The sequence below is a fragment of the Actinomycetospora aurantiaca genome (genome assembly GCF_037401875.1).
In the GTDB taxonomy this organism is placed as follows: domain Bacteria; phylum Actinomycetota; class Actinomycetes; order Mycobacteriales; family Pseudonocardiaceae; genus Actinomycetospora; species Actinomycetospora aurantiaca.
Window position 1 is genome coordinate 280,333 of sequence record NZ_JBBEGN010000004.1, and the last position, 55,511, is coordinate 335,843.

60 protein-coding genes and 1 pseudogene (2 of these 61 only partly in view) are annotated in these 55,511 nt (G+C 75.4%); 15 read left to right on the top strand and 46 right to left on the bottom strand.

Going from position 1 to position 55,511, the window contains the following annotated elements:
• The 14 genes from WCD74_RS11830 to menD form a co-directional block, all read right to left on the bottom strand.
• Positions 1-41: the 5' end (the start) of an NADH-quinone oxidoreductase subunit D gene (locus WCD74_RS11830; RefSeq protein WP_337695040.1), read on the bottom strand. 1,309 nt of this gene lie to the left of the window's left edge; only the first 41 of its 1,350 coding nucleotides appear in the window; its start codon is at positions 39-41; the stop codon falls past the left edge of the window.
• Entirely contained in the window at positions 38-850 is an 813-nt protein-coding gene (locus tag WCD74_RS11835; RefSeq protein WP_337695041.1) for an NADH-quinone oxidoreductase subunit C, read from the bottom strand. Before WCD74_RS11835 ends, WCD74_RS11830 begins: the two co-directional genes overlap by 4 nt.
• Before the next feature lies 1 nt (position 851).
• On the bottom strand, positions 852-1,409 hold the full coding sequence (locus WCD74_RS11840) for a NuoB/complex I 20 kDa subunit family protein (RefSeq protein WP_337695042.1): 558 nt from the start codon (positions 1,407-1,409) through the stop codon (positions 852-854).
• An 11-nt stretch (positions 1,410-1,420) separates the two neighbouring features.
• Positions 1,421-1,801 carry an NADH-quinone oxidoreductase subunit A gene (locus WCD74_RS11845; protein ID WP_337695043.1) on the bottom strand — a complete coding sequence of 127 codons (381 nt, stop codon included), beginning with the start codon at positions 1,799-1,801 and terminating at the stop codon, positions 1,421-1,423.
• 160 nt (positions 1,802-1,961) lie between these two features.
• Complete coding sequence (locus WCD74_RS11850) at positions 1,962-3,332, bottom strand: geranylgeranyl reductase family protein (RefSeq protein ID WP_337695044.1); 1,371 nt, start codon at positions 3,330-3,332, stop codon at positions 1,962-1,964.
• A 140-nt stretch (positions 3,333-3,472) separates the two neighbouring features.
• Positions 3,473-4,168 carry a demethylmenaquinone methyltransferase gene (locus WCD74_RS11855; RefSeq protein WP_337695045.1) on the bottom strand — a complete coding sequence of 232 codons (696 nt, stop codon included), beginning with the start codon at positions 4,166-4,168 and terminating at the stop codon, positions 3,473-3,475.
• Positions 4,165-4,740, bottom strand: coding sequence for a DUF3592 domain-containing protein (locus tag WCD74_RS11860; protein ID WP_337695046.1), 576 nt, complete (start codon positions 4,738-4,740; stop codon positions 4,165-4,167). Before WCD74_RS11860 ends, WCD74_RS11855 begins: the two co-directional genes overlap by 4 nt.
• Before the next feature lie 222 nt (positions 4,741-4,962).
• Positions 4,963-5,310 (bottom strand): monovalent cation/H(+) antiporter subunit G, encoded by a 348-nt coding sequence (mnhG, locus tag WCD74_RS11865; protein WP_337695047.1) that lies wholly within the window; start codon positions 5,308-5,310, stop codon positions 4,963-4,965.
• A complete protein-coding gene (locus WCD74_RS11870; RefSeq protein WP_337695048.1) occupies positions 5,307-5,600 on the bottom strand; it encodes a monovalent cation/H+ antiporter complex subunit F in 294 nt (97 codons plus the stop codon). The genes mnhG and WCD74_RS11870 overlap by 4 nt, the downstream gene beginning before the upstream one ends.
• Positions 5,597-6,253, bottom strand: coding sequence for a Na+/H+ antiporter subunit E (locus WCD74_RS11875; protein WP_337695049.1), 657 nt, complete (start codon positions 6,251-6,253; stop codon positions 5,597-5,599). Before WCD74_RS11875 ends, WCD74_RS11870 begins: the two co-directional genes overlap by 4 nt.
• Positions 6,250-7,938, bottom strand: coding sequence for a Na+/H+ antiporter subunit D (locus WCD74_RS11880; RefSeq protein WP_337695050.1), 1,689 nt, complete (start codon positions 7,936-7,938; stop codon positions 6,250-6,252). The genes WCD74_RS11875 and WCD74_RS11880 overlap by 4 nt, the downstream gene beginning before the upstream one ends.
• Positions 7,935-8,411, bottom strand: coding sequence for a Na(+)/H(+) antiporter subunit C (locus WCD74_RS11885; protein ID WP_337695051.1), 477 nt, complete (start codon positions 8,409-8,411; stop codon positions 7,935-7,937). The genes WCD74_RS11880 and WCD74_RS11885 overlap by 4 nt, the downstream gene beginning before the upstream one ends.
• Positions 8,408-11,317, bottom strand: coding sequence for a Na+/H+ antiporter subunit A (locus tag WCD74_RS11890; protein WP_337695052.1), 2,910 nt, complete (start codon positions 11,315-11,317; stop codon positions 8,408-8,410). The genes WCD74_RS11885 and WCD74_RS11890 overlap by 4 nt, the downstream gene beginning before the upstream one ends.
• 29 nt (positions 11,318-11,346) lie before the next feature.
• Positions 11,347-13,110 (bottom strand): 2-succinyl-5-enolpyruvyl-6-hydroxy-3-cyclohexene-1-carboxylic-acid synthase, encoded by a 1,764-nt coding sequence (gene menD, locus WCD74_RS11895; RefSeq protein ID WP_337695053.1) that lies wholly within the window; start codon positions 13,108-13,110, stop codon positions 11,347-11,349.
• A gap of 230 nt (positions 13,111-13,340) precedes the next feature.
• Here menD and WCD74_RS11900 point away from each other — a divergent pair, with 230 nt between their 5' ends.
• Entirely contained in the window at positions 13,341-14,681 is a 1,341-nt protein-coding gene (locus WCD74_RS11900; RefSeq protein ID WP_337695054.1) for a DUF8814 domain-containing protein, read from the top strand.
• 15 nt (positions 14,682-14,696) lie between these two features.
• Positions 14,697-15,572, top strand: a complete 876-nt coding sequence (locus WCD74_RS11905) for a 1,4-dihydroxy-2-naphthoate polyprenyltransferase (RefSeq protein ID WP_337695055.1) — start codon at positions 14,697-14,699, stop codon at positions 15,570-15,572.
• Positions 15,573-15,578: 6 nt separating this feature from the next.
• On the opposite strand, the gene WCD74_RS11910 is transcribed toward WCD74_RS11905, so the two are convergent.
• Entirely contained in the window at positions 15,579-15,878 is a 300-nt protein-coding gene (locus tag WCD74_RS11910) for a DUF4229 domain-containing protein (RefSeq protein ID WP_337695056.1), read from the bottom strand.
• 203 nt (positions 15,879-16,081) lie between these two features.
• On the opposite strand from WCD74_RS11910, the gene WCD74_RS11915 reads away from it, so the two are divergent.
• Positions 16,082-16,285 (top strand): BldC family transcriptional regulator, encoded by a 204-nt coding sequence (locus tag WCD74_RS11915; protein ID WP_337695057.1) that lies wholly within the window; start codon positions 16,082-16,084, stop codon positions 16,283-16,285.
• Between the two features lie 239 nt (positions 16,286-16,524).
• The gene (locus WCD74_RS11920) at positions 16,525-16,779 is read left to right on the top strand and encodes a hypothetical protein (RefSeq protein WP_337695058.1); all 255 of its coding nucleotides are present in this window, start codon (positions 16,525-16,527) and stop codon (positions 16,777-16,779) included.
• 13 nt (positions 16,780-16,792) lie between these two features.
• Here WCD74_RS11920 and WCD74_RS11925 read toward each other — a convergent pair whose 3' ends face one another.
• From WCD74_RS11925 to WCD74_RS12015, 19 genes and pseudogenes are all read right to left on the bottom strand, one after another.
• Entirely contained in the window at positions 16,793-17,959 is a 1,167-nt protein-coding gene (locus WCD74_RS11925) for a MinD/ParA family ATP-binding protein (protein ID WP_337695059.1), read from the bottom strand.
• Positions 17,960-18,053: 94 nt separating this feature from the next.
• A complete protein-coding gene (ccsB, locus tag WCD74_RS11930; RefSeq protein ID WP_337695060.1) occupies positions 18,054-19,046 on the bottom strand; it encodes a c-type cytochrome biogenesis protein CcsB in 993 nt (330 codons plus the stop codon).
• A complete protein-coding gene (gene resB / locus WCD74_RS11935; protein WP_337695061.1) occupies positions 19,046-20,680 on the bottom strand; it encodes a cytochrome c biogenesis protein ResB in 1,635 nt (544 codons plus the stop codon). Before resB ends, ccsB begins: the two co-directional genes overlap by 1 nt.
• Entirely contained in the window at positions 20,677-21,522 is an 846-nt protein-coding gene (locus WCD74_RS11940) for a cytochrome c biogenesis CcdA family protein (protein ID WP_337695062.1), read from the bottom strand. The genes resB and WCD74_RS11940 overlap by 4 nt, the downstream gene beginning before the upstream one ends.
• 210 nt (positions 21,523-21,732) lie before the next feature.
• The gene (locus WCD74_RS11945; RefSeq protein WP_337695063.1) at positions 21,733-22,320 is read right to left on the bottom strand and encodes a TlpA family protein disulfide reductase; all 588 of its coding nucleotides are present in this window, start codon (positions 22,318-22,320) and stop codon (positions 21,733-21,735) included.
• The gene (locus WCD74_RS11950) at positions 22,317-22,937 is read right to left on the bottom strand and encodes a histidine phosphatase family protein (protein WP_337695064.1); all 621 of its coding nucleotides are present in this window, start codon (positions 22,935-22,937) and stop codon (positions 22,317-22,319) included. The genes WCD74_RS11945 and WCD74_RS11950 overlap by 4 nt, the downstream gene beginning before the upstream one ends.
• Positions 22,934-24,226, bottom strand: coding sequence for a glutamate-1-semialdehyde 2,1-aminomutase (gene hemL, locus WCD74_RS11955; protein WP_337695065.1), 1,293 nt, complete (start codon positions 24,224-24,226; stop codon positions 22,934-22,936). Before hemL ends, WCD74_RS11950 begins: the two co-directional genes overlap by 4 nt.
• 150 nt (positions 24,227-24,376) lie before the next feature.
• Positions 24,377-24,604 carry a hypothetical protein gene (locus tag WCD74_RS11960; protein ID WP_337695066.1) on the bottom strand — a complete coding sequence of 76 codons (228 nt, stop codon included), beginning with the start codon at positions 24,602-24,604 and terminating at the stop codon, positions 24,377-24,379.
• Positions 24,601-25,068, bottom strand: a complete 468-nt coding sequence (mce1N, locus tag WCD74_RS11965) for a transport-regulating membrane protein Mce1N (protein WP_337695067.1) — start codon at positions 25,066-25,068, stop codon at positions 24,601-24,603. The genes WCD74_RS11960 and mce1N overlap by 4 nt, the downstream gene beginning before the upstream one ends.
• Positions 25,068-25,481: a DUF7937 domain-containing protein gene (locus WCD74_RS11970; protein ID WP_337695068.1), complete on the bottom strand. Its 414-nt coding sequence runs from the start codon at positions 25,479-25,481 to the stop codon at positions 25,068-25,070. The genes mce1N and WCD74_RS11970 overlap by 1 nt, the downstream gene beginning before the upstream one ends.
• 7 nt (positions 25,482-25,488) lie before the next feature.
• On the bottom strand, positions 25,489-26,502 hold the full coding sequence (gene hemB / locus WCD74_RS11975; protein WP_337695069.1) for a porphobilinogen synthase: 1,014 nt from the start codon (positions 26,500-26,502) through the stop codon (positions 25,489-25,491).
• A 2-nt stretch (positions 26,503-26,504) separates the two neighbouring features.
• Positions 26,505-28,127, bottom strand: a complete 1,623-nt coding sequence (locus tag WCD74_RS11980) for a bifunctional uroporphyrinogen-III C-methyltransferase/uroporphyrinogen-III synthase (RefSeq protein ID WP_337695070.1) — start codon at positions 28,125-28,127, stop codon at positions 26,505-26,507.
• 43 nt (positions 28,128-28,170) lie between these two features.
• Positions 28,171-29,127 carry a hydroxymethylbilane synthase gene (hemC, locus tag WCD74_RS11985; RefSeq protein WP_337695071.1) on the bottom strand — a complete coding sequence of 319 codons (957 nt, stop codon included), beginning with the start codon at positions 29,125-29,127 and terminating at the stop codon, positions 28,171-28,173.
• 107 nt (positions 29,128-29,234) lie between these two features.
• Positions 29,235-30,641 (bottom strand): annotated as a pseudogene (locus WCD74_RS11990) (glutamyl-tRNA reductase); the annotation flags it as partial.
• On the bottom strand, positions 30,638-31,357 hold the full coding sequence (locus WCD74_RS11995) for a redox-sensing transcriptional repressor Rex (RefSeq protein ID WP_373696060.1): 720 nt from the start codon (positions 31,355-31,357) through the stop codon (positions 30,638-30,640). The pseudogene WCD74_RS11990 and the gene WCD74_RS11995, both read right to left, overlap by 4 nt.
• A 119-nt stretch (positions 31,358-31,476) precedes the next feature.
• Entirely contained in the window at positions 31,477-33,003 is a 1,527-nt protein-coding gene (locus WCD74_RS12000; RefSeq protein WP_337695072.1) for a molybdopterin-dependent oxidoreductase, read from the bottom strand.
• Between the two features lie 34 nt (positions 33,004-33,037).
• Positions 33,038-33,691, bottom strand: coding sequence for a hypothetical protein (locus WCD74_RS12005; RefSeq protein ID WP_337695073.1), 654 nt, complete (start codon positions 33,689-33,691; stop codon positions 33,038-33,040).
• The gene (locus WCD74_RS12010) at positions 33,691-34,293 is read right to left on the bottom strand and encodes a hypothetical protein (protein ID WP_337695074.1); all 603 of its coding nucleotides are present in this window, start codon (positions 34,291-34,293) and stop codon (positions 33,691-33,693) included. Before WCD74_RS12010 ends, WCD74_RS12005 begins: the two co-directional genes overlap by 1 nt.
• Complete coding sequence (locus tag WCD74_RS12015) at positions 34,290-34,559, bottom strand: glutaredoxin family protein (RefSeq protein ID WP_373696061.1); 270 nt, start codon at positions 34,557-34,559, stop codon at positions 34,290-34,292. The genes WCD74_RS12010 and WCD74_RS12015 overlap by 4 nt, the downstream gene beginning before the upstream one ends.
• An 831-nt stretch (positions 34,560-35,390) precedes the next feature.
• On the opposite strand from WCD74_RS12015, the gene WCD74_RS12020 reads away from it, so the two are divergent.
• The 3 genes from WCD74_RS12020 to WCD74_RS12030 all read left to right on the top strand — a co-directional run bounded on the left by WCD74_RS12020 (position 35,391) and on the right by WCD74_RS12030 (position 38,584).
• A complete protein-coding gene (locus WCD74_RS12020; RefSeq protein ID WP_373696066.1) occupies positions 35,391-36,071 on the top strand; it encodes a sigma-70 family RNA polymerase sigma factor in 681 nt (226 codons plus the stop codon).
• A gap of 292 nt (positions 36,072-36,363) precedes the next feature.
• Complete coding sequence (locus tag WCD74_RS12025; RefSeq protein ID WP_337695075.1) at positions 36,364-37,530, top strand: DUF5667 domain-containing protein; 1,167 nt, start codon at positions 36,364-36,366, stop codon at positions 37,528-37,530.
• Between the two features lie 73 nt (positions 37,531-37,603).
• A complete protein-coding gene (locus WCD74_RS12030) occupies positions 37,604-38,584 on the top strand; it encodes an HAD family hydrolase (protein WP_337695076.1) in 981 nt (326 codons plus the stop codon).
• A gap of 91 nt (positions 38,585-38,675) precedes the next feature.
• Here the strand turns inward: WCD74_RS12030 and WCD74_RS12035 are convergent, their stop codons facing one another.
• The 11 genes from WCD74_RS12035 to WCD74_RS12085 form a co-directional block, all read right to left on the bottom strand.
• Complete coding sequence (locus WCD74_RS12035; protein ID WP_337695077.1) at positions 38,676-39,713, bottom strand: lysophospholipid acyltransferase family protein; 1,038 nt, start codon at positions 39,711-39,713, stop codon at positions 38,676-38,678.
• A gap of 9 nt (positions 39,714-39,722) precedes the next feature.
• Positions 39,723-40,835 (bottom strand): NAD-dependent epimerase/dehydratase family protein, encoded by a 1,113-nt coding sequence (locus WCD74_RS12040; RefSeq protein WP_337695078.1) that lies wholly within the window; start codon positions 40,833-40,835, stop codon positions 39,723-39,725.
• 72 nt (positions 40,836-40,907) lie between these two features.
• Positions 40,908-41,009 (bottom strand): 30S ribosomal protein bS22, encoded by a 102-nt coding sequence (locus WCD74_RS12045; RefSeq protein ID WP_010241351.1) that lies wholly within the window; start codon positions 41,007-41,009, stop codon positions 40,908-40,910.
• A gap of 114 nt (positions 41,010-41,123) precedes the next feature.
• Positions 41,124-41,348 (bottom strand): helix-turn-helix domain-containing protein, encoded by a 225-nt coding sequence (locus WCD74_RS12050; protein WP_286051407.1) that lies wholly within the window; start codon positions 41,346-41,348, stop codon positions 41,124-41,126.
• Between the two features lie 225 nt (positions 41,349-41,573).
• The gene (proC, locus tag WCD74_RS12055) at positions 41,574-42,413 is read right to left on the bottom strand and encodes a pyrroline-5-carboxylate reductase (RefSeq protein ID WP_337695079.1); all 840 of its coding nucleotides are present in this window, start codon (positions 42,411-42,413) and stop codon (positions 41,574-41,576) included.
• Positions 42,414-42,590: 177 nt separating this feature from the next.
• Positions 42,591-43,343, bottom strand: coding sequence for a sugar phosphate isomerase/epimerase family protein (locus tag WCD74_RS12060; RefSeq protein ID WP_337695111.1), 753 nt, complete (start codon positions 43,341-43,343; stop codon positions 42,591-42,593).
• A 62-nt stretch (positions 43,344-43,405) separates the two neighbouring features.
• On the bottom strand, positions 43,406-44,707 hold the full coding sequence (locus WCD74_RS12065; protein WP_337695080.1) for an Rv0497 family membrane protein: 1,302 nt from the start codon (positions 44,705-44,707) through the stop codon (positions 43,406-43,408).
• Positions 44,704-45,723 (bottom strand): Ppx/GppA family phosphatase, encoded by a 1,020-nt coding sequence (locus tag WCD74_RS12070; protein ID WP_337695081.1) that lies wholly within the window; start codon positions 45,721-45,723, stop codon positions 44,704-44,706. The genes WCD74_RS12065 and WCD74_RS12070 overlap by 4 nt, the downstream gene beginning before the upstream one ends.
• A 46-nt stretch (positions 45,724-45,769) precedes the next feature.
• A complete protein-coding gene (locus tag WCD74_RS12075) occupies positions 45,770-46,489 on the bottom strand; it encodes a response regulator transcription factor (protein ID WP_337695082.1) in 720 nt (239 codons plus the stop codon).
• Positions 46,490-47,701, bottom strand: a complete 1,212-nt coding sequence (locus WCD74_RS12080) for a sensor histidine kinase (RefSeq protein WP_337695083.1) — start codon at positions 47,699-47,701, stop codon at positions 46,490-46,492.
• Between the two features lie 122 nt (positions 47,702-47,823).
• Positions 47,824-48,579, bottom strand: a complete 756-nt coding sequence (locus WCD74_RS12085) for a phosphoglyceromutase (protein WP_337695084.1) — start codon at positions 48,577-48,579, stop codon at positions 47,824-47,826.
• A gap of 158 nt (positions 48,580-48,737) precedes the next feature.
• Here WCD74_RS12085 and WCD74_RS12090 point away from each other — a divergent pair, with 158 nt between their 5' ends.
• The 3 genes from WCD74_RS12090 (at position 48,738) to WCD74_RS12100 (ending at position 51,506) form a co-directional block, all read left to right on the top strand.
• Positions 48,738-49,169, top strand: a complete 432-nt coding sequence (locus WCD74_RS12090) for a BatC protein (RefSeq protein WP_337695085.1) — start codon at positions 48,738-48,740, stop codon at positions 49,167-49,169.
• A 76-nt stretch (positions 49,170-49,245) separates the two neighbouring features.
• The gene (locus tag WCD74_RS12095; protein WP_337695086.1) at positions 49,246-50,565 is read left to right on the top strand and encodes a cupin domain-containing protein; all 1,320 of its coding nucleotides are present in this window, start codon (positions 49,246-49,248) and stop codon (positions 50,563-50,565) included.
• On the top strand, positions 50,562-51,506 hold the full coding sequence (locus WCD74_RS12100) for a ferredoxin family protein (protein ID WP_337695087.1): 945 nt from the start codon (positions 50,562-50,564) through the stop codon (positions 51,504-51,506). The genes WCD74_RS12095 and WCD74_RS12100 overlap by 4 nt, the downstream gene beginning before the upstream one ends.
• On the opposite strand, the gene WCD74_RS12105 is transcribed toward WCD74_RS12100, so the two are convergent.
• Positions 51,467-52,663 carry an acyltransferase family protein gene (locus tag WCD74_RS12105; protein WP_337695088.1) on the bottom strand — a complete coding sequence of 399 codons (1,197 nt, stop codon included), beginning with the start codon at positions 52,661-52,663 and terminating at the stop codon, positions 51,467-51,469. The two genes, WCD74_RS12100 and WCD74_RS12105, sit on opposite strands and share 40 nt — an antisense overlap.
• Positions 52,664-52,951: 288 nt before the next feature.
• Between WCD74_RS12105 and WCD74_RS12110 the strand changes: the two genes are divergently transcribed.
• The 5 genes from WCD74_RS12110 to WCD74_RS12130 all read left to right on the top strand — a co-directional run.
• A complete protein-coding gene (locus WCD74_RS12110) occupies positions 52,952-53,233 on the top strand; it encodes a GlsB/YeaQ/YmgE family stress response membrane protein (RefSeq protein WP_337695089.1) in 282 nt (93 codons plus the stop codon).
• A 101-nt stretch (positions 53,234-53,334) separates the two neighbouring features.
• Positions 53,335-53,772, top strand: coding sequence for an OsmC family peroxiredoxin (locus WCD74_RS12115; RefSeq protein WP_337695090.1), 438 nt, complete (start codon positions 53,335-53,337; stop codon positions 53,770-53,772).
• 162 nt (positions 53,773-53,934) lie between these two features.
• Positions 53,935-54,759 (top strand): hypothetical protein, encoded by an 825-nt coding sequence (locus WCD74_RS12120; RefSeq protein ID WP_337695091.1) that lies wholly within the window; start codon positions 53,935-53,937, stop codon positions 54,757-54,759.
• A 10-nt stretch (positions 54,760-54,769) separates the two neighbouring features.
• Entirely contained in the window at positions 54,770-54,946 is a 177-nt protein-coding gene (locus tag WCD74_RS12125) for a hypothetical protein (protein WP_337695092.1), read from the top strand.
• Positions 54,947-54,979: 33 nt separating this feature from the next.
• On the top strand, positions 54,980-55,511 hold the 5' end (the start) of the coding sequence (locus WCD74_RS12130) for a hypothetical protein (RefSeq protein WP_337695093.1). Its footprint extends 905 nt past the window's final position; 532 of the gene's 1,437 nt are visible here — the first part of the coding sequence; it begins with the start codon at positions 54,980-54,982; the stop codon falls past the right edge of the window.

Genomic DNA, 55,511 nt, shown 5'->3' on the forward strand with positions numbered 1-55,511 from the left:
GCGGCCTCGGTGGCGTCGGTGGTGGGCACGTCGGTGCTCATGTGTAGGCCCTCCGCTGGTCGGGCGGCGGAATCTCGGCGCCCTTGTACTCGACCGGGATGCCGCCCAGCGGATAGCTCTTGAGCTGCGGGTGGCCGTTCCAGTCGTCCGGCATGAGGATCCGGGTCAGGCTCGGGTGGCCGTCGTAGACGATCCCGAACATGTCCCAGGTCTCCCGCTCGTGCCAGTCCGCCGTCGGGTAGACGGACACGAGCGACGGGCAGCGGGCGTCGTCGAGGTCGAGGCAGACCTCGAGGCGCAGCCGCCGCCGGTAGGTCATCGAGAGCAGCTGCGTCACCGAGTGCAGCTGCTGCGGGACGCCCTCGCCGTAGTCCACCCCGGACACCCCGGAGCAGAACTCGAACCGCAGGGCGGGGTCGTCGCGCAGGGTCCGCGCCAGGGCCGGGAGGTGGTCGCGGGCGACGTACCACGTCATCTCGCCGCGGTCGACGGTCACCTGGAGCACGGCGTCGGCGAACGCGACGAGACCGCCCTCCTCGAGGGCCGCCGTCGTCTCGTCGACGACCTCGTCGAACCAGCCGCCGTAGGGCCGCTCCGCCGGGGCCGGGGCGTAGGCCGGCAGCCGCAGGCCGCCGAAGCCGGACGTGTCGCCCGAGCCCGAGATGCCGAACATGCCCTCGCGGGAGCGGCCGGTCACCGTCGGCGCGTGCGGGCGGTGCTGCTCGGTCGGGGAGAACGCGACCGCGCCGCGCTCGGAGTGCTCCGAGGTCCCCGCGGAGGCCCCGGTGACGCCGCTCGCCCCGCCCGTGCCCGTCGGGGGGACGCCCGGCTGCTTCTCGTCGTCGGGCATCTCAGTCCCTCCCGTACTTCACCGACGAGGGCAGCAGCTCCAGCGTCTCGCCCTGCGCGCGGCGCTCGGCGGCGAGCTCGGCGCGGACCGGGCCGAGCGGCTCGTGCTGGATCTTCTGGTGCAGCTTGAGGATCGCGTCGATGAGCATCTCCGGCCGAGGCGGGCAGCCCGGCAGGTACATGTCCACCGGCACGACGTGGTCGACGCCCTGGACGACCGCGTAGTTGTTGAACATCCCGCCCGACGAGGCGCAGACGCCCATGGCGAGCACCCAGCGCGGCTCGGCCATCTGGTCGTAGATCTGGCGCAGGACCGGGGCCATCTTGTTGGTCACGCGGCCCGCCACGATCATCAGGTCGGCCTGGCGCGGGCTGGGCCGGAACACCTCCATGCCGAACCGGCCGAGGTCGTAGCGCGGCGCTCCCGAGGTCATCATCTCGATCGCGCAGCAGGCCAGGCCGAACGTCGCCGGCCACAGCGAGGCCTTGCGCGTCCAGTTCACCAGCCCCTCGACCGTCGCGAGCAGGATGCCGTTCGGCAGCTTCTCCTCGAGTCCCATGCGGGCCTCCCCTAGGTCCAGTCCAGGCCGCCGCGGCGCCACACGTAGGCGTAGGCGAAGGCGACGGTCCCGATGAAGAGCACGATCTCGACCAGCCCGAACAGGCCGAGGGCGTCGATGTTGATCACGAACGGGTAGAGGAACACCATCTCGATGTCGAAGAGGATGAACAGCATCGCCGTGAGGTAGTACGCGACCGGCACGCGGCCGCCGCCGACCACGGGCTGCGGCGAGGGCTCGATGCCGCACTCGTAGGTGTCGAGCTTGGCGCGGTTGTAGCGACGCGGGCCGATGTACGGCGCCGCGGTGACGGAGAACAGGGCGAACCCGGCCGCGAGCACGAACATGGCGATGAGGGGGACGTATGCGGTGAGTCCCGCGCTGCCCTGCATCGGGGGGAACCTCCTGCTCTCGTGTCTCGGTGGTCTCGGACACCGCGTCGTCGGTGTCCGGCGTCACCCCCGGCGGACGGACGCCGACCCTACGGAGGTCGGCGGACCCGGCACGGGCTGAGGGTGGCCTTAGTGCTCGGCGGTCACGGGGCGTCGCCGCTCATGCGGCCTTCCCTCTCCCGACGGCCGTCCGGGCCGGTTCGCGGGTGGTCGGGGGCGGCGTCTCGGGCAGTGCGGGGGTGAGCCGCAGCAGCACCTCGAGCAGCCGGTCGGACGCGTCGCCGTCCCGGCGGTCGTGCAGGTTCGCGAGCAGCTTGAGCAGGAACGCCATGACCCGCCGTCGGGGCAGGCCGTGGCGGGCCGTCGTCCGGACCAGCCAGGGGTGACGCAACGCGTGCGCGAAGCGGTTGCCCAGCCGGTAGTAGCTCGCGAGCTCGGCCCGGATGGCCTCGGGGTAACCCGCGAGCGCGCGCTCCCGGGACGGTCCCTCGGGGCGCGCGAGCGCCTGCACCACCGCCTCGGCGGCCAGCGACGCGGACTGCATCGCGTAGGCGATGCCCTCGCCGTTGAACGAGTTGACCATGCCCCCGGCGTCGCCGACGAGCAGCAGGCCGTCGGCGTAGACCGGGGTCCGGTTGAACCCCATCGGCAGCGCGGCGCCGCCGATGTCGTTCACCGCGTTCTCCTCGCACAGCCCCCACTCGGGCGGGAGCGCCGCGCACCAGGCCCGCAACGTGGCCCGGTAGTCGGCGCCCGGCCCGGCGTTCGTGCGGTCGAGGATCCCGAGGCCGACGTTCGCCGTGCCGTCGCCCATCCCGAACACCCAGCCGTAGCCGGGGAGCAGGCCGCCACGCCCGTCGGTCAGCTCGAGGTGCGTCTCGAGGTAGTCGTCGGTGCTCTTCGGGCTGGTGTAGTAGCGGCGGACGGCGACGCCGAGCGGGCGGTCGTCCCGCTTGCCGATGCCCCGGGAGAGCGCCGTCCGGGTGCCGACGCCGTCGCAGGCGACCACCAGCGGAGCGCGGTAGGTGACCGGCTCGCGCTCGGGGGCGCGGCGCGCCTCGACCCCGACGACGCGGCCGGTGCGCTCGTCGGTCAGGACCCCGCCGACGGACGTCCGCTCCTGGACCCGGGCGCCCGCGGCCCGGGCGTGGTCGGCGAGCAGCTGGTCGAAGTCCCGGCGGGGCCGGACCATGCCGTAGGGCGGGAAGCTCGTGAGGTCCGGCCAGTCCAGGTCCACCGACATCCCGGCGCCGTAGACCCGCAGCCCCCTGTTGTGCAGCCAGCCCGCCTCCGGGCGGGTGTCGATCCCGAGGTCGATCAGCTGCTTGACCGCCCGCGGCGTGAGCCCGTCGCCGCAGACCTTCTCGCGCGGGAACGTCGCCTTCTCCAGCACGAGCACGTCCAGCCCGGCGCGCGCGAGGTACGTGGCGGCCGTGGCGCCGGACGGGCCGGCGCCGACCACGATCACGTCGGCCGCGCAGTCGTCACCCCCGACGCGACGCCGGGTGCGCTCGTGGTGGTGAGCGGACACCGTTCAGACCCCTTGTGAATTCGTTCACTAGCTCCGGGCGGGCACGAGTCTAGGCATGTTGCGTGCGACACGCCCGCTGGATCCGGTTTCGATCTCCGGTCCGTCGGGGAAACAGCGTCGTTCCGCTGCGCTCGCGCAGGTCAGCGGACGGCGGTGTGCAGCGCGACGATCCCGCTGGTGAGGTCGCGCCAGGCGACCGCGTGCCATCCCGCGGCGGTGATGCGGCGGGCGAGGGCCGGCTGGTCGGGCCACGCCCGGATCGACTCGGCGAGGTAGACGTACGCGTCCGGGTTCGAGCTGACCGCCCGGGCCACCCGGGGCAGCGCCCGCATCAGGTAGTCGGTGTAGACGCGGCGGAACGGCCGCCACGTCGGGGTGGAGAACTCGCAGATCGCCAGGACCCCGCCGGGGCGGGTCACGCGGGCGAACTCGGCCAGCGCCGCGTCGGGCTCCACGACGTTGCGCAGGCCGAAGGACATCACCACGGCGTCCACCGACGCGTCCGGCAGCGGCAGCGCCATCGCGTCGGCGGCGAGGTAGGGCACCACGCCCGCGTGCTTGGCCCGCCCGGCCTGCAGCATGCCCAGGGAGAAGTCGGCGGCGAGACAGGTGGCACCGGTGCGGGCCAGCTCGACGGTGGACACCCCGGTGCCGGCCGCGATGTCGAGCACCACGTCGCCCGGTCCGACCGCCAGCGCCTCCCGGGTCGCCGTGCGCCACGCGCGGTCGCGCCCGAACGAGAGCACCGTGTTCGTCAGGTCGTAGCGGGCGGCGACGCCGTCGAACATCCGCGCGACCGCGCCCGGGTCGCGGTCGAGCCCGGCCCGGCTCGTCACCGGGCGGCCCCGACCGGCTCGCGGTCCGGGGTGGGGACGTCGTCCTCGGCGTGTCCGGGGCCGGGTCCGTCGTCCTGACGGCGTCGGCGGGCGAGCGCCCACGCGGTCGGCCCGAGCACGACCCAGAGGCCGAGCACGCCCAGGACGACCGGGCCCAGTCCCGCCGTCCACGACCGGCCCGCGACGCGCACCAGCTCCGGCCTCGACCGGTCGTACTCCACGAGCACGTAGTTCCCCGGCTCCAGCCCGCGCGGGTAGAGCACGCCGGTGTCGGGGGTGAGCACCGCCCCGTCCGAGGCGGTGAAGCGGACGAAGGTGTGGCCCGCGTCGGCCCCGTCGAGGACCTCGGCCACCGCGACGCCCTGGTCGGACGAGATCGAGGCGTCGTTGCGCGCGGCCCCGACGAGCACCAGGACGGCGAGCACGCTCAGCACGATCCCGATGCCGACGAGGATCTCCGGGCCCCGCCGTCCCACCGGCGCGAGCGCGGTGCGGGTCGCGTCCCAGGCCGTGCGCAGGGCGGCACGCACCGTGCGGGCACGCCCGCCCAGCACCGCACGCACGTCGATCACCCCGTCCACGGTAGTGAGGGACCGTTCCCGACGGCGGGTCGGGACGGCTGCTGTGCGCCGTCCGGGGGACGTCGCGGGGCGAGCGGATTCCCGGAACACCTCGACCACACGCGGCCCGTACGCCCGCCGCGCCCGTCCGGCCACCCGCCGTCGGGACGGAGCGCTCCACCGAGTGCGACACCACGCAGGACTCGCGGCGCCAGGATCTGCCTCACGGCGCACTCAGTGCGCCGGGTCGTCCTCCCGCTCGGCGAGGTCGTCGCGGTGCAGCAGGTCCGGGCGCACCCCGCCGGAGCGGTACGCCAGGCGACCGACGAGGTGGGCGGTCACGGGTGCGGTGATCAGCTGGAAGGCGCCGACCAGGACGAGCATCCAGGTGTCCACGCTCGTGCGCAGGAGCAGTGCCGAGCCGATCACGACGAGCACCAGCCCGGCGGTCTGCGGCTTGGTGGCGGCGTGCATGCGGGAGAGCACGTCGGGCAGGCGCAGCAGGCCGATCGCGGCGGCGAGGGCGAGCACGGCGCCGAGCAGCACGAGCACGGCGCCGACCAGGTCGAGGACGTCGGTCACGAGTCCTCCCCCGACCGGCGCCCCACGCGCCGCCGCCCCACGAACCGCGCGACCGTGGACGACCCGAGGAACCCGACCAGCGACACCGCGACGATCGTCGGGACGATGGCGGAGTCGCGGGAGAGCGCCACCTGCGCCATCAGCCCGCACATGATCACGGCCACGAGCGCGTCCAGGGCCACGAGCCGGTCCAGGGCGGCCGGCCCGCGCAGGAACCGCACCAGCACGAGCAGCAGGCTCACGCCGAGCAGCCCGAGGGCGACGACGAGCAGGACGGACGCGACACTCACCGGCCGACCTCCCGGGTGGGGACGTCCGAGGACGCGGGCCGGTCGAGTGCGTCCGGCTCGTCGCCCTCGTCCAGCTCCTCGGGGTCGTCGATCGGGTCCGTGCCCGCCTCCGTGCGCCCGGAGCTCGCCGGCTCGACGCGCACCCGGTGCAGGCCCACGGCCAGGAGGTCGCGCTCGAGCCGGGCGACGTCGGCCCGGAAGCGCTCCACCGCGGCCGGGTCGTCCGCGCCGAGCACGTGCGCCCACAGCGTCCGCTCCTCCGCGGAGGCCTCGACCACCACGCTGCCCGGGATCAGGGACAGGCACTCGACGAGCATCGCCATGAGCAGCTCGGAGTCGTCGGAGACCTCCACCGCGACGATCGAGCTGCGCGGCGGCGGCCCGGGGCGCACGGACTGCCACGCCACCTGGACGCTGGAGACCGCGAGCTCCCGGACCATGTCGAGGGCCACCCGGAGCAGGGCCAGGGGACGCAGTCGCCCGCCGGACGACACCGCGGGCAGCGGGAACAGGACAAGGACGGCGACCGCGACGACCAGCCCGCCGAGCACGTTCGCCCACGAGAACGTGCCCCACAGCAGCACCCACACCAGGGTCAGCCACAGCACCCGCAGCACGCGGGGACGGCGGGTGAACAGTCCGGACTCGCTCATCGCGTCACCCGCTCGTCCACGGCCTGGCCGAACACCGCGGTGACGTAGGGCGTGCGCGAGGTCAGGTCGGCGGCGGCGCGGTCGGTCAGGGTGTAGAGCGGCCCGGCGACCAGGGTCAGGGCCAGCCCCACGGCCACGAGGGCCCCGGTCGCGGCCGTCATCGTCCGCGGCAGCGCGACCGGCTGCCGCTGTTCCTCGGACACCGCGCCGGCCGCACCCAGGAAGGCGCCGGAGTAGGACTCGCCGCCGTTCGCGGCGCGCCCGGCGCCGATCATCACCGGGTAGCGGCCGTCCTCGTGGTCCAGGTCGTTGAACTCGACGTCCTCCGGGTGCTCGACGGGCAGCTGGTCGCGGGGCCGCCAGAACGCGAGCACCCAGACCTTGGCCATCGCGTAGAGCGTGAGCAGGCTCGTCAGGACCGCGCCGCCGACCAGGAACCACGCGAGCACCGAGCCGTCCTGCACGCCGGCCTCGACCAGGCCCAGCTTGCCGACGAACCCGGACAGCGGCGGGATGCCGCCCAGGTTGATCGCGGGGACGAAGTAGAGCACCGCCAGCAGCGGCGAGGCGGCGGCCAGCCCGGCCAGCCGGGTGGTGGAGGTCGACCCGCCGACCCGCTCGACGAGCCCGGCGACGCAGAACAGCGTCGCCTGCACGGTGATGTGGTGGACGACGTAGAAGATCGCCGCGCCCACGCCGGCCGGGGTCGCCAGCGCCACCCCGAAGATCATGTAGCCGATGTGGCTGACCAGCGTGAACGACAGGACGCGCTTGACGTCGTCCTGGGCGATCGCGCCTAGCGCCCCGATCACCATCGTCGCGAGGGCGGCGACCATGAGGATGCCCTCGGCCACCGGGTCGTCCGGGAAGAGCAGGGTCTGGGTCCGGATGATCGAGTAGACGCCGACCTTGGTGAGCAGGCCGGCGAACACCGCGGTGACCGGGGCGGCGGCGGTCGGGTAGGAGTCCGGCAGCCAGGCCGAGAGCGGGAACACCGCGGCCTTGATGCCGAACGCGGTCAGCAGCACCAGGTGGATCGCCAGCTGCGTGCCGGGGTCGACCGCGGCCATCCGCTCGGAGATCTGGGCCAGGTTCAGCGTGCCGACCGCCGCGTACACCAGCGCGATCCCGGCGAGGAAGACCAGCGAGGACACGACGTTCACGACGACGTAGGTCAGCCCCGCCCGCACCCGCGACCGCGTCCCGCCCAGGGTCAGCAGCACGTAGCTGGCCATGAGCAGGACCTCGAAGCCGACGTAGAGGTTGAACAGGTCGCCGGACAGGAAGGCGTTCGCGACGCCGGCCGCGAGGACCAGGTAGGTCGGGTGGAAGATCGAGACCGGGGTGCGGGAGTCGTCGTCGGAGGTGCCCTGCCCGATGGCGTAGAGCAGCACCAGCAGCGTCACCGTCATCGACGTCAGCAGCATGATCGTCGAGAGCTGGTCCGCGACGAGCGTGATGCCGATCGGTGCGGGCCACGACCCGACCGTGAGCACCTGCGGCTGCTCCGCCGAGCCGGCCACCAGGATCGCCGCGATCGCGACCACGGCCGTGAGCACCCCGACCGAGAGCCAGCGCTGCACCCGCGGGCGCCCCGCGAGCACGAGCGCGGCGCCCGCCCCCAGCAGCGGCAGCAGGACCGGCAGCGGGAGGAGGCTCTCGACGAGCGTCCGGGCCGGGTTCACGCCTGCGCCCCCGCGGCACCGGTGCGGGCGGCGCCGCCCGCGTGCTCGTCGTCGGTGTCCGAGGTCTGCTCGCAGCCGGTGGTGTCGAACTCGTCCTCGTCGATCTGCTCGTCGCGGGCGAGGCGGCGGCGCACCGACCGGTCCTCGGTGTCGACGGTGAGGTCGTCCTCCTGGTCGAGGGTCCAGGTGCGGTGGATGATCGAGAGCAGGAACGCCGCGACGCCGAGGGTGATGACGATCGCGGTGAGCACCAGCGCCTGGACCAGCGCGTCGCTCATCGCGGACTCGGGCGCCCGGCCCACCAGCGCGGCCGCCCCGAAGGGGCCGCCCGCGGAGATCACCAGCAGGTTCGTGGCGTTGCCCAGCACGAGCACGCCGAGCAGGACCCGGGTCAGGCTCCGGTCGAGCAGCAGGTAGACCCCGGCGGTGTAGAGGACCGCGATCAGGGCCAGGAGCAGGAACGACGAGCTCACGTGCGGGCCTCCAGCCGGGTGGGGGCGTTCGAGGGGCCGGGGGTGTCGCCGAGCCGGTCCAGCTCCGCACCGAGGCTGCGCAGGACGTCGAGCACGAGGCCGACCACGATCAGGTACACGCCGATGTCGAAGACCAGCGAGGAGACGAACTTGACGTTCCCGAGCACGGGGACGACGCCCTCGAGGACGAAGGTCTGCAGCACCTCCCCGCCGACGAGCAGCCCGGCCACGCCGGAGAGCCCGGCGAGCAGCAGGCCCGCGCCCAGCAGGGTCCCGGCCTCCACCGGGGCGGCCTCGCCGAGCTCGTAGCGCCCGCCGGCGACGTAGCGCACCACCAGGGCGAGGCCGGCGAGCAGACCGCCCGCGAACCCGCCGCCCGGCGCGTTGTGTCCGGCGAACAGGAAGTAGACCGAGAGCACCATGATCGTCGGGAAGACCAGGCGCGTGATCACCTCGAGCAGCAGGGTGCGCTCGGTGATCCGCGGGCCGGGCCGCAGCTGGCGGGCGAGCCGCTCGAGGGTCGGGCCGCGCAGCCAGCCCGACCCGGCGACGGGGCCGGGTCCGACCGGCGCGCGTCGGCGGCGGCGGGTGCTCCCGGGCGGCGTCCCGGTGCGGCGGTCCAGGAACACCAGGCTCGCCACGCCGGTGGCGGCGGCGAGCAGGACCGAGAGCTCGCCGATCGTGTCCCAGGCCCGGATGTCGACCAGGGTCACGTTGACCACGTTCTGCCCGGCGCCGAAGCCGTAGGCCTGGGACGGGAACGCCTGCGACACCGGCTCGGCGGTGCGCGCGCCCAGGGCGGTGGCGCCGAGCAGGGCGATCAGCACGCCGACCGGCGCCGCGACCAGCAGCCGCGCCAGCCGGCGGCGGGGCGTCGAGCGCTCGGTGATGTCGGCGGGCAGCCGGCGCAGCACCAGCACGACGACGACCAGGGTCATCGTCTCGACCAGGGCCTGGGTGAGGGCGACGTCCGGGGCCCCCGCGAGCGCGAAGATCACCGCGACCGCGTAGCCGAGCCCGCCCACGAGCAGGACGGCCGCGAGGCGCCGCTTCGCGCGGGCGGCGGCCACCGTGGACGCCACGGCGAGCACCGCCGCGACCACCTGGGCCGGGGAGTCCGCGAACCGGTCCACCCGCAGCTCGCCCAGCGCACCCGACGCGAGCAGCACGACGCCGGGCCCGGCCAGCAGGACGCCGAGGATCGTGCACAGCACGACCGCGAGCGAGCCGCGCTGGGTCTGCACCGTGACCCGCAGGGCCCCCTTCTCCACGGCGTGCACCAGGGCGCGCCACGTCACCTCGGAGCGCACCGCGTTCAGCGGCCGCACGCCGGCCAGGCGGGCGGAGACGCGCGGCAGGGCGAGGACCAGGCCGAGCACGATCGCGAGCGCGGAGAGCCCGAGCGCGACGGTGAACCCGGGCCAGACCTTCAGCTCCAGCGGCGTGGGGTAGGTCGCGGCGAGGGTGTCGGCGTAGCGGGTCAGCAGCGGCGTGAGGACCCCGACGGCCGGGCCGGCCACCAGCGAGACCAGGCCGAGCAGGACCGGCGCCCCCAGGAAGAGCGCCCCCGGCCGGATCCACTCCGAGCGGGCGTCGGTGGTGAACACGTCGGTGAAGGCGCCGAGCACGAAGCGGGCGCTGTAGGCCACCGTCAGCACGGACCCGAGCACCACGACCGCGAGCAGCACCGTCGCGAACGGCCCGTAGGCGCGGTGCAGGAACGCCTCGAGGGCGCCCTCCTTGGTCACGAAGCCCAGCAACGGGGGGATCCCGGCCATCGAGGCGGCCGCCAGCGTCCCCGCGACCGCGAGGACCGGCGCCCGCCGGCCCAGGCCGGACAGCTCGCGCAGGTCGCGCGTGCCCGCGCACCGGTCGACGACCCCGACCGTGAGGAACAGCGCGGACTTGAACAGGGCGTGCGCGACGACCAGGCCGATCGCGGCCAGCGCCGCGTCCCGCGTCCCGGCGCCGGCCAGCAGGATCATGAACCCCAGCTGCGAGACCGTCCCGTGGGCGAGCAGCAGCTTGAGGTCCGTCTGCCGCGCCGCCACGATCCCGCCCAGCAGCATCGTCGCCCCGGCGGCGATCGCGACGACGGGCCGCCACCCCGGGTCGGACGCGAAGCCGGGCGCGAGCCGCAGCACCAGGTACACGCCGGCCTTGACCATGGCGGCCGCGTGCAGGAACGCGCTGACCGGGGTGGGCGCCGCCATCGCCGAGGGCAGCCAGAAGTGGAACGGGACGAGCGCGGACTTCGACAGGGCGCCGACGAGCACGCACACCACGCCCGCGGTCACGGCGGCGCCGCCGAGCGACGGCCCCGCGGCGACGATGGCCGAGAGCCGGTAGCTGCCCGCGGCCTCGGCCAGGATCACGAGGCCGACGAGCATCGTCAGCCCGCCCGCCGCGGTGACGGTCAGCGCCTGCATCGCCGCGGCGCGGCTCGCCCGCTTGTGCGCGTCGTGCCCCACGAGCAGGAACGAGAAGATCGTCGTCAGTTCCCAGCAGATGTAGAGCACCACGACGTCGTCGGCCCAGACGAGGGCGAGCATCGCGCCGGCGAAGGCGAGCAGGACCCCGCCGAAGCGGGGCAGGCCGCCCGACGACGGGGTGAAGTAGCGGGCGCAGTAGAGCACCACCAGCGCGCCGACCCCGGTGACCAGCAGCGAGAGGACCGCCGAGAGGGCGTCCAGGCGCACCGCGACGTCCACGCCGAGCGCGGGGATCCACGTGAAGCCCTCGTCGACGGTGCCGCCGCCGAGCACCGTCTCCAGGCGGCTCGCGACGAACACGAACGCGGCCACCGGGACGAGCGCGAGGAGGAGGAAGGCGCTCCGGCCGAGAGCCCGTACGAGCGGGGGCGCGAGCAGCGCGGCGGCCGCGTGCACCGCCAGCAGCTCCAGCACCTATCGGCCCCCTCGTCGTCCCGACCCGGTCACGCGCCGTCGCCGACGATGCTACCGATCGGGTTCGTCCCCTCCCGGTGATCCCGGACGGCGTCGGTGCCCGGGATGTCCCGTTCGGCCACGGCGGCGCGCGCCGCGTCCCGGGCGCGGTCGGCCAGCTCGCGGCGGCCGTGCCGGTCGACGGGCACCTCGACGACCCGGACGCCGGGCCGTCCGGTCGGGGCGAGCGCTGCCGCCAGGGAGCCGTCGCGCTCCACCCGGACGAGGGAGTGCTCCACCCCGTGCGCCCGGCACAGCGCCTCGAGATCCGCGCCGTGCGGGGTCGCGAACATGCGCTCGAAGGCCGCCGCGTGGGCGGGGGCGCCCTGCTCCAGGGTCGCGAACACGCTGCCGCCGTCGTCGTTCGCCACCACGACGACGAGCTCCGGTCGCGGCTCGTGGGCGCCGACGAGCAGGCCGCCCGCGTCGTGGAGGAAGGTCAGGTCGCCCAGCAGCGCGTACGCGGGTCCGCCGTGGGCGAGGGCCGCGCCGGTGGCGAAGGACACGGCGCCGTCGATCCCGGACACCCCGCGGGCGGACAGCACGGTGAGGTCGTCCCGGGGCTCCGCGGCCAGCGAGACGTCGCGCACCGGGCTCGACGAGCCCACGACGAACAGGGCGCCGGGCGGCAGCAGCCGCACCGTCGCGGCGGCCAGGGCGGGCCCGGATCCCGGGTCGGGGACCACGGCGTCCGCGACGAGGGCGTCGGCCTCGCGGACCCGCGCGGCCCACGCCCCGTCGACCCCCCAGGCGCCCGGTGCCGGGAGCGCGCCGACCCGGACCGCGGTGGCCGCCACGTCGGTCCAGCCCGGGCGCGAGCCCTCGGGGCCGGCGGACGGGACCACGAGCACCTCGACCCGCGGGTCGGCGAGCAGCCGGGAGACCGGGCGGTGCAGGGTCGGCCGCCCGACCACGACGACGCGCTCCGGCAGCAGGTCCGGTGCGGTCCCGTCCAGGGCGGCCTCCACCAGCCGCGTCCCGGCGCGCAGCGACCGTCCCCACAACGGGGAGGTCGGCTCCGCGACGACCGGCACGTCGTCGGGCAGGCCGTCGGGTGCCTCGGCGCCGTGGCCGGCCACGATCATCGTCGGGACCGGCTCGGACAGGTCCAGCGCCTCGACCCACGAGCTGCGGGTGCCGACCCCGGTCCACGCGCCCCCGCCCGGACGGCCCTCGGCCCAGGCCGGGAAGGGCTCGTCGCGGTCGTCGACCAGGGGCTCGCGCATCGGCAGGTCGAGCTGCACCGGACCGGGGTCGGCCGTGGTGGTCCCGCGGGCGCGGTCGAGGGCCCGGCAGACCGCCGCGCGCCAACCCGCGGCCGCACGGGGGCGCTCCTCGGCCAGGGGCAGCGTGATCGCGGCCCGCACCGCGCCGCCGAAGAGGCCGACCTGGTCGACGGTCTGGTTGGCGCCGGTCCCGACGAGCTCGAGCGGGCGGTCCGCGCTGGCGACGACGAGCGGCAGCCCGGCGTGCGAGGCCTCGAGCACCGCGGGGTGCAGGTTGGCCACGGCGGTCCCGGAGGTGACCACCACCGGCACCGGCCGGGCCGAGCACGCGGCCAGTCCGGCCGCGAGGAACCCGGCGGAGCGCTCGTCGATGCGGACGTGCAGCCGCAGCCGGCCGGCGGCCTCGGCCTCGTGCACGGCGAGCAGCAGCGGGGCGTTGCGCGAGCCCGGGCAGGCCACGACCTCCCGGACGCCGCCGCGGATCCACTCGTCGACGACCACACGGGCCTGCAGCGTCGACGGGGTCACGACGCACCACGGTATCCAGCAGCGGCGCCGACGGCCGCCCGAGGACGCGGGCGTCACCCTCCGCACCCCGCCCGGGGAGACGTGCGCCACCCACGGGAGCCCCATCCGTCCCGACGACGGGGGTGGCCCGGTCCGGCGCGTGGCGGGTGCCCGCGCGGGTGACCCCCGTCGGGGTGGAGCCGGGCGCGTCCTGCCCGACGGGCCACGGTGGGCGGGGTTCGCTGCCGGGCATGCGCACCCCCCGGCCCGCGAGACGGCGGCGCGTCCTGCTGCCCGCGCTGCTCACCAGCGGGGTCCTGCTGCTCGGCGGGGCGGTCGCCGCGATCGGCGCGCCGCCCGAGGAGCCGGGCGTGGTCTCCCCCGGCGTGGACGCGCAGGACTGGCGGCCTGTGCTGGCCGGTGACGCGGTGAACGTGCAGGTCGCGGGCGGGGCGGCCCGCCTGGCGTCGCCGCGGGCGGGCGAGCGGCCGGGCAGCCTGCGCGGGGCGCAGCGGCGCGGCTTCCTCGACCTCGGTACGCACACGTTCGGCCGCCCCGTGAACCGACTCGCGGTCCCGGTCGTCGCGGACGTGCCGGGCGGCTCCGCGGTGGCGGTGGACGTGCGGGGCCGCGACGACGCCGGCCGCTGGTCGGAGTGGACCGCGGCCGCCCCGGGCGTGCCCGCCGTGCTGGACGCGCCGGTGCGGACGGTGGCGCTGCGGCTCACGCTCGTCGCCCCGGCGAGCGCGGCGGGCCCGGCGGGCGGTGCCGACGGGCCGACCGTGCGCTCGGTCACGGTGCACGCCGACCGCGACGGGTCGGTGTCCCGGGAGGTCGCCCCGCCGGCGTCCTACCGGGTGTTCGCCACCCGCGAGGGCCTCGTCGGGGGCACCACCGCGAACGGGCACGTGATCACCGAGGACGACCTGTTCGTCGCCCTCCCCTCGCGCCGCGCGCTGGCCGCCGAGGACAGCGGCGACTACACGGTGCGGGTCTGCGGGCCCTCCGGGCGCTGCGCGATCGTGCCGGTGTGGGACGTCGGGCCGTGGAACGTCGGCGACGACTACTGGAACGCCGCGCCGCCGCGCGAGCAGTGGGGCGACCTGCCGCAGGGCCGCCCGCAGGCCCAGGCGGCGCACGACGACGGGTACCACGACGGCGAGGACGGGTTCGGCCGGGAGGTCGGCAACCCGGCCGGGATCGACCTCGCCGACGGCGTGTTCGCGGCGGTGGGCCTCGAGGACAACGGGTGGGTGACGGTCGACTACCTGTGGACCGGGCACGCCGGGGAGGACCCGGCCGCGGTGCACCTCGCGACCGCCGACAGCCCGGAGGGCCCGGTGACGATCCGGGCGTCGCCGAGCTCCGCGGCCGCGGACGCGGGCGTCGTCGGGGACGCCGCGCGGGTCGAGGTGCAGTGCCGCGCCCCGGGCGAGCCCGTGGACGGCTCGCGGGGCGACGACGCCGACTGGCTGCGGATCGCGACCATCCCCGCGACGGCGGAGGCCCCGGCCGGGGTCGGCTGGGTGCCGGCCGCCTCGATGGCCATGGAGGGCACGGACGCCGCGCAGCCCCCGGCCCCGGCCTGCTGACTAATCTCCTGCCCCATGGCAACCGTCGCCGAATGGGTCGAGGGGGCGCGCCCCCGCACGCTGCCGAACGCGATCGCCCCCGTGGTCGCGGGCAGCGGCGCGGCCGCGAGCGCCGGCGAGTTCAGCCCGGTCGCGGCCGTGCTGGCCCTCGTGGTCGCGATGGCCATGGTGATCGGGGTCAACTTCGCCAACGACTACTCCGACGGCATCCGCGGCACCGACGACGACCGGGTGGGCCCGATGCGCCTGGTCGGCTCGCGGACGGCCTCGCCGGACGCGGTGCGCCGCGCGGCGTTCGCGTGCCTCGGGCTCGGGGCGCTGGCGGGGCTCGCGCTGCTGGCCGTCAGCGGGGCGTGGTGGCTGCTCGTGGTCGGCGCGATCTGCCTGGCCGGCGCGTGGTTCTACACCGGCGGCTCGTCGCCCTACGGCTACCGCGGCCTCGGCGAGATCGCGGTGTTCCTGTTCTTCGGCCCGGTCGCGGTGCTCGGCACCGAGTACACGCAGTCCGGGCGGGTCAGCGGCCTCGGCATCGGCACGGCGGTGGGGGTGGGCCTGCTCTCGTGCGCGGTGCTGGTCGCCAACAACCTGCGCGACGTCCCGTCGGACACCGTCGCGGGTAAACGGACCTTGGCGGTGCTGCTCGGCGAGCGGGACACGCGTGTGATGTACGCCGCACTCGTGGTGGTTCCGCTGGGGATGAGCCTCGTGCTGAGCCTCCGCGCGCCGTGGGCGCTGCTGGGCCTGCTCGCGCTCGCCGTCCTCGTGCCCGCGCTGCGCCGGGTCCTCGGTGGGGCGCGCGGCCCGGCCCTGATCCCGGTCCTGCAGAACACCGGCCTCGCGCTGCTGGTGTGGGCCGTCGGCACCGCGATCGGCCTGGCCCTGGTGTCCTGACGGCGGCTACTCGGTGCCGGCGTCCCCGCGCAGCTCCGCGCGGAGGCGTTCCCGCTGCTCACGGCGGGTGGCGGTGGCCGCGGCGATCTCCGCGTTGAGGCGGGTGCGCAGCGGCCGGAACAGCACCAGGGACAGCGGCAGCGCGAGGATCAGGGCGACCAGCAGGGCGACCAGCAGCGGCAGGCCGACCAGCACCAGCACCGCGGTGATCACGGCGACCAGCACGAGCCGGGCCCCCACGTACGCGCCGACGGCCAGGGCGAGCGAGCCGGTCCGGCCCCGGGTCCCGGGTTCTGCACTACCCACGGACCCCAGCGTAGGCGCGGCGCCGGACTCCGGCCCGCGGCGTCCGATTCGTACCTTTGTGAACCCTTTACCCCCGCACAAGCGTTCGAGTACGTGGGGGGTGCGATGTCACGATCGCTCCAGTTCGTCTGCTCCGCCCCGCGGCCCGAGGTCGCACGGCGTCAGAACCCTGGGCGGGCCCCGTGGGCCCGAGGAGGTGCAGCATGACCATCGCACCCGAGGCGACCGAGCGTCTCATGACCCCCGGTGAGGTCGCCGCGATGTTCCGCGTCGACCCGAAGACCGTGACGCGCTGGGCCGCGGCCGGCCGCATCGGCTCCATCCGCACGCCGGGCGGCCACCGCCGCTTCCGCGAGTCGGAGGTCCGCACGCTGCTCGACGGCCTCACCAGCGAGGCGCACGGCTGATCCGACGCCCGTCGCGGCGAGGCCCGGGTCCCGGGGACGTCCACGAGACGTCCGGGGACCCGGGCCTCGTCGTGTCCGGCCCGTGACCGGGTCCCGCTCGTCGTCACGGGCCGTCCACCCGACCGACCCGTCCCGCTTCACCCGCGGACATCCCGGACGACGGGTAGCGTTGCGGTCGGCGGCGATGCCGTCGGACGCGATCGACCCTCCCGGGTCGGGGGGCGGAGGAGGTGCGTGACGTGGTGCTGTTCGTCGTCGCGGTGATGGTGCTGGTGGCGGTCGGGGTCCTGCTCTGGAAGGCCGTGTCCGCTCAGGCGCTCGCCACGGGGACCGGCAGCGCGGACGAGGACGCGCCCACGGGCCCGACCCGGCCGGCCGGCGGGGCGTCCGGCCGCCGCGGCCGCCCGGTCGCCCCGGACGACGACCCGGACTTCCTGCGCAGCCTCGACGAGCAGGTCCGCCGCGGCCGCGAGGACCCGCCGGCCACCTCCTGACGCCGCGCCCGCCTCAGCGCGGGCCGATGCGGATGCGCGACCCGGCGCGGGGGAAGTCGTCGGCCACGAGCGCCGCGAGCTCGAGCATCGCGGTGCGGGTACGCGGCGCGAGCTTCTCCAGGTGGATCTGCGCGCCCTCGTCGAGGTGCGGGTCGAACGGCAGGCGCGCCACCGCCCGGCACCGTCCGGCGAAGTGGTCGGCCACGCGGTCGAGGTCCACCCCGCCGGACGAGCGCCGCACGTAGTTGATCACCGCGACCGAGCGGGCCACGAGGTCGCCGTAGCCGTGCGCGTCCAGCCAGTCGAGCGTCGCCGACGCCGACAGCGCCCCGTCGATCGAGGACGACGAGACCACGACCAGCGAGTCGGCCACGTCGAGCACGCCCCGCATCGCGGAGTGCATCAGGCCGGTCCCGCAGTCGGTGAGCACGATGTTGTAGAAGTGCTCGAGGAGGTCGACGGTGCGCCGGTAGTCGAGCTCGCTGAACGCCTCCGAGACCGCCGGGTCCTGGTCGCTCGCGAGCACCTCCAGGCGGGACGGGCCCTGCGAGGTGTAGGCCCGGACGTCGGAGTAGCGCCGCACCAGGGCGGCGTCGCGCAGCAGGTGCCGCACGGTCGCCGTCGTCTCCACCGGGACCTTCTCCGCGAGGGTGCCGCGGTCCGGGTTCGCGTCGACGGCCACCACGCGGTCCCCGCGCAGCGAGGCGAACGTGGAGCCGAGCGACGCCGTCGTCGTGGTCTTCCCGACGCCGCCCTTGAGGCTCAGCATCGCGATCTTGTAGCAGCCCGCCAGGGGCTGGTTGACCCGGCCGACGAGCTCCCGGCGGGCCACGTCGGCCTCGCTCTCGCCGGGGTTGACCAGCCCGCCGCTGGCGACGTAGACCGCGCGCCGCCAGCCGGTGCGGGGTTCCGGCCGCGTGGGGCGCAGGAGCTGCGCGGACGAGAGGTCGGTCGGCCCCGGGTGCAGGGGTGCGAGGGCGGACGAGCGCCCGGCCGGCCGCTCCGGTGGGTTGTCCACGCCCTCGGGCTCCGCGGGGCGGCGGACGTCGCCGCGCGCGGCGCCCGCGGTGTCGACCTGGTGCGTGGTCTCCGCGGAGGTCTCGGTGGGCGTGGCGGCCCCGGACTCCGGGCCGTCCCCGGCCCCCTCGCGCGACGGGGTCTCCTCGGATCGGGCGTCCATCGTCGTCTCGAGTCCCTCCGGGCGATCACGGGCCGTACCGGCGCACGACCGTATCCGCCCGGGACGATCCGGACAGCCCGAACGACCGAAGATCTCAGCCGACGCCGGCGTAGGAGTGCAGGCCGGTGACGACGAGGTTGACGAAGAACAGGTTGAACACCATCACCGCGAAGCCGACCACGTTGACCGCGGCCGCCCGCGGTCCGCGCCAGCCCGCCGTCGACCGGGCGTGCAGGTAGCAGGCGTAGACGACCCAGGCGATGAACGCGGTCGTCTCCTTGGGGTCCCAGCCCCAGTAGCGGCCCCACGCGGCCTCGGCCCAGATCGCGCCGGTGATGACGGCGAACGTCCAGATCGGGAAGGCGACCGCGGTGGCGCGGTAGGCGACCCGGTCGAGCACCGCGGCCGCGGGCAGCTTCGCGGTCCACGCCATCCGCCCGCTCGAGTCGTGCGCCGAGCGCAGCAGGTAGAGCACGCTCGCGACGCCCGCGAAGAGCAGGATCCCCGAGGAGATCACGGCGGCCGAGACGTGGATCGCCAGCCAGTAGGAGCGCAGCGCGGGCACCACCGGGGCGGTCTGGGTGTAGAGCACCGTCCCGCCGAGGAACATCAGCAGGATCACCGGCAGCAGCACGAACACGCCGAGGCGACGCAGCTCGGGGCGCCGGTAGAGCACCACCAGCCACGCCCCGACGCCGACCAGGCAGACCGCGGCGGTGAACTCGTACATGTTGCCCCACGGCGCGCGGCCGGCCGCCACGCCGCGGACCACGAGCATCGCGAGGTGCAGGGCGAACCCGAGCACCGTCAGCGAGACGCCCATGCGCCCGAAGCGCTCCGACGAGCTGCGCGGGCCGCGGGCCGGGGGCTCCGGGGCACCGGGGGTTTCGTCACCGGGGCCCGTCGTCGTCACCGGGCCGTCGCCGGCGCCGACGGCGGCCGGGACCGGCGTCGCGACCGCGGCGGGCTCGGCGCGGCGCAGCAGGCCGTGCTCGACCGCGTGCAGCACCATCGCGAGGATGTAGACCGCGAGCGCCGAGTAGTACAGCACGTCGCCGAAGTCGCCGAGGGGGGCGTCGACGCCCATCAAGAACCTCCGTTGCGGGGTCGCAGCAGATCGTCGCGGAGCCGCTCGAACTCCTCGCCGTATCCGGCCTGGTCGGTGCGCGCGAGGCCACCGACCTCCACGAGACTACGACGGTCCGTCGTAGAGGGCGCGCCGGGGCCCGGATCCTCCCCGAGGGGACGTGCCCGCACCCAGACCCGCCGCCGCTTGATCGTCAGCGACAGCGTGATCCCGACGAGCAGGGCGACCGCGGCGACCAGCACCGCGTCCTGCGCCGGGTCGTGGGAGACCTGCAGGTTCACCCACTCCTTCACCGAGTCGAACCGCACTCCGGTGCCGTCCGGCAGGGCGATCGTCTGCCCGGGGACGAGGTTCTCGCGGGCGATGCGGGTGAGCCGGCCCTGGTCGACCATGGTCTGGTCGATCGCGAAGATGGACTGGCCGCGCCCGGAGTCCAGCCCCAGGTCGCCCTGGTAGACGTCGGCCGCCACCTCGGGCCGCGTCAGCGCCGGGAACGTGGAGGTCACCAGGCCGCCGCCGCTCGAGGTCGGCGCGAACAGGCCGGTGATCGCGACCTGGGTGCGGCGGCGCTCGGCCTCGTCGGTCACGCCGGGCCGGTCGAACTTCGTCGCTCCCTGGGACAGGAACGTCGTCTGGTCGACCGGCTCCCACTGCGTGGCCAGGGTCCGCTGCTCGCCACCGGGGAAGGTGACGGTGAACTGCGGGGCGTAGCCGTGCCCGAGCAGGTAGACCCGCTCGCCGTCGAGGCGCAGGGGGTCGTTGACCGCGACCGTCGTCGGCACCGGCGGGGTGCCCTCGGCGAGGGCGTCGGAGTCGGAGTACCGGACGTCGGCGGCGAACGAGTCCGCGGCGCCGTCCGGCCGGTACTGCGCGGTGAAGCGGTCGACGTCCAGGCAGAACGGGGCGAGCTCGGTGCCGTCGACCTGCAGCCCGGGCCGGAAGGTGTCGTAGGCGAGGATCCCGGAGTTGCAGAACTCCGAGCCGTCGGCCATGACGATCACGTTGCCCTCGTAGCCGAACAGCTTCCCGACGGCGATCCCGACCAGCAGCGCCAACAGGCTCATGTGGAACACGACGTTCCCGACCTCGCGCAGCGCGCCCTTCTCCGCCGAGAGCGTCCGGGTGCCGCCCGGCTCCTCGCGGACGTCGACCTTCCAGCCGCGCAGCCGCGCCCGGGCCGCCGTCACGACCTCGTCCGGGGTGCGGTCGTCGGCGCCCGAGGCGTGGTGGGGCAGGCGGGACAGGTTGCGCGGCACGGCCACCGTGGGCGCGCGCAGCCCCCGGACCTGCTCCCAGGTCCGCGGCACGAGACACCCGACGAGTGAGACGAACAGCAGCAGGTAGATCGCCGAGAACCACGGCGTCGAGAAGATGTCGAACAGGCCGACGCGGTCGAGCAGCGGGGCCAGGGTCGGGTACTCGGTGAAGAAGTCGCGGACCGCCTGCGGGCTGGGGCTGCGCTGCGGCAGGAACGCACCGGGCAGCGCGGCGAGCGCCAGCAGGAACAGCAGGACGAGCGCGGTGCGCATGCTCGTCAGGCCGCGCCAGGTGTTGCGGGCGAGCGCGACCAGGTCGGCGCCGCGGCGGGACGGTCCCGACGGCGGGTCGGAGCGCTTCTCGAGGGTCTGGGTCATAGCGGTGTGGAGAATCCTGCGATCGGCCCGCGGAGCAGGGTGACGATCTCCGCCCACAGGCCGGTGGCCAGGGCGAGACCGACGAGGACGAGGAGCACGCCGCCGGCGAGCTGGATGCCGCGGACGTGGGTGCGCAGCCAGGCCTGGGCGCGGACGGCGCGCCCGGCCCCGAGGGCGATGACGACGAACGGGACGCCGAGCCCGAGGCAGTAGGCCAGGACGAGGACACCGCCGCGCAGCGCCGCGCTGCCGTCGGCGCCGGTGCCGGACGCGAGCGCGATGACGCCGGTGAGCGTGGGCCCGAGGCACGGCGTCCAGCCCAGGCCGAAGGTGGCCCCGAGCAGCGGGGCGCCGGCGAGGCCCATGCGCGGCACCCAGTGCGGGCGGGTGTCGCGCTGCAGGGCCGGGACCAGCCCGACGAACACCAGGCCCATCGCCACCGTGACCACCCCGCCGAGCCGCTGGAGCAGCAGCTCGTTGGTGATCAGCGCGTCCGCGGCCCAGACGATCGCGCCCAGGCCGAGCACGAACACCACCGTGAACCCGGCGACGAACAGGGCGGCCGCCCCGGCGAGGCGGAGGCGGTGCCGGTCGGCCCGCCGCGTGATGGTCTGCACCGGCAGCGAGCCGGTGACCGCGGCCCGCCGCTCGGCGTCCTGCGCGGCGACCTCGTCGGCGTGCACGGCCGGCGCGGAGGCCCCGACCAGGCCGGCCAGGTACGCGAGGTAGCCCGGGACCAGCGGCACCACGCACGGCGAGGCGAAGCTGACGAGGCCCGCCACCAGCGAGAGCGCGATCGCGAGCAGGACGGGACCCGACGTCACCACCTGGGTCAGGTCCATCGGCACTCCATCGCCGTCCCAGCGTAGGACGGCCGCATCGATCCCGCGTGAGGCGGTCCTACCGGATGTCGTAGGTCACCCGGCCCCGATTCGAGCGAAGGGCCCCTTCGGTCGGGTAGACGGGCCGTGGGCGCCCACCGCCGTCCGCGGCCGCACCGAGCGATGGGCCCCATCGGTCGGACAGACCGACCGAAGGGCCCCTTCGCTCAATCAGGCGGGGGCGGGCGCCGGCTCTGCGGCGACCCGGTCGACGACGGGCTGCAGGTCCTCGGCGAGCACGGCGGTGAGGAACACGGCCGCGACGCGCTGCTGGCGGTCCAGCACGATCGTCGAGGGCACCGCGTTGCGGGGGTAGCCGCGCAGGGCGAGCAGCGAGCGGCCGGGCGGGTCGAAGATCGAGGGGTAGCTGACGCCGCGGTCACGGACGAAGTCGGTGGCGGCGGCGCGGTCGTCGCGGACGTCGACGCCCACGAACTGCACGCCCCGCGCCCGCGAGGCCTCCGCCACCTGCTCCAGCGCGTCCGCCTCCGCGCGGCACGGCCCGCACCACGAGCCCCAGATGTTCAGCACCACGACCTGGCCGCGGAACTGCGCCGTCGACAGGGGCGTGCCGGGCGCGGTCAGCGAGTCGCCCGCCACCGGGGCCAGCGGCCGACGCTCGGCCTCCGGGTAGGAGATCCGCGTCTGCCCGCCCGGCGCGACGAACGTGAACCCGCCGTCGTCCCGGTTGGTCGACGACGAGCACCCGGCCAGCAGCGCCAGCGCCGCCACGAGCACCGTCAGGAACGCGCGGCTCATGCGCCCGTCCCGGTCGAGGTGCCGCTCGGCTCGGCGTAGGCGATGTCGACGAGCGACTCCTCGTCGAAGACCAGCGACGTCACCGACCCGAGCGCGCACTGTCGCTTCGCCGGGTTGTGCCAGAGCCGGTCGCCCGCCAGGTACCGGCGCAGCGTCCAGATCGGCAGCTGGTGCGAGACGCAGACCGCCTCGTGCCCCGCGGCGAGCGCCCGCGCCCGGTGCGCGGCGCCGAGCATGCGGTGCGCGATCTCGAGGTACGGCTCGCCCCAGGACGGCCGGAACGGGTTGCGCAGCAGCGGCCAGTACTCGGGCCGCCGGAGCGCACCGTCGCCGACCGACACCAGCTGGCCCTCGAACGCGTTCGCCGCCTCGATCAGCCGCTCCTCGGTGACGACCTCGAGACCGAGCTTCTCCGCGATCGGCACCGCGGTCTCCTGCGCCCGCTGCATCGGGGACACGAGCAGGGCGGTGACGTCCGCGCCGCCCAGGTGCTCCGCGACGCGCCGCGCCTGCTCCCGCCCGCGCTCGGACAGGCCGTAGCCGGGCAGGCGGCCGTAGAGGATCCCCTCGGGGTTGTGGACCTCGCCGTGCCGGACGAGGTGGACGACGGTCCTCACGACGACGAGGCCTCCGCGGCGGCCCGCGCGGCGTGGGGCAGGGCGTCCGCGACGACCCCGAACGCCTCGTCGTCGAGGGCCGCGGAGATGAAGCACGCCTCGAACACGCTGGGCGGGAAGTACACCCCGCGGTCGAGCAGCGCGTGGAAGAACGGCGGGAAGCGCCAGGTCTCCTGGGCCTTCATGTCGTCGTAGTTCCGGCCGGGCTCCGCCGCGAAGCGGACCGAGACCAGCGACCCCGCGCGCTGCATCGTGTGCTCGACGCCCGCCTCGGTCAGCGCGTCGTCGATCAGGGTGGTCAGCCGGTCGGCGCCGGTGTCGAGCGCGGTGTAGACGTCCTCGGTCGCGTGCCGCAGCGTCGCGAGGCCCGCCGCGACCGCGACGGGGTTCCCGGCCAGCGTCCCGGCCTGGTAGACCGGCCCCGCGGGCGCGAGGTGGGTCATGACGTCGGCGCGGCCCCCGAACGCGGCGGCCGGCAGCCCGCCGGACATCACCTTGCCGAAGCAGTACAGGTCGCCGGCCACGCCCTCCAGGCCGTACCAGCCGGCGGCCGAGACGCGGAAGCCGGTCATCACCTCGTCCATCACCAGCAGCGCCCCGTGCGCGGCGCACAGCCGCTTGAGCCCGGCGTTGAACCCGTCGTCGGGAGCGACCGCGCCCATGTTCCCGGCCGCCGCCTCGGTGATGACGCACGCGATCTCGGGGCCGCGCTCGGCGAAGACGGCGGCGACCGCGTCGAGGTCGTTGTAGGGCAGCACCACGGTGTCGCCGGCCTGCGCGCCGGTGATGCCCGGACTCGACGGCAGGCCGAAGGTCGCGACCCCGCTGCCGGCCTCGGCCAGCAGCGCGTCCACGTGGCCGTGGTAGCAGCCGGCGAACTTCACGACGACGCTGCGGCCGGTGAACCCGCGCGCCAGCCGGATCGCGCTCATCGTGGCCTCGGTGCCGGAGTTGACCAGGCGCACCTGCTCCACCGGCTCGACCCGCCGCACCAGCTCCTCGGCGAGGTCGACCTCGCCCTCGGTCGGCGTGCCGAAGCTCAGTCCGCGGGTCGCGGCCTCCCGCACGGCGTCCACGACGGCGGGGTGCGCGTGGCCCAGGATCATCGGGCCCCAGGAGGAGACCAGGTCGACGTAGCGGTTCCCGTCGGCGTCGGTCAGCCACGCGCCCGCGGCCTCGCCCATGAAGCGGGGGGTGCCGCCGACGGAACGGAACGCGCGGACCGGGGAGTTGACGCCGCCGGGCACGACCGCCTCGGCGCGGGCGAAGAGCTCGGCCGAACGGGTCACCGGTCCGGTCGCTGTCGCAGGTGCACTGCTCACGGACCCAGTGTCCCAGGGACGGTCGTGTGCCCGCCGTCCGCGGCCGCGCCGCGTCAGCGATGGTCCATTGCTGACACCTGACGTCAGGATGGCGCCACTCGCACGGCGCGGGACCGGTCAGACCCGCCGCGACCGCTCCACGGCGTCCACCAGGCACAGCACCGCCGCGGTGGCGAGCGCGACCCCCGCCGCCACCCAGCCCCCGACGATCCGCGTCAGGGGGACCGGGGACACCAGCAGCCCGCCGGTGGACGGCGCGGTGTCCACCCCCAGCGACAGGCACACCCCCGCGCCCACTAGGAGCAGCACGGCGACCACCCCGCCCAGGACGGCCCGACGGTTCACGACGACGGCTCGCGCGCCGCCAGCACCGCCGACAGCGCCGCGTAAAGGCCCTCGGCGTCGCGGGCCCAGGCGGCCCGGCGCGTCCCGTCCGCGAGGGTCACGACGACGACGCCGAGGTGGCGCAGCACGGCCGGGTGGTCACCGAAGGGCTTCAGGCCGAACCGACCGCTGCCGTCCGGCTCGCGCGCCCCCACGATCTGCTCGAGCGGCACGGTCTCGTCGCCCTGCACCAGCTCGGTGTCGGTCAGCCGCACCTTCAGCAGGCGGCGCCGCACCACGACGATCAGGGTGATCGGCGCGAACAGGACCACGCCGATGACGACCCACGCGATCGGGTCGGCCCCGCCGGGCGCGAGCCGGTCCAGCAGCATCCCGCCGAGGGCGAGCAGCGGGCCGAGGAGCACCGGCCACCAGGGCGCGCCGGGCTCGGAGAAGCGGACCCTGCCGGACCCGTCGTCGGGCATCAGGCGAACCAGGCCCGCGCGGTCGGCAGGTGCAGCAGCAGCGCGCCCGCCGCGAACGCGACGAAGTAGACACCCCCGACGCCGAGGAACGTGAGCTGGACCAGGCCCGCGACGGCGAGGACGACCCCGATCGCGGTCAGCGTCGCCCGGGCCGGCCGGGAGCGGGCCGCGAGCCCGCGGGTCGCCCACAGCGTCCCGGCGCCGAGCGCGGCCAGAACCACGGCCGTCACCACCAGGGAGGCGACCCCGGTGGCGGGGTCGGTGTTCCCGACGACGAGCGCGACGAGGAACAGCACGGCCGTGCCGATGAGCAGGACGCCGAGCACGGCCCAGAGCACCACCGCCACGGTGACCACCGTCGGGCGGCCCGGCTCCTCCCGCGGCGGGGTCACCTCACGCACGTGCTCGCTCATGACGCCCTCAACGATCGAGCCGGGTCGCCAGTTCGGTCGCCCAGTAGGTGAGGACGACGTCGGCGCCGGCGCGCCGGATGCCGGTGACGGTCTCCAGGATCGTGCGGTCGCGGTCAATCCAGCCCCGCTCGGCGGCGGCCGTGATCATCGCGTACTCGCCCGACACCTGGTAGGCCGCGACCGGCACGTCCGAGACCTCCGCGACCGAGCGCAGCACGTCGAGGTAGGCCATGGCCGGCTTGACCATCACCATGTCCGCGCCCTCGGCGAGGTCCAGCGTGGTCTCGCGCAGCGCCTCGCGGGCGTTCGCCGGGTCCTGCTGGTAGGTGCGGCGGTCGCCCCGCAGCTGCGAGTCCACCGCCTCCCGGAACGGCCCGTAGAACGCGCTGGCGTACTTCGCGGAGTAGGCGAGGATCGCGACGTCGGTGTGCCCGGCCGAGTCCAGCGCCGAGCGGATCCGCCCGACCTGGCCGTCCATCATCCCGCTCGGCGCGACGACGTGGGCCCCGGCGTCGGCCTGCGCCACCGCCATCTCCGCGTACACCTCGAGCGTGGCGTCGTTGTCCACCACCATCTCGGATGCGCCGGCTCCGCTCCGCTGCGCGTCGCGGCCCGCGGGCGCGAGCACCCCGCAGTGCCCGTGGTCGGTGAACTCGTCGAGGCACGTGTCGGCCATCACCGGGAGGGCGTCGCCGACCTCCTCGCGGACCTCGCGCAGCCCCACGTTGAGGATGCCGTCCGGGTCGACCGCCCCGGACCCGGTCGCGTCGTGGTTCGACGGCACGCCGAACAGCATGATGCCGCCCAGCCCCGCGGCGGCGGCCTCGGCCGCCGCCTTGCGCAGGGTCTCGCGGGTGTGCTGGACCACGCCGGGCATCGACGAGATCGGCTTCGGCGCGTCCAGTCCCTCGGCCACGAACACCGGCAGCACCAGGTTCCGCGGCCGCACCTCGGTCTCGGCGACCAGCCGGCGCATGGCCGGGGTGGTGCGCAGCCGCCGCGGGCGGTCGGTCGGGTACATGGTCACCGCCGCCGGGCCTTCGTCTTGCGCGGCGGCGGGAGGGCACCCTCCGCCCGGAGCTTGTCGGCGTGCGCGGCGAGTGCCTCGACGAGGGCCGGGACCTCGGCGACGTCGGGGCGCACGTCGACCCGCAGGCCGAACTCGACCGCGGTCTCCGCGGTCTTCGGGCCGATGCACGCGACGATCGTGCGGGCGTGCGGCTTGCCCGCGATCCCGACGAGGTTGCGGACCGTCGAGGACGAGGTGAAGCACACCGCGTCGAACCCGCCGGTCTTGATCGCCTCGCGGGTCGGCGCGGGCGGCGGCGCGGCGCGCACCGTGCGGTACGCGGTGACGTCGTCGATCTCCCAGCCCCGGGACTGCAGACCCTCGGCGAGGGTCTCGGTCGCGATGTCGGCCCGCGGGAGCAGCACGCGGTCGACCGGGTCGAGGACGTCGTCGTGCGGCGGGAAGATCTCCAGCAGCCCCTCGGAGGACTGCTCGGTCTGCTCGGCCGGCACCAGCTCCGGGTGCACGCCGAACGCCCGGATCGCGGAGGCGGTCGCCTCGCCCACGCAGGCGATCTTGACGCCGGAGAACGCGCGGGCGTCGAGGCCGAACTCCTGGAACTTCTCCCACACCGCGCGTACGGCGTTCTGCGAGGTGAACACCACCCACTGGTAGCGCCCGTCGACCAGGCCCTTGACCGCGCGCTCCATCTGCGCGGGCGAGCGCGGCGGCTCCACCGCGATCGTCGGGACCTCCTCGGGCACGGCCCCGTGCACGCGCAGCCGGTCGCTCATCGCGCCGGCCTGGTCCTTGGTGCGCGGCACGAGCACGCGCCAGCCGTACAGCGCCCGCGACTCCCACCACGACAGCGCGGCCCGGTCGCCCGCGGCGTCGCCGATCGTGAGCGTCAGCGGCCCCTCGAGCTCGGCGCCGTCGGCGGCCAGCTTGTCCAGCGAGGAGGTGACGGTCCGCTGCTTGGACTCGGTGCCCTGCGAGGTGACCAGCGCCGGGGTCTCCGGCTTCCAGCCGTTCTCCACCAGCGACGCGGACGTCGACGCGAGGTCGGCGGCGGTCGCGGTGAGCACCAGCGGGCCGGGGGCGACGGCGAGCGTGGTCCAGTCCAGCCCGCCGCGGACGTCCGCGGCGGTGTGCGACGAGCCCAGCGCCACGCCGGCGTAGGCGGGCACGGCCGTGCTCGCGGGCATTCCGGGCACGACGTCGAACGGCACGCCCGCGGTCGCGACGGCCTTGACCTCGACGATCACGGTCTCGCGGGTCAGCGGGTCGCCGGAGACCAGGCGGACCACGGACTCGCCGTCCCGGGCGCGGGTCACGAGGTGGTCGGCGAGCCCGGCGGGGTCGTCCGGCAGGGACGCGGCGATCTCGGCGCCGTCGGACAGCGACCCGCCGGCGTCGTCGCCCAGCGGCGACACCTCGGCGTCGGCGCCGACGCGGCGCACCGTCACGGTGTCGTCCAGCCACGCCACGATCTCGGTCGGCACCTCCGGGTCCGCCACGACGTAGGTCGCGGAGGACAGCGCCTCACGGGCCCGGACGGTGAGCAGGCCGGGGTCGCCGGGCCCGCTGCCCACGAACGCGACGCGGCCGGCGGTGGTGGAGGGGGGGGGTGCGGTCATCTCGTTGTCTCGTCCTATCCGTCTCTTCTGGTCCGACGGGGGGTCACGGCGCCTGGGCGCCGCGCGGCTCCGCCCCGTCGGCGAGCAGCTCGGCGGCGAGCGTCCGCCCGATCTGCTCGGCATCCTTCGTCTCTCCGGTGGCCGAGTTGCGCACGAGCGCCCCCTCGGCCGTGGTCGCCACCGCCCGCAGCGACACCCTCTCCACGATGCGGCCGTCGTCGTCCAGATCCTCGACGATGTCGGCGAGCGCGCCGATCGCTGCGTCGCACGGCGATCCGAGCTCCTGCAGCACGGCCCGCTCGGCCGTGACGGCCGTGAACGTCGACTCGTCGTGCAGCGTCGACCGCAGCACGGTCTCGAGCTCGGTGTCGGCGGCCCGGCACTCGACCGCCAGGGCCCCCTGGGCGGGGGCGGGCAGCATCTGCAGCGGGTCGAGGACCTCCGTGGCCTCCCCCGCGCGACCGATCCGGGCGAGGCCGGCGCGCGCGAGGACCACGCCGTCGACCACGCCGTCGGTGACCTTGCGGATGCGGGTCTCCACGTTGCCGCGGATCCCCACGATCTCCAGCCCCAGCCCGAGCGCCGCCAGCTGGGCGGCCCGGCGCGGCGAGCCGGTGCCGATGACCGACCCGGGCGGGAGCTCGCCGAGCACCATCCGGTCGCGGGCGACCAGCACGTCGCGCGGGTCCGCCCGCTCCGGCACCGCGGCCAGCACGACGCCGGACAGCCCCGCCGTCGGGAGGTCCTTGTAGGAGTGCACCGCGACGTCGATGCGCCCGTCGAGCAACGCCTCGCGCAGGGCGGAGGTGAACACCCCGACGCCGGACCCGGCGATGGGGGTGTTCGCGGCCTGCGAGCGGTCGCCCTCGGTGGAGATCTCGACGATCTCCACGGCGAGGCCGCGGGCGGTCAGCGCGTCCGCGACGGTCTGGGTCTGGGTGCGCGCGAGCAGGCTCGCGCGGGTCCCGATGCGGACGGTCCCGAGATCGGCCGCGGTCATCGACGACCCGCCTCTCCCGACACCATGGTCGAGCTCCGCTGCGCTCCGTCTCCCGACATCGAGGTCGAGCTCCGCTGCGCTCCGTCTCCCGACATCGAGGTCGAGCTCCGCTGCGCTCCGTCTCCCGCGGCGAGCGCCTGGTCCAGGTCCTCGCCCTCGAGGTGGGCCGCGGGCTCGCCCTTCACGACGTCGGGGGCGGTCACGATCTCCCCGACCGGCCCGGACGCGACGGCGGCGGGCGTCTGCGGATCCAGCTCGAAGAGCTCGCGCAGGGCCTCCGCGTAGGTGTCCCCGCCCGGCGACTGGGCGAGCTTCTTGACCTGCACCGTCGGGGTGTGCAGCAGCTTGTCGACCACCCGCCGCACGGTCTTCGCGACCTCGCCCCGCACGTCGGCCTCGAGCCCGGGCAGCCGGCCGTCGAGGCGCAGCAGCTCGGCGTCGACGACCTCGGCGGCCCGGCGGCGCAGGGCGGTGACGGTGGGGGTGACCTCTGCGGAGCGCTGCGCGGCCAGGTAGGCGCGCACCTCCTCGGCCACCAGCGTGCGGGTCGCGTCGACGGCGTGTCCGGCGGCGGCGTCGCGCAGCCGGTCGCCGAGGGACGCGAGGTCGACCAGCGTGATCCCGGGCAGCGCGCCGACCTCGGGGGCGACGTCGCGCGGCAGGCCGAGGTCGCAGACGACGAGCGGCCGGTCCCGGTGCGCCCGCGCCGTGCGGACGGCCGGGAGGTCGACCACGGTGCCCACCGCGCCGGTGCAGACCACGACGACGTCGGCCGCGCCCAGCGCCCCGGGGAGCCCGTCGAGCCCGATGGCGCGCGACGGCGTCCCCTCCGCGGCGACGATCTCGGCGAGGCGCTCGGCGCGCTCCGGGGTGCGGTTCGCGACCACGACCTCCCCGACCCCGCGCCGACGCAGGGCCGCGGCGGCCAGCCCGCCCATCGAGCCGGAGCCGACCACGAGCGCCCGGCGCCCGGTCAACCCGCCCAGCGCGGCCTCGGCGTCGTCGAGGGCCTCGGTGACGACGGAGGCGCCGGCGGCGTCGATCCCGGTCTCGCTCTGCACGCGCTTGCCGACGCGCAGCGCCTGCTGGGCCACCTCGTGCAGGACGGTGCCCACGGTGCCGAGCTCGCGCGCCGTGGAGTACGCCGCGCGCAGCTGGCCGAGGATCTGCGCCTCGCCCACCACCATCGAGTCCAGCCCGGCGGCGACCGAGAAGAGGTGCTCGACGGCCGACCCGGCGTAGTGCACGTAGAGGTGGTCGGTGAGGGCGGACACGTCGGTCTGCGCGTGCCGGGCGAGCACGCCGGAGACCTCGGTGAGGCCGCCGTGGAACGCCTCGACCACGGTGTAGATCTCGATGCGGTTGCACGTCGAGAGCACCACGGCCTCGGAGACGTGCTCGCCGCTGATCAGCTCGTCGAGGACCTTCGCGGTGTCCTCGGCGGAGATCGCGACCTGCTCCAGCACCGACACCGGTGCCGTGCGGTGCGACACACCCACCAGCAGCAGACTCATCCGTACACCTTCTCCGTCGCATCGGGAATCGTCCCGTCGGGCCGGCGGGAGACGTGGAACGCCAGGATCTGCATCTCCACCGCCAGGTCCACCTTGCGCACCTCGACGCCCGCCGGCACGGACAGCACGGCGGGCGCGAAGTTCAGGATGCTGCGCACGCCGGCCCCCACCATCGCGTCGCAGACCTGCTGCGCCGCGGCCGCGGGCGTCGCCACCATCCCGATGGTGACCCCGCGCGCGGCACACACGCGGGGGATCTGCGCCACGTCGAGCACCTCCACCCCGGCGATGGTCGTCCCGACCAGCTCCGGGTCCACGTCGAACAGGGCCGCCACCCCGAAGCCGCGCTGCGCGAACCCGCCGTAGCCGGCCAGGGCGTGCCCGAGGTTGCCCACCCCGACCAGCGCCACCGCGTGCGACCGGGTGAGTCCGAGCACCGACTCGACCTGCTCGGTGAGCCGGGACACGTCGTAGCCGACCCCGCGCACCCCGGACGAGCCGATGTGCGAGAGGTCCTTGCGCAGCTTCGCGGCGTTCACCCCGGCCGCGGCGGCCAGCACGTCGGAGGAGACCGTGCGCACGCCCTCGGCCAGCATCTCGGTGAGGACCCGCAGGTAGACCGCCAGCCGGGCGACGGTGGCCTGCGGGATGCGGTCGGGGGTCACGCGGCCCGGCGACGTGCGAGCAGGGCGGGACACGCCCCCGTCCACCGTCACGCCGGAGGCCTCCCTGCCCTGCCTGGTCCACTCGCGCGTCGTCACCGAACGCCTCGTTCGAGGGTACCGCTCGTGAACGTACGCACAAAGTCGCTGGTCACGAGCCCGACGTGAGGTCCTCACACCGCGGTGAGCCCGACAGTGTGCCAGCCCGTGGCGCCGTCGGGGATCGTGGCCGTCCCGACCGGGGTCTGCACCGCCCCGGTGCGGTCGGTCGCCCGCACCGCCAGGCTGTGGGCGCCCGGGGCCAGGTCGAGCGGCACGCGCCACATGCGCCAGCAGTCCACGGTCGGCTCGGCCGCCAGCTGCGCCGGCTGCCACGGCCCGTCGTCCACGCGCACCTCGACCGCGGCGATCCCGGTGTGCTGGGCCCACGCGACCCCGGCGGCCACCGCGCGTCCGGCGGGCACGGTGGCGCCGTCGCGCGGCACGTCGATGCGCGACTGCGTCTTGACGGGGCCGAACCGCCCCCACCCGCGCTGCTCCCAGTAGGAGACGACGCCGTCGAACGTGGTGACCTCGAGGTCGGTGATCCACTTGCACGCCGACACGTAGCCGTAGAGCCCCGGGACCACCATCCGTACCGGGAAGCCGTGCTCGATCGGCAGCGGCTCCCCGTTCATCCCGATCGCCAGCAACGCGGCCCGGTCGTCGGTCAGCGGACCCAGTGGGGTGGTGGCGGTCCAGCCGTCCGCGGAGGTCGACGCGACCTGCTGCGCGCCCGGCCGCACGCCCGCGAGGGCGAGGACGTCGCGGACCGGGACCCCGAGCCACCGTGCGGTGGAGATCAGCGTGCCGCCGACCTCGTTCGAGACGCAGGTCAGGGTCACGGGCGCCTCGACGATCCGCATGCCACGCAACCGCTCGAGGTCGATCGTCACCTCGCGGTCGACCATCCCGTGCACGCGCAGCGACCAGTCCCCGGCGGCGATGCGCGGGACGGCGAGCACGGTGTCGATGCGGTAGAAGTCCGCGACCGGCGTCAGCCAGGGCGGCGTGCCGTCCGCCACGAAGTCGGCGCCCACCGGCGGGGGCACCGCGACCGCGGCGGGCGCCGGCAGGGCCGTCCCGGCCGGCGTGGCTCCGCCGGAGGACAGCACCCGGCCCGCCGTCCCCGCCGCGGCCGCCGCGAGCGCGGTGCCGCCGGCCGCCGTCAGGAACCGTCGCCGGCCGACCCGGGCGTCCGCCGGCGGGACGGGGACCCGGACGGCCGCGGCGCGGAGGAACCGCCAGGCCAGGGCCCCGACCAGGGTCGCCGTGGCCGGTGGGACGAGGTCGAGGGGCGCGAAGGTGGGGGCGGTGACGGTCGCGGCGAGCGCCAGCAGGCCCATCCCGACGACGAGCACGAGACCCGGCCGCTCGTCGGCGCGGGAGAGGAGCCCCGCGACGACCGCGAGGCCGCCGATGACGAGGACCATCCCGGCCAGCAGCGCGACCTTGTCCCCCGTGCCGAACCACGCGATCGCGGTCGCCTTGAGCCACTCCGGGGTCAGCCGGATCGCGGCCTGGCCGACCGTCACGAACGGGGAGGCGGCGGGCGAGACCAGGGCGGCGGCCACCTCTCCGACCCCGATCGCGGCGCCCACCGCGACCAGGGCCGCGACCACCGGGGGCCCGCGGCGGGCGGCGGGGAGGGTCGGCGTCACGAGGGCGGTTCGCCGGACGGGCCCCGGCGGTTCGTCAGGCCGTCAGGGCGTCGAGGCCGAGCGGGGCGCCGGCGGAGCTCGGCGCGGCCCCGGTGGGGCGGCCGAGCAGGAAGGCCGCGGTGGCGCCGTGCATCGCGGCGACCGGGGCGAGCGTGGCCGCCAGGGCGGCCGCCCCCGGGTCCGTGAACTCCCCGGCGCGGGCCGCGACGGTGCCGCCGGCCATCGCCTCGACGTCCACGGCGAGGGCCAGCAGGTCGGTCGGGGCGGCGGCCCGGCCGAGCACGGCCCGCCGCTCGGACTCGACCGTCAGCGGGGTCCCGATGACCGCGGGGAGTCCTGCGGCCGTCAGCAGCGCGTTCCACGCCGCGGCGTGCTCGGTGTGCCGCGCGCCCGCACCGGACAGGAAGGCCGTCACGACGGCCGGGACCTGTCCCAGCCGCCCGTCGCCCGCCGCCACGACCGCGCCGGAGTAGAGGCTCGCCGCGAGCGCGGAGGTGGCGGCGCACAGGGCGACGCCGCGCTGGTCCCCGACGTAGGGCACGCGGGTGGTCGTGCTCGGGAGCGGCGGGGTGGTCGGGGCCGGGGCGGGACCCGCCGTCGGCGGCGGGGCGTCGGAGCAGGCCGCCAGGGCACCGGCCCCGGCCAGGGCGCCGGCCGCGGCGAGGAGCACCCGTCGTCGGGGGACCATCAGTTGCCCTCCTCGGCCGGTGCGGCCTTCGCCGTCGGGAAGCGGGTGTCGGGGAAGCCGACGGTGCCGACGCCCGCGGGCAGCGAGGCGAGGTCCGGCGGCGCGACGACGAGGTCGGCGCGGCCCGAGGACAGCACGGTGTTGACGATCAGGAGGGTCGCCTTGCGGGCGGCCGCGGCCGTCGCCACGCGCAGGGCCGTCGCCCGCAGGGCGGGCGTGGAGAGCCCGGCCGCGTCGGCGACCAGGGTCTGCGCGAGGACGTCCTCCAGCGTGAGCGCCAGCCCGACGACGTCCGCCGGGGTGCGGACGGTCGGCAGCGCGGCGTCGACGACCGGGGCGTAGGCGGGGTCGGGAGCCGTCTGGGGGCGCCCGCCCGACCCGCTGGTGGCGGCGGCGAGGGCGCTGCGCGCGTCGCCGAGCTCCACGACCGCGGCGTTCAGCAGGTCCCGGACCAGCGGCACCCCCGCGTCGCCGCCCCCCGCGGGCAGCGTCTGCAGGGAGCGGTAGGTCGACAGGGCCAGCACCACCAGCGAGCTCGCGGTCCGCAGCGCGGGCACGTCGCCGACGGCGGCCTGCGCGCCGACGGCCGGGTCGCGGCTCATGCGAGCGACCGCCGCAGGTCGTCGGGCTCGACGCGCCAGGAGGCGAGCTCCTCGCCGTCGACCAGCACCACCGGGATGCGGTCGCCGTACTCCCCGCGCAGCTCCGGATCCGCGGTGGCGTCGACGTCCACGGTCTCCCAGTCCTCGCCGACCTCCTCGCAGACGGCGCGGACGACGAGCGCCATCCGGTCGCACGTGCGGCAGTCCGCGCGGACGAGCACCGTCACGCGGACGGGGGCGGACGACGGCCCGACGGTCTGGGACAACCCGGTTCCCTCCTGCTGGCGACCCCCGGGAGTCTGGCAGACCTCGCTCGACCGCCGACGGCGCGGTCGGGACCTCTCACCGCAGGTCAAGTGCATGTCAACGAGCCCGGTGCGGGTCGGTGGCGCTCCGGTGACGAGGGCCTCCGCGCCGCACGTATGCTCCGTCCTCAGCGTGGTCACGGGTTGGTCTCGGCCGAGTCGCGGACACGCACCGCCGGAAGCGAGTGGTCGTCCAGCGAGGGAGAACGCCTTGTCCGCTGTCGTCGGCGTCGGTGCGACGAGGGGGCCGCAGTCGGCCCCCGTCGCGCCCGCGGCCCGCGATGGTCGAGCTCCGCTGGACTCCCTCTCCGGTGGAGCGCGATGACGGCCCGCCCCGGCGGGACCCCACCCGACCCCGATCCCGCGCGCCGTCGTCCGGCGGGCCGGTCGGGGCACGGCTCGTTGACCGACACGCCGCCCGAGCCGGTCGGCGCCTACGGCGCCCGCCCGCCGGAGCAGGGCTTCGCCACGCCCTACCCGGAGCAGCGCGGCCGGGAGGGCGCCCGCCCGGCGACCGGCCCGCGCCCGATGGACCACCCGTCGCACCCGGACCTGCCGCGGATCGCCGGGCACCCCGCCCCGCCGGCTCCGCCCGCACCTCCCGCTCCGCCGCCCGCTCCGCCGGGGCCGCCGCCCGGGTCCGGTCCGGGTCACCCCGCCCCGCCGCGGACCGGCCCGCTCCCCCCGCCGGGCGCCCCGCCGGCGATGGCTCCCGCTCCCCCTGCCTCCCCGGGCGCCCCGACGGGTCCCGTCCCGGCCGTGGCCCCGGCGGCCCACCCCTCGACCACGCCGCTGCCCACGCCCGTGGGCGACGGACCGGGGCACGCCGACGAGGCCGGGTCGTCCGAGTCGTCCGAGTCGTCCGAGGACGTCGACCAGGCCGACCTCGAGGACGCCGGGCTGGCCGAGGCCGACGAGTCCGTCGCCGACGGCTGGGCCCTGGTCCGCGCCACCCAGGACGGTGACGTCGAGGCGTTCGGCACCCTGTTCGACCGCTACCACGACGTCGTCTTCCGCTTCGTCTTCTACCGGCTCGGCGACCGTGGGGTCGCCGAGGACCTGACGCAGGAGACGTTCGTCCGGGCCTTCCGGCGGATCTCCTCGGTGAGCTACCAGGGCCGCGACATCGGGGCCTGGTTCGTGACGATCGCGCGCAACCTCGTGCTCGACCACGTCAAGTCCAGCCGCTACCGGCTCGAGCAGGCCACCCCGGAGATCACCGACGTCGCCCCCGACTCGCACCGGCCCGGGCCGGAGAGCGAGGTCATCGCCGGAGCGACCCACGAGGAGCTCCTGCGCTGCGTCGCCAAGCTGGGCGACGACCAGCAGGAGTGCATCACCCTCCGGTTCCTCCAGGGACTCTCGGTGTCCGAGACCGCGCACATCATGGGACGCAACGAGGGCGCCGTGAAGGCGCTCCAGCACCGGGCGGTGCGCCGGCTCGCTCAACTGCTGCCCGAGGGTTTGCGGTGAGTGACATCGATGTAGTTCCACCCGTCGGCGTGGAGGACGTAACCGGTCGCCTATCCGGTCGTTCCGATAGACGACGGGTACGGCACGTGCCGGAGGGCACGGGCGCACGATGAGGACGGACGACATGTCGAGCGGTCGCGACGAGGCAGACGAGCGGTTCGCCGCTGCCGTGGACGAGCAGGGACGCCCGCGCGTGTCCGGCCGTCCGGCGCAGACCACACCGCCATTCGCCGATCGGGGTTTCCCCGGGCGCGGTGGTAACGATTCAGGGCACGCCGCACGAGAGCGTGGTGTGGACACCGACCTCGCCGACGATCTGCGGATCGCCGACCTGCTGCGCGACGCCGCGGCCGCCACGCCCGGTCCCGACCGGGCGGCGTCCGCGCGGATGCGCGCCTCGGTCATGGCCGCGATCACCGACGAGGCCGCCCCGCCGGCGTCGTCGGACCGGACGTCGCCTACGCTCGTCGCCCCGGCCGACGGCACCCCGACCCGGACCGCGCACGGCCGCCGTCGCGCCGACCGCCGGGGCGGCACCCGCCCGGCCGACGGCCGCCCGGCTCCGACGGCCGGCCGCAGCCGCTCGGCGGTACGCCGCCTGATGTCCACCACGGTCGCCGGGGTCGCCTGCATCCTCGCGCTCGGCGCCCTGACCGTGCTGCTCTCCCGCGGCTCGCTGCCCGGCGACATGCTCTACGGCCTCAAGCGGGCCTCGGAGTCCGCCGAGATCGGCCTGACCTCCGGCCAGGAGGCGAAGGGCCAGAAGCACCTCGACATCGCCGCGCTGCGGCTCGACGAGATCCAGCAGATGGTGCAGCGCGACACCGCCACGGCCGCGGGCCCGCGTCCGACCGCCGCGGGGCTCGACGAGGCGGACGCCGCCCTCGTCGCGGACAACCTGCGTGCGTTCGACCAGCAGGCCCGGACCGGCTCCAAGCTGCTGCTCGGTCTGGTGAACCGGCCGTCCGGACCCTCCGCGGGCACGTTGACCCAGTGGGCCGGCTCCCAGCAGAAGATGTTCGACAGCATCTCGCCGTCGCTCTCCGAGCGCGGCCGCGAGCAGGCCGCCTCGTCGCAGCGGCTGCTCACCCAGCTCCAGGACCGTGCCCGGGCGTTCGAGTCCGACCCGACGTGCAGCACCTCCTCGTCCGACGAGCTCGGGCCGCTGCCCGGTTCGTCGTGCCGCAGCGCCCGCGAGGACGCCGCCGCCACGCCGGCCGCCCCGGAGGCGTCGTCCTCGACGCCGTCGTCGACCACGCGGACGACGACCTCGACCGAGCCGACCACGACGACGTCCGACACGGACACCTCGACGTCGACCAGCACGGGCTCCGGCTCGTCGGAGCGCACCTCGTCCAGCACCCCGCCCCCGGTCAACGTGCCGGTACCGGTGCCGGGCCTGCCGAAGGTGGAGCTGCCGCCGCTGCTGCCGGGCCTGCCCGGCCTCTCGCTGGGCTGACGGCACGCGCCCCGCGCCCCCGCGGGCTACCACTAGGGTTGGCGGGGGACGACGCGGTGCGCGAGCGGGAGGGATGCGGGCGGTGGGACGACGGCGGGACCGCCGGGAGGCGGCACCGGGAGCCTCCGGCCCCTCGGCGTCCTCGGACTCCGAACCCGAGGCCGCGGACGTGCCCGAGCTCGGGCTGACGGCCGCGCTGGACGACGGCGGGGCGGCCCGCGACGCCGGGATCGCCGCGGCCGCCGCGGCCGACACCGAGGGCCCCGTGACGCCCAGCGTCCCGCCGGACCTCACGGCCGCCGCGTTCTTCGACGTCGACAACACCATGATGATGGGCGCGTCGATCTTCCACTTCGCGCGCGGACTCGCGGCCCGCAACTTCTTCCCGGCCGCCGCCCTGCGGGGCTTCGTGTGGCAGCAGGTGAAGTTCCGGCTCGGCGGGGAGGGCACCCCGGAGGACATCCGCCAGCACCGCGAGGCCGCACTGTCCTTCGTCGCCGGCCGCGAGGTCTCCGAGCTGGTCGAGCTCGGCGAGGAGATCTACGACGAGCTGATGAGCGACCGCATCTGGGAGGGCACCCGCGCCCTGGCCCAGATGCACCTGGACGCGGGCCAGCGGGTCTGGCTCGTCACCGCCACCCCGCTCGAGCTCGCCGCGATCATCGCCCGCCGGCTGGGCCTCACCGGCGCGCTCGGCACGGTCGCCGAGCACGAGGAGGGCGTCTACACCGGCCGGCTCGTCGGCGAACTGCTCCACGGACCGGCGAAGGCCCACGCCGTGCGCGCCCTGGCCACCCGGGAGGGTCTCGACCTGCGGCGCTGCTCGGCGTACTCGGACTCCATCAACGACGCGCCGATGCTGTCCGTCGTCGGGACCGCCGTGGCCGTCAACCCCGACGCCGAGCTGCGCGGCCTCGCCCGCAAGCGCGGCTGGGAGATCCGGGACTTCCGCTCCGGGCGCAAGGTGGCCCGCATCGGCGTGCCGTCCGTGCTCGGCGCCGGCGCGGTCGCGGGGGCCGTGGCCGCCGGCGCCGCGTACCGCCGCCGGGGCTAGGTGGCTGCGCCTCGCCGAGTGCGACACCTGGCAGCTCCGGCGGCCCCGGAACCTGCGCCATGTCGCACTCGCGGCACCGGAGGCGGCGGGACTAGCCCAGGAACGCGTTCCGGCGACCGGAGAGCAGCCGGTAGAGGGTCTGCTGGATGTTCTCGCGCACCTGGTCGGTGAGGTTGAAGACCAGCATCGGGTCGTCGGCCGCACCGGCCTCGAACTCGTCGGTGCGGATCGGCTCGCCGAACTCGATGTACCACTTCGACGGCAGCGGGACGAGGCCCAGCGGCCCGAGCAGCGGCCAGGTCGGCGTGATCGGGAAGTACGGCACGCCGAGCAGGCGGGCGATCGGCCCGAGGTCGCCGATCTTCGGGTAGATCTCCTCGGCGCCCACGATCGAGCACGGGATGATCGGCACCCCGGTACGCAGGGCTGCCGAGACGAAGCCCCCGCGCCCGAAGCGCTGCAGCTTGTACCGGTCGGCGTACGCCTTGCCGATCCCCTTGAAGCCCTCCGGCCAGACACCCACCAGCTCGCCGTCGGCCAGCAGCGCCTCGGCGTCGGGGTTGCAGGCCAGCGTGTGCCCGGCCTTCCGCGCGATCGCCCCGGCGCCCGGCATCCCGAACACGAGGTCGGCGGCGAGCATCCGCAGGTTGCGGGGGGTCGGGAGGTCGTCGTGGGTGGCGACGACGGTCATCAGCGCGTCCAGCGGCAGCGTCCCGGAGTGGTTCGCGACGAGCAGGGCGCCGCCCTCCGCGGGGACGTTCTCCACGCCGATCGTCTCGACCCGGAACCAGCGCTCGTAGAGCGGGCGCAGCACGGGGAGGATGACGTTCTCGTTGAGGTCGGGGTCGAAGCCGAACTCGTCGACGCTGTAGCGGCCGGCGAGGCGACGGCGCAGGAAGTCCGCGACCTCCCCCACGGAGCGCTCCAGCTCCGTGGGTCCGCTGGGTCCGCTCGGCGCCGGCAGGGTCGCCGACGGCTCCGGCACCTCGACCTCCGGGGCGGACGGGGTCTGCGCGGGCGGCGGCGTGAGGCTGCGCCGCCGCGGGGTCGGCCGCGGGCGGGGACGCCCGCCCGGACCGTGCAGCGGGATCACGTCGGCCTCGCCCATCGAGTCGTTCCTCCTGCTCATGATCGGTCCCTAGCGCACCGGTGCGAGGGCGGGCGTCTGGTCCTGCGGGGCCTCCAGCTGCGCCGGGCCCCCGTCGCCACGGCCCGGCAGGGCCCGCAGCGCACGTCGCGTCAGCGCCTCCCCGAGGCCGACGTAGCGGTCGGTGTCGACGACGGGGCGCAACGCGCGGCCGGCCACGAAGTCGTCGAACGCCTGCACGGTCGTCCACCGCGGCTCGAAGCCGAACTCGGTGCGCAGCTTGGTGGTGTCCACGACCCGCCCGTAGTTCAGCAGGCGCATCTGCTCCGGCGAGAAGTCGACCAGCCGCGCGCGGCGGGTGACCCGCCCGACCCACGGCACGAGCGGCTCGGGGATCGGCAGCGCGATCCGGCCGGCCCGCCGGATCGCCTGCGACAGCATCAGCACCCCGTCCGCGGCGACGTTGAAGACCCCGGGCAGGTCCTGCGTGGTGGCGCGCTCCAGGACCGCGACCGCGTCCTCGTGGTGGAGCAGCTGCACCCGGGCGTCGAAGCCCAGCACGGTCGGCACCACGGGCAGGGAGAAGTAGTGCGCGAAGGCGGTGTCGGCGCGGGGGCCGATGAAGTTCACAAACCGCAGGGTGGTCACCGGGATGTCGGGTCGGCGACGCGAGAAGCTGCGGACGTAGCCCTCGATCTCGACCGCGTCCTTGGCGTAGCCGCCCGGCGGGAGGGCCTTGGGTTCCGTGGCCTCGGTGAACGTCGCCGGGTCGCGCGGGCTCGCGCCGTACACGCTCGACGTCGAGCGCACGACGAGCCGCCCGACGGTGTCCGACTTCTGGCACGCCGCCAGGAGCTGCATCGTCCCGATGACGTTCATCTCCATCATCATCGAGCGCCCGCCGGAGGCCGAGGGGTGCCCGGAGAGGGAGGCGTGCACGACGGTGTCGACCTTCGCCGTGCTGATGACCTTGCCGATCAGCGGGTTGCGGATGTCCACCCGGACGAACTCCGCGCGACCCATGCGCCGACGCGTGTCGCGGCTCGGAGGCGTCGTGTCGACGCCGAGCACACGGTCGATCGTGGGGTCGGCCGCCAGTCGGGCCGCGAGGTCGCCGCCGAGCTGGCGGCTCACACCCGTGACGAGGACGACGGACGGCGGCATGACACTCCCGGACGGGGCTGGCGGTCTCGCTGGCGTGACGGCCCGACGACGCTCAGCCCCGGCCGGGGCCGGTCACTTGCCGAGCTTGCGACGCTGCACGCGGGTCTTGCGAAGCAGCTTACGGTGCTTCTTCTTCGACATCCGCTTGCGACGCTTCTTGATGACCGAGCCCATACGGGTTCCCTTTCGCTACTACCGGTGGAGGACCCGGGGACCGGCCCCGGAGCGCAAGACTCCACCGTACCGGTGACCCGGACGGCGACGATGCACCGCCCGGGCCCCGAGGTCCTAGCCGGCGTCGATGTACGAGCCCCGGAGGTACTCGTGGACGGCTTCCTCCGGCACGCGGAAGCTGCGGCCGACGCGGACCGCCGGCAGCTCTCCGTTGTGCACCAGCCGGTACACCGTCATCTTCGACACCCGCATGGTGGCGGCGACCTCGGCCACGGTCAGGAACTGCACCCGCGACAGGTCGCCCTCGTCCCTCCGCCCTGCGGCGGCGTTCTGCGGCATGGTTGACCGCCTTCCGAGCACCCGTCGTGCCGCCGGTCTTCCCCTCCGGCGGTTCGACACGCACGTGCTGATCGGAGAGTAGCGAGACGCATGTGACGGATGAATCGCTCGACGTGATGGTGCGGTGGCCGTGGGTCCCGCTGCGTCAAGCGCACACGCCGCACGCCGGGCGCACGGTCGCCCCGCGACGAACGGTCGCCCGCTCGGCCGAACGGAAGGTGCAGGTCAGCCGCCGTAGGTCGCCCCGAGCGCCGCGGAGCGGTCGCGGCAGGCCTCGACGGCGTCCGCGAACGCGGCGCGCAGCCCGTGCGCCTCCAGCACCCGCAGCGCCTGCGCGGTCGTCCCGCCCGGCGAGGTGACGGCCTCGCGCAGCAACCCCGGGTGGTTGCCGGGCTCGGACAGCAGCCCGCCCGCGCCGTCCACGGTCGCCGTCACGAGCTCGGTCGCCGTCGGCCGCGGCAGCCCGAGCGCGACGCCCGCCTCGATCATCGCCTCGGCCACCAGGAAGAGGTAGGCGGGCCCCGAGCCGGACAGCGCGGTCGCGGCGTCCTGCTGCGACTCCGGCACCCGCACCGTCCGGCCCACGCTGCGCAGCAGGCCCTCCGCGGTGTCCATCGCGGCGTCGTCGGCGTGCGAGCCCGCGGAGAGCACGCACATCGCCCGGCCGACGAGCATCGGCGTGTTCGGCATGACGCGGACGACGGGCGTGCCCGCAGGCAGCCATGCCTCCAGCGCGTGCGTCGGGATCCCCGCCGCGAGCGAGACGATGATCCGGTCGCGGCCGGCGGGGACGGCCTCGAGCACCCCCCGGACGTCCTGCGGCTTCACCGCGACGACGAGCACGTCCGCGCGGGCGGCCGCGTCCGCGGCGTCGGTCACGGTGACGCCGAGCCGCTCGGCCACGTCCGCGGCCCGGTCCGCGTCGCGCTCGACGACCAGCAGCGACCCGGCGTCGTACCCGGCCGCGACCAGCCCGCCCAGCAGGGCCTCCCCGATCCGTCCGCCACCGAGCACCGCGACCGCGCCGGAGGGTCGAGCTCCGCTGCGCTGCGTCTCCGTCGTCATGACGACGCAGTCTTCCCGACGGCGGGTCCCGGGCCGGCGCCGGGCAGCAATGGTCCATTGCTGACACCTGACGTCAGGACGGCGCCACTCGCACATCCGTCACCGGGCCCGCACGGTGCGCGAGTGGCGCCGTTCGCACACCTGACGTCAGCAATGGACCATCGCTGACGAACGCGCTCAGGCCCGCGACCGGGGCATCCGCGAGCTCAGGTGCAGGCGGGCGAACAGGAGCGACTCGGCGAGGGCGTCGAGGCGCTCGTTGCGGGACCGGGCGCGGCGGGTCGAGATCTCGACGACCACCGTGCCGGCGAAGCCGGTGAGCGCGAGCCTGCGCAGCACGTCGGCGCACGGCTGGGTCCCGCGGCCCGGGACGAGGTGCTCGTCGTGCGTCTCGCCCGTCCCGTCCGCGAGGTGCAGGTGCACGAGCCGGTCGCCCATGCGCTCGAGGAGCGCGAACGCGTCGTCGCCGGCGACGGCGGTGTGGGAGAGGTCGAGGGTGTAGTTCCGGGCGCCCGGGATCGTCGGGTCGTGGCCGGGGGTGTAGCTGGACACCCGCACGCGGCCGCGGCGCAGCGGGAACATGTTCTCCATCGCCACCAGCACGCCGTGGGCCCGCTCAAGCTCGTCGACCTGGCGGGCGAGCCCGGCCGCATAGCGGCGCTGCCACCGGAAGGGCGGGTGCAGCACGACGACGGGTGCCCCGAGCCCCGCCGCCAGCACGACGCTGCGGCGCAGGCGCTCGGCCGGGTCGGCGCCCCACACCCGCTGGGTGATCGCGAGGCACGGCGCGTGCACGGCGAGGACCGGCATCCCGGTGCGCTCGGCATGCCGCGCCACCGTGCGCAGCTGGCGGGACTCCGGCTCGTTCCACACCATCAGCTCGACGCCGTCGTAGCCGAGCTCGGCGGCCGCATCGAAGGCGGCCGACATGGGCTCGGGGTACACCGAGGCCGTCGAGAGGGCGACCGGGATCCCGGCGGGCGCGGCCCCGGTCAACGAGCGAGCAGGACGAACGCGGCCGGCGAGACCGTGACGACCAGGCCGACGACGATCGCGAGGGCCATCGTCTGCAGGTCGTCCGACCGGCGCATGGCGCGCACGCCGAACACGAGCCCGCCGGTCGCGGCGGCGGCGAGCACCAGGGCGATGACCGGCTGCGACTGCCAGAGGTAGGAGAACCCGATCCACAGCAGCGCCCCGAGGACGGCCCCGATCACGAGCTGGCCGGCGATGATCGCCCACTCGCGGGCGGACGGCCGCTCGGCGGGCTCGTCGTCGTAGTCGTCGTCGTAGTCGTCGTCGTCGCGGTCGTCGAGGTCACGGTCGTCCAGGTCGCGGCCGAGGCCGGCGGGGGCGTCCGCGCGGGTGGCGTCGGGACGGGCGGCGGGCGACGCGGCCGTGGGTGGGCCACCGTCGGCGTCGGCCGGCCGCGGGGAGGCGGTGGTGGGCGCCGGGGTCGCCCGGGTCGGCGCGACGCTCGGCTGGGCCTGCGTCGGGGCCGCCGGCTGGGCCGTCGTCGGCGCCTCGGGCGGAGAGGGCCGGGCGGCCGGGGTGACGGTGGTCGGGGCGGACGGCGCCCACGCCTGGGGCGGCGCGCTCGCCGGTTGGGGACCGGACCCCGGCGGCGGGCCCGACTGGCGCGGCACCGGCTGGCCGTAGCCGGTGGGCGCGGGCGCGGCGTACCCGTAGGCGGACGGGCCGCCGCCGTAGCCGTAGGGGTCCGGCGGCTGGGGCTCGGGCGCGTACGACGACGAGCCGTACGCGGACCCGCCGTAACCCGGGGAGCCCGGGGAGCTCGGGGAGCCCACCGACCCCGTCGACCCGTAGCCGCCGGAGGGGGACGAGCCGCGGCCCTGGTCGTACCCGCCGTAGGAGTCGTACCGGTCGTAGGACTCGTAGGAGTCGTAGCGGGAGCCGTACCCGTCGTCGTACGCGGAGCCGTAGCTGGACGAGGAGCCGTACCCGGACGAGGAGTACCCCGACTCGCCGTAACCCGCCGGGGAGCCGTAGCCCTGGTCGTAGGACGACGTCCCGTAGCCCGGGGAGTCGTAGGACGAGCCGTGGTCCGACGAGCCGTAGCCCTGGTCGTACGACGAGGACCCGTAGCCGGGCGGGTCGTAGGACGAGCCGTAGGAGCCGCGGTCCGCGCCGTACCCGGCGTCGCCGTAGGGGTCGCGCGGCTCGGGCTCGGGGGCGGGCGGCGGCGACGCCGAGCGCGACTCGGCGCCGTAGGCGGCGAGCAGCTCCGCCACGCTGCGCTGAGTTCCCCGGGGCGGGGGACCGTCGGTCGTCATCCGTTCCACCGTGCCGTGGCCGGGGCCGGTCGTCCAGTCGCAGCAGGACGACCGGTGGTGTACGTCCCGTCAGCGGCGAAGGGACCGTCCGCGAGCGGCACCTGGTCCAGCCGGCCGAGGATCACGCCCTCACGCAGAGCCCACGGGCACACCTCGACCTCCTCGAGGCCGAGCGCGTCCATGGCGCCGCGGGCGACGATCGCGCCGGCGACGAGCTGGTGCGCGCGCGAGGCACTGACCCCCTCGAGCTCGGCCAGGTCGGCGGACTCCATGCGGCTGATGAACGCCACCACCTGACGCAGGCCCGCCGCCGTGAGCCGGCGGTGCGCCCGGGGCCCGGCCGACCGCGGCGCGGCGCCGGTCAGGCGCGCGAGCGACCGGAAGGTCTTGGAGGTGACGACCGCCCGGTCCGGCGGGCCGCCGTCGAGCAGCGCCGCCGCGGCCGGGGCGACGGTGTCGTGGACGTACTCGGCGAGCGCCCGGGTCTCCTTGCGGTCCGGCGGGTCCGCCGCGAACCAGTCCCGGGTCACCCGGCCCGCGCCCAGGGGCAGCGAGAGCGCGACGTCGGGCCGCTCGTCGCGACCGACGGCCATCTCCAGGGACCCGCCGCCGATGTCGAGGGAGAGCAGCCGCCCCGCGGACCAGCCGAACCAGCGCCGCACGGCGAGGAAGGTGAGCGCGGCTTCGTCGGGACCGGTGAGGACCTGGAGGTCGACCCCGGTCTCGTCGCGCACCCGCGCGAGGACGTCGTCGGAGTTGTCGGCGTCGCGCACCGCCGACGTCGCGAAGGCCAGCAGGTCGTCACAGCCGAGGGCCCTGGCCTCGCGGCGCGCCTCCGCGACGGCGGCGACGAGGGCGTCCGCGCCCTTGCGCGAGAGCTGTCCGCCGGTCACGTGCTCCGCGAGCCGCAGCGCGGTCTTGGTGGAGGACTGCGGTGTCGGGTGCGCCCCCCGGTGCGCGTCGACCACGAGGAGGTGAACCGTGTTCGACCCCACGTCGAGAACCCCGAGACGCACGACGACCAGCCTAGACGGTGGGCCGGGTCACCCGAACGGAGGTCACTCAGGCGTCCAGCTTGTACCCGAGCCCGCGCACCGTCAGCAGGTGGCGCGGCTGCGACGGCTCCGGCTCGAGCTTCGCCCGCAGCCGCTTGATGTGGACGTCGAGGGTCTTGGTGTCACCCACGTAGTCCGCGCCCCAGACCCGGTCGATGAGCTGCGCCCGGGTCAGCACCCGGCCCACGTTGCGCATCAGGTACTCGAGCAGGTCGAACTCCTTGAGCGGCAGCGCGACCTCCACCGCGTCGCCGGCCAAGTCCACCGTCACCACGTGCCGCCCGACGTCCATGCGGACCGGCCCGGCCTCCAGGACCTGCCGGTCGGACGCGGAGCCGCCGCTCGCCTCGGCCGCGGCGTCGTTCTCCTGGCCGCGCCGCAGCACGGCCCGCACCCGCGCGATCAGCTCGCGGGCGGAGTAGGGCTTGGTGACGTAGTCGTCCGCGCCGAGCTCGAGCCCGACGACCTTGTCGATCTCCGCGTCGCGCGCGGTCACCATGATCACCGGGACCGACGAGCGCGCCCGCAACGCCTTGCAGACGTCCGTGCCGCTCATGCCGGGCAGCATCAGGTCCAGCAGCACGATGTCCGCGCCGTGGCGCTCGAAGTCCTCGAGGGCCGCCGCGCCGGTCTCCGCGACGCTCGCCTCGAAGCCCTCCTTGCGCAGCAGGTAGGCCAGCGGGTCGGCGAAGGACTCCTCGTCCTCCACGATCAGCACCCTGGTCATCTACTCACCTCTGCTCGTCGGTTCCAGGACGGAGGTTCCGTTCCGGTGGTGCGCCTGGTCGTTCCGGACGGCGGGTGCCGGGCCGCGCCCGGCCGCGTCCGGCGTGGGCAGGCGCAACGTGAAGGTGGAGCCCACCCCCGGCTCGCTCCACAGCCGCACCTCGCCGCCGTGGTTGGCCGCGACGTGCTTGACGATCGCCAGGCCGAGCCCGGTGCCCCCGGTGGCCCGCGACCGCGCCGGGTCGACGCGGAAGAAGCGTTCGAACACCCGCTCCTGGTGCTCGGGCGCGATCCCGATGCCGCGGTCGGTGACCGAGATCTCGACCCGGTCGTCGACCTTGCGGCGCCGGACGGACACGGTCGACCCCGGCTGGGAGTAGGCGATCGCGTTCTCGAGCAGGTTCGCCAGGGCGGTTACCAGCAGCGTGGAGCTCCCGGCGGCCTCCAGGCCGGTGGGGAGGTCCAGGGTGAGGTCGGTGCCCGCGGTCTCGGCCGTGACGCGCACCCGGGCGACGGCCTCGCGGACCACGTCGTCGAGCCCGACCGGCTCCAGCTCGGGCAGCGCCTCCGCGCCCTGCAGCCGGGACAGCTCGATCAGCTCGGTGACCAGCGACCCGAGCCGACGCGACTCGTGGAGGATCTTCGTGGTGAACCGGGTGACCTCGTCCGGGTCGTCCGCGTCCAGCGCGGCCTCGGCGAGCACCGCCATGGCGCCGACCGGCGTCTTGAGCTCGTGGCCGACGTTCGCGACGAAGTCGCGCCGCACGGCCTCCAGGCGCACCGCGGCCGACGTGTCCGAGGCCTCCACCACGACGAAGCCGTCCCCGAGGGGGCCGAGGCGAGCGATCACCGACTGCGGGGCGCGGCGGGCGGACACCGGCGGGGAGAGGTCGATCTCGGCGGTGCCGCCCTGCTCGGCGACCCGGGCCGCGGCCGCCGCGACGCGGCCGTCGGGACGGGCGTCGACGATCGCGCCGAGGACCTCCGCGCGGTCGTTCGAGAGCACGACGTCGCCGAACCGGTTGATGACGGCGAGCCCGGTGTGCGAGCGGCGGACGATGCGCGCGAGCAGCTCCGCGACGGTCGGACCGGCCGCGACCGCCGTCTGGGTCTGGGTCCGGGTCCTCCACCGGAGACCGGCGGCGCCGACGACGACGCCGAGGACCGCCGCGACGACGACGGCCAGCACGGTCACGTACGCCGGGACGGCCACGCCGCGATGGTAGGGCCGTCACCGGGATTTCCACCCCCGTCGGAGCTCCGTTGGTGACCCGTCCAACCCCCGGACAGGTGACTGTTGGCAGCGCGTTCAGGTGGTGTTCACGGATCCCGTCCTCAGCGGCCCTGGTTCGCCACCGCCGCGATCGCGTCCTTCGCCGCGTCCGGGTCGAGGTAGGTGCCGCCGGGGTTGGTCGGGCGCAGGTCGTCGCCCGCGGCCTCGAGGTCGTAGCGCAACGGGATGCCGGTCGGGATGTTGAGTCCCGCGATCGTCGCGTCGTCGACCCCGTCGAGGTGCTTCACGACGGCGCGCAGCGAGTTGCCGTGCGCGGCCACCAGGACGGTGCGGCCCGCCGTCAGGTCCGGGACGACGGCCTCGGTCCAGTACGGCAGCAGGCGCGCCAGGACGTCGGCGAGGCACTCGGTGCGCGGCATCGCGTCGCCGAGGTCGGCGTAGCGGGGGTCACCGGTCTGGGCGTACTCGTCGTCCGGGTCGATGGGCGGGGGCGGCGTGTCGTAGGAGCGGCGCCAGATCTGGAACTGCTCCTCGCCGTACTCCTCGAGGGTCTGCTTCTTGTCCTTGCCCTGGAGCGCGCCGTAGTGCCGCTCGTTGAGCCGCCAGTCGCGCCGGACCGGGATCCAGTGCCGGTCGCAGACGTCGAGCGCGAGGTTGGCCGTGGCGATCGCGCGGCGCAGCAGCGAGGTGTGCAGCACGTCCGGCAGCAGCCCGGCCTCGGCGAGCAGCTCGCCGCCGCGGCGCGCCTCCTGCTCCCCGGTGTCGGAGAGCGGGACGTCGACCCAGCCGGTGAAGAGGTTCTTCTCGTTCCACTCGCTCTGTCCGTGCCGCAGCAGCACCAGCGTGCCCACAGTCATGGCGCAGCACCCTACGGGCTCCGCCTGCGGGCGTAGGACGGATCGGCCGAGGGTAGCCGGACGCGACCGGGCGGCACGCGCGCTCGCGGGCACACCACGTCGGCCCGCCGGACGCCGCGGCTGCACGACCCAACACCAGATCGAGAAGGAGTTCGTTGATGAACGACGACGACATCACCACCTCCGGGTCGAACCCCGGCCACGGGCCGGCCGACGGCGGCGCCAGCGGTGGCGGCGCCGACGGCGGTGCCGACGGCGGCGCTGACGGCGGCGCGGGCCACGGCCCGGCCGACGGCGGCGCCCGCGGTGGCGGCTCCGACGGCGGCGCTGACGGCGGCGCTGACGGCGGCGCGGGCCACGGCCCGGCCGACGGCGGCGCCCGCGGTGGCGGCTCCGACGGTGGCGCTGACGGCGGCGCGGACGGCGGCGCGGGTCACGGCCCGGCCGACGGCGGCGCCCGTGGCGGCGGCTCCGACGGCGGCGCCGACGGTGGCGCTGACGGCGGTGCCGATGGCGGTGCCGGACACGGCCCGGCCGACGGCGGCGCCCGCGGTGGCGGCTCCGACGGTGGCGCGGACGGCGGCGCGTAGGTGCTTCGCAGGTGAGCACTAAGTGGGGCTATGGCCCCACTTAGTGCTCACCTGCCGTCAGGCATATGGAGGGCCCATGACCGACCGACCGTTCCTGCGCCGCTGCGTCACGGGCGACCTCGACGCCTTCGCCGACGACGCCTGGGGCCGCCAGGCCGTCCTCTCGCGCGCCGACGACCTCGCCAAGCACGACGAGGCCGCCACCGCGCCCGGGTTCGCGGACCTGTTCTCCCTCGACGCGGTGGACGAGCTGCTGGCCCACCGCGGCCTGCGGACGCCGTTCCTGCGGATCGCGAAGCAGGGCACGGTCGTCGACTCGAAGCACTTCACCGGCGACGGCGGGGTCGGTGCGGAGGTCGCCGACCAGCTCCGCGACGACCGGGTCGCCGCACTGTTCGCCGACGGCCACACCGTGGTGCTGCAGGGCCTGCACCGCACGTGGGAGCCGGTCGCGCGCCTCGCCACCGGGCTGAACGCCGACCTCGGCCACCCGGTGCAGGTCAACGCCTACGTCACCCCGCCGTCCTCGACCGGGTTCTCCGCGCACTACGACGTCCACGACGTCTTCGTGCTGCAGATCGCGGGCACCAAGCGCTGGCACGTGCACGCCCCGGTGCACACGGACCCGCTGCGCACCCAGCCCTGGAACGACCACGCCGCCGCGGTGCGCGACCGCGCCGCGCAGGAGCCGCTGCTCGACGAGGTCCTGCAGCCGGGCGCCGCCCTCTACCTGCCGCGCGGCTTCCTGCACTCGGCCACCGCCCAGGGCGAGACGTCGGTCCACCTGACCGTCGGGATCCACGTGCTGACCCGCCACGCGGTCCTGGAGACCCTGCTCGCCGGGCTCGCCGACGACCCGGAGCTGCGCGCCTCGCTCCCGCTCGGCCTGGACGTGTCCGACCCGGAGGCGCTCGCCCCGGTCGTGGAGCTCGTCGCGCGCCGCGCCGCGGAGCACTTCTCCCTGCCCGCGGACCCCGCGCACGCCGCCCGGCGCCTGCGCGGCCGGGTCTGGAGCGGTAACCGCCCGGAGTCGGTGCTGCCGCTGCGCCAGGCCGCGGCGGTGCACGCGCTCGACGCCGACACGGTGCTGCAGACCCGGCTGGGGCTGCACCACCGGCTCCTTCCCGACGACGGGGGCCGGCTCCGCCTGGAGCTGCCCGACCGCACGCTGGAGTTCCCGACGGCGGCCGCGACCCCGCTCGCGACGCTGCTCGCGGGCGCTCCCGTCCGGCTCGGCGACGTCGCCGAGGACGAGGCCGGCGACGCGACCGTCGTCGCCCGCCGGCTGCTCACCGAGGGCGTGCTGGTGACCCCGGAGTCGGTGGATTCCCCGTCGCTGCGCTCGCCCCGGGCCGCTGGCGCCCGCACCACCACAGGAGGTACGACGGAACGGTGACGGCGGATTCCCTGACCCGGCCGGACCCGGCCGACGACCCGGCGACCTTCCGCTGCTCGGCGGCCGCGCGGGAACGTGACGACCCGCTGTTCGCCTCCGCCCCGCCCGCGCGGCGCTGGCTGCTCGTCGAGCACCCCGGGCCGTGGGGCTTCCAGGCGCTGGGCGGCGCCGGGTTCTCCGCGGACGTCGTCGAGGCGATCGACGCGTTCTGCGGGGCGCACGAGGCCCGCTTCCAGCTGATCCGGAAGACGGCGGCGCGCGGCCAGCCGACCGAGGCCGGGGGACGCTTCGCCGTCGTCGACTCGCGGATCGGGCACGAGTCCGTCCGCTGGGGCCGGGTCGACTCCCCGGAGGCGCTGCCCGCCGCCCTCGCCGACCTCGAGGCCTCCACCGAGGTCTCCGACGAGCCGGTCTACCTCGTCTGCGCGCACGGTCGGCACGACGCGTGCTGCGCGGTCCGCGGGCGCCCCGTCGCGGCCGTGCTCGCCGCCGGCTACGCCGACCGGACCTGGGAGACCACCCACACCGGCGGCGACCGGTTCGCCGCGAACGTCGTGCTGCTGCCGCACGGCCTGGTGCTCGGCCGGGTGCCCGCCACCGAGGCGCTCGCCGTCGCCGAGCGCTACGAGGCGGGCCACGTCGACCCCCGGCTCGTCCGGGGTCGGGCCGGGCTCGCGCCGGCCGTGCAGGGCGCCCAGCACCACGCCCGGCTCGCGCTCGCCGAGCACCGCGTCGACGCGCTCGCGCCACTCGCCGTCACGCCCGACCCGACCGACCCCGCCGTCGTGACCGTGCAGTTGACCGGCCCGGACGGTCCGCTGGACGTGACCGTGCGCGAGCGGTGGATCCCGTCGGCGACGCCGCTGACCTGCAGTGCCGGGCGGACGGCGTCGATGCGGACCTACGAGTTGGTCGAGCTCGGGGCCCCGACGCGCCCGTAGCGACCGGGCCCGGCGTCCCACCAGGCCATGAGCCGCCGGTGCGCCGGCCGCTCGACGGCCTTCGTCAGGAGCCAGCCGGCCGCGACGCCGGTGAGGATCATCAGCCCGGTCTGCAGCGTCGGGCCGACCCCGAGCTGCTGGGCGCGGCGCATGACGACGTAGCCCACGGTCTGGTGGGTGAGGAAGACGCCGTACGAGATGCCGGCGAGCCAGGTGATCAGCCGGTTGGCGCGGGCCGGCAGCCAGGTGCCCCAGTCCGGGCCGACGGCGGCGAGGGTCATCGCCGCGACCCCGAGGCCGATCAGCACGACCGCGATCCAGTCGGTGCTCCAGCCCGCGGTGGGGTCGAGGGTGGAGGTCTGCAGGGCGTGCTGGCCGACCGCGAGGACCTCGATCGCCAGGAAGTGCGGCAGGCGCAGCCGGCCGGTCGAGTACATCCACACCGCGACACCCGCGACGAACAGGTGCCAGCGGAACAGGCCGAGCCCGTCGACCACGTAGCCGTACGCCGGGCCGGTCTCGTGCGTCGCGCGGAACCACCACTGGACCGCGGGCAGGAGCAGCGCCACCCAGATCACCGCGCGCAGCGCCACGCCGCGCCCGAGCGGCCCCTTCCACATCACCGCCGCCAGGCAGAACGCCATCAGCTGCAACGGGATCGTCCAGTACGACCCGTCGACGAAGCCCCACCGCGCGTCCCAGTGCCACGCCATGGCGAGGTTGGCGAGGAGGTCCTTCTTGCCCGGGAGGTACCAGCCGTCGGGCGCGAGGTAGCGCAGGAAGAGCCAGGCGTTGACGGTCGCGACGAAGAACGCCGGCAGCAGGCGCGCCAGCTTCCCCCACCACCAGCGCGCGGTCGCCCCGCGCCGGGCGCCGCCGCGGCGCACCGTGGCCGCGACGAAGTAGGCGGAGAGGACCAGCAGCAGGCTGGCGCCGACCTGGTGGGGGAACGTGTAGTTCTTCGGCAGGATGTCGTGGTAGACGAGCGGGCCGATGAACGTCGAGTGGTAGATCATCACCAGCAGGACGAACCCGCACCGCAGGACGTCCCAGCTGACCCGCCGCGACGAGCCGCCCGGGGTCGTCGTCCGCGAGCCCGGGACCCCGTGCGGGGTGCGCGGCTCCGCAGAGGCCGGTCGCGAGACGATGTCGGTCACCGGCGGCGACGCTAGCAACGCACGGCGACCGCCATCTCACGAGGCGTGGCGCCCGGCGCCCGACGGGTCGTCCGGCGCTTCCGCCGGTCGGGTGGCGTCGACGGGCTGCTCGGAGGTACCGCCCGGCGTGTCGGACCGACCCACCGTCGGCCGTTCGGGCGCGGCGCCGGCGGCGGGATGGTGAGCACGAGGCAAAGACCGGGGGAAACCGCGGACGGGAGGTTTGACGACACCGGGCGCGGGGCGAGGTAGGGACTGCACCGTCAGCTCGCCCGGAAGGCCCTCATCATGTCTACGTTGTGGACGATCATCGTCTGGATCGTCTTCGGTCTGGTCGTCGGCTTCATCGCCCGTGCGCTCGTGCCCGGGAAGGACAACATCGGCATCCTCCGCACGATCCTGCTCGGCATCGCCGGGTCGGTGGTCGGCGGACTCATCGGGTCGCTGCTGTTCTCGCCGCACCAGATCACGCTGTCCAACCCGTCCGGCTGGATCGGATCGGTGATCGTCGCGATCATCCTGCTGGTCATCTACAACCGCGTCACCGGTCGCAAGGCCGCCCGTCGCTGACCCCTCCGTCCGGAGGGTTCGCCGGCGATCCCGGAATCGCCGGCGAGGCCGTTCGGTTGCGCACCACTGAACGGTCACCCCACGACACCCTGGAGGCAACGATGCCGAGCCGCGACGCCACGACCCACTGGGAGGGCGGCCTGCAGGACGGCACGGGCAGCGTCACGCTGGACTCGTCCAACGCCGGGCAGTTCGACGTCTCGTTCCCGACCCGCGCGGAGAGCCCGAACGGGCAGACCAGCCCCGAGGAGCTCATCGCCGCGGCGCACTCGTCGTGCCTGGCGATGAACCTCTCCGGCGTCCTCGGCAGCGAGAACCTGACCGCGCGGTCGATCGACGTCAGCGCCGAGGTCACGCTGTCGCCGGCCAAGGGCGGCGGCTTCGAGATCAGCGGGATCGCGATCACCCTCCGCGCCTCCGTGGACGGCGTGGACGAGGCGAAGTTCAAGGAGCTGGCGAAGACCGCCGAGGAGACCTGCCCGGTCTCGAAGGCCCTCGCCGGCACCACGATCACGCTGGACGCCGCGCTCGAGGGCTGAGCCCCGACGCCCGGAAGTGTACGAGCGGGCCGTTCGTCACCTTCTTTCGTGACGGACGGCCCGTTCGTGGTTTCAGGGGGGCGACACAGTCCGCGTGCCCGCTCACACGGTGGCGAGGCCGCACACAGCCGGCGCACAGCGACGCGGGCGACCCTGAGCACCATGGGGAGCGCGTGGGTCGTGGCGGCGGCGGTGCTGTTCGGCATCGGGTCGGTCGCGCAGGCCGCCGCCCTCGCCGTGCCCGGCACCCCGTGGTCGGCGCAGCTGCGCCACCCGGCCTTCGTCGCGGGCACCGTGGCGGAGGGGCTCGGCGCGCTGGCGCACGCGATGGCGCTGCAGACGGTGTCGATGGCGGCGGCGCAGTGCGCCGTGAGCGGGAGCCTCGCCGTGACCGCCCTGGCCGCGCGCTGGTGGTTCGGCACGCGCCTGGGTGGGGGCGGGGTGCTCGCGATCGCCGCACTGTCGGGCTCGCTGGTCGTGCTCGCGACGGTGTCCGGGCAGTCGGGGACCGCGACCGACACCGCCGCGCTGGAGGTCGGGCTGATCGTGACGGCGGGCGTGGTCGGGCTCGTGGGTCTGGCCGGGGCGGTCGCCCGGCGGGCCTGGCTGGTGGCGGTGTGCTCCGGGCTCGGGTTCGCCGCGTGCTCCACCGCGGTCAAGCTCGTCGACCTCACGCACCCGCTGTCGGCCCTGACGTCCGTCCCCGCGATCGCCGCCGCCCTGACCGGTGCCCTCGGATGCCTGTGGTGGACGGTGGCGCTGCGGACGGGCGCGGTCACCACGGTGACGGCGGTCGTCGTGGTCTCCGAGGTGGTGCCCCCGTCGCTGCTCGGGCCGCTGCTCGGCGACGAGGTCCCGACGGCCTTCTACGCGGTGGCCCCCGTCGTGCTCGCGGTCGCGGCGCTCGCCTGCGTGACCCTCGCATACCGGAGCGCCGAGCCGGCCCCCGCCGTCGAGAACCCCCTGCCGGAGCGGATTCCGGCGTAGCCTGGACCCCATGGTGTCGACGGGAAGGCGCGCGGTCGTCGAACCCGGCGAGCCCGCCGGGGACCTCGCCGAGCGCCTCGGGCTGCACCGCCCGGAGAGCGAGCGGGCGTTCGTCGCGGCCCTGCAGCGGGTGCGCGACGCGGAGCTGCGCGCCGAGTACGAGAGCGACGGCATCCGGCTGCGCTGATCACCGTCGGGCCGTCGTGGTAAGTCTCCGGCCGTGACCGAGTGGCCGTTCCTGTCCTGGTCGCCGGACGACGCGGCGGCCGCGGTGTACGACGTCACGGTCGACGGCGCGTGGGAGCAGCTGGTCGCGTTCTATGCCGGCGGTGCCTCGTGCCCGCCGCTCGAGCGCGTCGTCGAGCTGGCCCGCGAGCACGGCGTGCGGTCGCTGGTGGTCGAACAGCGCCACCTCGACGCGGACTGGCGCAGCGAGCACGCCGCCTTCCACGGCCGCCTGTTCCGCCGCCACCCGTCGGTGACCCACCGCTGGCACCTGTTCACCGACGACGTCGACCCGGCTGACCTGACCACGCTCGACCCGTCGTCGTACCGGGGCTACACGACGCTGCGGCCGCTGCCCGCGACGCCGGTCGGCGCGACCATGATCACGCCGCCGCCGGGACTCGACGGCGGCGTGCGCTGCGAGGCGACCGAGCGGGTGTCGCTGTTCGGCACCGCGCTGACGGTGCGCGGGATGCCGTTCCTGTCGCAGGACGCGGAGTACCTGCGGTGTGCGCACGCGACGCTGT

Bases quoted from the DNA above. Each gene is read 5' to 3' on its own strand.
- WCD74_RS12010 (WP_337695074.1), bottom strand. From the start codon at position 34,293: ATGAGCCGCGACCCGGCCGTCGGCGCGCAGGCCGCCGTCGGCGACGTG.
- WCD74_RS12060 (WP_337695111.1), bottom strand. From the start codon at position 43,343: ATGTCGGCCGCCTTCGATGCGGCCGCCGAGCTCGGCTACGACGGCGTC.
- WCD74_RS12065 (WP_337695080.1), bottom strand. From the start codon at position 44,707: ATGACGACCGACGGTCCCCCGCCCCGGGGAACTCAGCGCAGCGTGGCG.
- ccsB (WP_337695060.1), bottom strand. From the start codon at position 19,046: ATGGGCGTCGACGCCCCCCTCGGCGACTTCGGCGACGTGCTGTACTAC.
- proC (WP_337695079.1), bottom strand. From the start codon at position 42,413: ATGACGACGGAGACGCAGCGCAGCGGAGCTCGACCCTCCGGCGCGGTC.
- WCD74_RS11845 (WP_337695043.1), bottom strand. From the start codon at position 1,801: ATGCAGGGCAGCGCGGGACTCACCGCATACGTCCCCCTCATCGCCATG.
- WCD74_RS11905 (WP_337695055.1), top strand. From the start codon at position 14,697: ATGGCAACCGTCGCCGAATGGGTCGAGGGGGCGCGCCCCCGCACGCTG.
- WCD74_RS11925 (WP_337695059.1), bottom strand. From the start codon at position 17,959: ATGGACGCCCGATCCGAGGAGACCCCGTCGCGCGAGGGGGCCGGGGAC.
- WCD74_RS12110 (WP_337695089.1), top strand. From the start codon at position 52,952: ATGTCTACGTTGTGGACGATCATCGTCTGGATCGTCTTCGGTCTGGTC.
- WCD74_RS12035 (WP_337695077.1), bottom strand. From the start codon at position 39,713: ATGAGCAGGAGGAACGACTCGATGGGCGAGGCCGACGTGATCCCGCTG.
- WCD74_RS12115 (WP_337695090.1), top strand. From the start codon at position 53,335: ATGCCGAGCCGCGACGCCACGACCCACTGGGAGGGCGGCCTGCAGGAC.
- hemC (WP_337695071.1), bottom strand. From the start codon at position 29,127: ATGACCGCGGCCGATCTCGGGACCGTCCGCATCGGGACCCGCGCGAGC.
- WCD74_RS11835 (WP_337695041.1), bottom strand. From the start codon at position 850: ATGCCCGACGACGAGAAGCAGCCGGGCGTCCCCCCGACGGGCACGGGC.
- WCD74_RS11970 (WP_337695068.1), bottom strand. From the start codon at position 25,481: ATGAGCGAGCACGTGCGTGAGGTGACCCCGCCGCGGGAGGAGCCGGGC.
- WCD74_RS12120 (WP_337695091.1), top strand. From the start codon at position 53,935: ATGGGGAGCGCGTGGGTCGTGGCGGCGGCGGTGCTGTTCGGCATCGGG.
- WCD74_RS12050 (WP_286051407.1), bottom strand. From the start codon at position 41,348: ATGCCGCAGAACGCCGCCGCAGGGCGGAGGGACGAGGGCGACCTGTCG.
- WCD74_RS11980 (WP_337695070.1), bottom strand. From the start codon at position 28,127: ATGACCGCACCCCCCCCCTCCACCACCGCCGGCCGCGTCGCGTTCGTG.
- WCD74_RS12040 (WP_337695078.1), bottom strand. From the start codon at position 40,835: ATGCCGCCGTCCGTCGTCCTCGTCACGGGTGTGAGCCGCCAGCTCGGC.
- WCD74_RS11840 (WP_337695042.1), bottom strand. From the start codon at position 1,409: ATGGGACTCGAGGAGAAGCTGCCGAACGGCATCCTGCTCGCGACGGTC.
- WCD74_RS12030 (WP_337695076.1), top strand. From the start codon at position 37,604: ATGCGGGCGGTGGGACGACGGCGGGACCGCCGGGAGGCGGCACCGGGA.
- WCD74_RS12085 (WP_337695084.1), bottom strand. From the start codon at position 48,579: ATGACTGTGGGCACGCTGGTGCTGCTGCGGCACGGACAGAGCGAGTGG.
- WCD74_RS11940 (WP_337695062.1), bottom strand. From the start codon at position 21,522: ATGGACCTGACCCAGGTGGTGACGTCGGGTCCCGTCCTGCTCGCGATC.
- WCD74_RS12075 (WP_337695082.1), bottom strand. From the start codon at position 46,489: ATGACCAGGGTGCTGATCGTGGAGGACGAGGAGTCCTTCGCCGACCCG.
- WCD74_RS11900 (WP_337695054.1), top strand. From the start codon at position 13,341: ATGCGCACCCCCCGGCCCGCGAGACGGCGGCGCGTCCTGCTGCCCGCG.
- WCD74_RS12045 (WP_010241351.1), bottom strand. From the start codon at position 41,009: ATGGGCTCGGTCATCAAGAAGCGTCGCAAGCGGATGTCGAAGAAGAAG.
- WCD74_RS11875 (WP_337695049.1), bottom strand. From the start codon at position 6,253: ATGAGCGAGTCCGGACTGTTCACCCGCCGTCCCCGCGTGCTGCGGGTG.
- hemB (WP_337695069.1), bottom strand. From the start codon at position 26,502: ATGTACCCGACCGACCGCCCGCGGCGGCTGCGCACCACCCCGGCCATG.
- WCD74_RS12095 (WP_337695086.1), top strand. From the start codon at position 49,246: ATGACCGACCGACCGTTCCTGCGCCGCTGCGTCACGGGCGACCTCGAC.
- WCD74_RS12090 (WP_337695085.1), top strand. From the start codon at position 48,738: ATGAACGACGACGACATCACCACCTCCGGGTCGAACCCCGGCCACGGG.
- mce1N (WP_337695067.1), bottom strand. From the start codon at position 25,068: ATGCCCGACGACGGGTCCGGCAGGGTCCGCTTCTCCGAGCCCGGCGCG.
- resB (WP_337695061.1), bottom strand. From the start codon at position 20,680: ATGACCCAGACCCTCGAGAAGCGCTCCGACCCGCCGTCGGGACCGTCC.
- WCD74_RS11915 (WP_337695057.1), top strand. From the start codon at position 16,082: ATGACCATCGCACCCGAGGCGACCGAGCGTCTCATGACCCCCGGTGAG.
- WCD74_RS12005 (WP_337695073.1), bottom strand. From the start codon at position 33,691: ATGGTCCCCCGACGACGGGTGCTCCTCGCCGCGGCCGGCGCCCTGGCC.
- WCD74_RS11945 (WP_337695063.1), bottom strand. From the start codon at position 22,320: ATGAGCCGCGCGTTCCTGACGGTGCTCGTGGCGGCGCTGGCGCTGCTG.
- WCD74_RS12125 (WP_337695092.1), top strand. From the start codon at position 54,770: ATGGTGTCGACGGGAAGGCGCGCGGTCGTCGAACCCGGCGAGCCCGCC.